46 protein-coding genes, 1 tRNA gene and 3 pseudogenes are annotated in these 53,437 nt (G+C 40.6%); 26 read left to right on the forward strand and 24 right to left on the reverse strand.

Annotated elements, in window-relative coordinates:
• Window positions 1-129: 129 nt before the first annotated feature.
• A pseudogene (locus IQ246_RS09325) lies at window positions 130-684 on the forward strand (HNH endonuclease); the annotation flags it as partial.
• A 155-nt stretch (window positions 685-839) separates the two neighbouring features.
• Here the strand turns inward: IQ246_RS09325 and IQ246_RS09330 are convergent.
• On the reverse strand, window positions 840-2,720 hold the full coding sequence (locus IQ246_RS09330) for an ABC transporter ATP-binding protein (RefSeq protein WP_194002276.1): 1,881 nt from the start codon (window positions 2,718-2,720) through the stop codon (window positions 840-842).
• 250 nt (window positions 2,721-2,970) lie between these two features.
• On the opposite strand from IQ246_RS09330, the gene IQ246_RS09335 reads away from it, so the two are divergent.
• The 4 genes from IQ246_RS09335 (at window position 2,971) to IQ246_RS09350 (ending at window position 7,341) form a co-directional block, all read left to right on the forward strand.
• Window positions 2,971-3,492 (forward strand): GNAT family N-acetyltransferase, encoded by a 522-nt coding sequence (locus tag IQ246_RS09335; RefSeq protein ID WP_194002278.1) that lies wholly within the window; start codon window positions 2,971-2,973, stop codon window positions 3,490-3,492.
• Between the two features lie 560 nt (window positions 3,493-4,052).
• Window positions 4,053-5,075: a tetratricopeptide repeat protein gene (locus IQ246_RS09340; protein WP_194002280.1), complete on the forward strand. Its 1,023-nt coding sequence runs from the start codon at window positions 4,053-4,055 to the stop codon at window positions 5,073-5,075.
• Window positions 5,076-5,415: 340 nt separating this feature from the next.
• Window positions 5,416-6,429 carry an NAD(P)-dependent alcohol dehydrogenase gene (locus tag IQ246_RS09345; protein WP_194002282.1) on the forward strand — a complete coding sequence of 338 codons (1,014 nt, stop codon included), beginning with the start codon at window positions 5,416-5,418 and terminating at the stop codon, window positions 6,427-6,429.
• Between the two features lie 471 nt (window positions 6,430-6,900).
• A complete protein-coding gene (locus IQ246_RS09350) occupies window positions 6,901-7,341 on the forward strand; it encodes a hypothetical protein (protein WP_194002342.1) in 441 nt (146 codons plus the stop codon).
• Window positions 7,342-7,437: 96 nt separating this feature from the next.
• On the opposite strand, the gene hpf is transcribed toward IQ246_RS09350, so the two are convergent.
• Entirely contained in the window at window positions 7,438-8,088 is a 651-nt protein-coding gene (gene hpf / locus IQ246_RS09355; protein ID WP_194002284.1) for a ribosome hibernation-promoting factor, HPF/YfiA family, read from the reverse strand.
• Between the two features lie 644 nt (window positions 8,089-8,732).
• Between hpf and lipB the strand changes: the two genes are divergently transcribed.
• On the forward strand, window positions 8,733-9,386 hold the full coding sequence (lipB, locus tag IQ246_RS09360; protein ID WP_208492089.1) for a lipoyl(octanoyl) transferase LipB: 654 nt from the start codon (window positions 8,733-8,735) through the stop codon (window positions 9,384-9,386).
• A gap of 24 nt (window positions 9,387-9,410) precedes the next feature.
• Here lipB and IQ246_RS09365 read toward each other — a convergent pair whose 3' ends face one another.
• Complete coding sequence (locus IQ246_RS09365; RefSeq protein WP_194002286.1) at window positions 9,411-10,172, reverse strand: amino acid ABC transporter ATP-binding protein; 762 nt, start codon at window positions 10,170-10,172, stop codon at window positions 9,411-9,413.
• 198 nt (window positions 10,173-10,370) lie between these two features.
• Between IQ246_RS09365 and IQ246_RS09370 the strand changes: the two genes are divergently transcribed.
• Entirely contained in the window at window positions 10,371-11,876 is a 1,506-nt protein-coding gene (locus IQ246_RS09370; RefSeq protein WP_194002288.1) for an ABC transporter permease subunit, read from the forward strand.
• A 105-nt stretch (window positions 11,877-11,981) separates the two neighbouring features.
• Here IQ246_RS09370 and IQ246_RS09375 read toward each other — a convergent pair.
• The 3 genes and pseudogenes from IQ246_RS09375 to IQ246_RS09385 all read right to left on the reverse strand — a co-directional run.
• Window positions 11,982-12,431 (reverse strand): annotated as a pseudogene (locus IQ246_RS09375) (transposase); the annotation flags it as partial.
• Between the two features lies 1 nt (window position 12,432).
• Window positions 12,433-13,476: a WG repeat-containing protein gene (locus IQ246_RS09380; protein ID WP_244141969.1), complete on the reverse strand. Its 1,044-nt coding sequence runs from the start codon at window positions 13,474-13,476 to the stop codon at window positions 12,433-12,435.
• 64 nt (window positions 13,477-13,540) lie between these two features.
• Entirely contained in the window at window positions 13,541-13,825 is a 285-nt protein-coding gene (locus IQ246_RS09385) for a DUF427 domain-containing protein (protein ID WP_194002290.1), read from the reverse strand.
• A 338-nt stretch (window positions 13,826-14,163) separates the two neighbouring features.
• Here IQ246_RS09385 and IQ246_RS09390 point away from each other — a divergent pair, with 338 nt between their 5' ends.
• The 4 genes from IQ246_RS09390 (at window position 14,164) to IQ246_RS09405 (ending at window position 19,015) form a co-directional block, all read left to right on the forward strand.
• Window positions 14,164-14,382, forward strand: coding sequence for a hypothetical protein (locus tag IQ246_RS09390; RefSeq protein WP_244141970.1), 219 nt, complete (start codon window positions 14,164-14,166; stop codon window positions 14,380-14,382).
• 634 nt (window positions 14,383-15,016) lie between these two features.
• On the forward strand, window positions 15,017-16,681 hold the full coding sequence (locus IQ246_RS09395) for a glycosyltransferase family 39 protein (RefSeq protein WP_194002292.1): 1,665 nt from the start codon (window positions 15,017-15,019) through the stop codon (window positions 16,679-16,681).
• Window positions 16,682-16,742: 61 nt separating this feature from the next.
• Window positions 16,743-18,368, forward strand: a complete 1,626-nt coding sequence (locus IQ246_RS09400) for a glycosyltransferase family 39 protein (protein WP_194002294.1) — start codon at window positions 16,743-16,745, stop codon at window positions 18,366-18,368.
• A 56-nt stretch (window positions 18,369-18,424) separates the two neighbouring features.
• Window positions 18,425-19,015, forward strand: a complete 591-nt coding sequence (locus tag IQ246_RS09405) for a Uma2 family endonuclease (protein WP_194002296.1) — start codon at window positions 18,425-18,427, stop codon at window positions 19,013-19,015.
• Between the two features lie 7 nt (window positions 19,016-19,022).
• On the opposite strand, the gene IQ246_RS09410 is transcribed toward IQ246_RS09405, so the two are convergent.
• Window positions 19,023-21,311 (reverse strand): glycosyltransferase, encoded by a 2,289-nt coding sequence (locus IQ246_RS09410; protein ID WP_339379225.1) that lies wholly within the window; start codon window positions 21,309-21,311, stop codon window positions 19,023-19,025.
• Between the two features lie 395 nt (window positions 21,312-21,706).
• Here IQ246_RS09410 and IQ246_RS09415 point away from each other — a divergent pair, with 395 nt between their 5' ends.
• Complete coding sequence (locus IQ246_RS09415; RefSeq protein WP_194002298.1) at window positions 21,707-22,426, forward strand: DUF4079 domain-containing protein; 720 nt, start codon at window positions 21,707-21,709, stop codon at window positions 22,424-22,426.
• A 50-nt stretch (window positions 22,427-22,476) separates the two neighbouring features.
• On the opposite strand, the gene IQ246_RS09420 is transcribed toward IQ246_RS09415, so the two are convergent.
• Together IQ246_RS09420 and IQ246_RS09425 are read right to left on the reverse strand one after the other, a co-directional pair.
• Window positions 22,477-24,729 carry a pentapeptide repeat-containing protein gene (locus tag IQ246_RS09420; protein ID WP_194002300.1) on the reverse strand — a complete coding sequence of 751 codons (2,253 nt, stop codon included), beginning with the start codon at window positions 24,727-24,729 and terminating at the stop codon, window positions 22,477-22,479.
• A gap of 12 nt (window positions 24,730-24,741) precedes the next feature.
• The gene (locus IQ246_RS09425) at window positions 24,742-25,746 is read right to left on the reverse strand and encodes a zinc-dependent alcohol dehydrogenase family protein (RefSeq protein WP_194002302.1); all 1,005 of its coding nucleotides are present in this window, start codon (window positions 25,744-25,746) and stop codon (window positions 24,742-24,744) included.
• A 157-nt stretch (window positions 25,747-25,903) separates the two neighbouring features.
• On the opposite strand from IQ246_RS09425, the gene IQ246_RS09430 reads away from it, so the two are divergent.
• A complete protein-coding gene (locus tag IQ246_RS09430; RefSeq protein WP_194002304.1) occupies window positions 25,904-26,167 on the forward strand; it encodes a type II toxin-antitoxin system Phd/YefM family antitoxin in 264 nt (87 codons plus the stop codon).
• The gene (locus tag IQ246_RS09435; RefSeq protein ID WP_208492090.1) at window positions 26,157-26,492 is read left to right on the forward strand and encodes a type II toxin-antitoxin system RelE/ParE family toxin; all 336 of its coding nucleotides are present in this window, start codon (window positions 26,157-26,159) and stop codon (window positions 26,490-26,492) included. Before IQ246_RS09430 ends, IQ246_RS09435 begins: the two co-directional genes overlap by 11 nt.
• A gap of 285 nt (window positions 26,493-26,777) precedes the next feature.
• On the opposite strand, the gene arsS is transcribed toward IQ246_RS09435, so the two are convergent.
• The 6 genes from arsS to IQ246_RS09465 form a co-directional block, all read right to left on the reverse strand.
• Window positions 26,778-27,785: an arsenosugar biosynthesis radical SAM (seleno)protein ArsS gene (gene arsS, locus IQ246_RS09440; RefSeq protein WP_194002306.1), complete on the reverse strand. Its 1,008-nt coding sequence runs from the start codon at window positions 27,783-27,785 to the stop codon at window positions 26,778-26,780.
• 212 nt (window positions 27,786-27,997) lie between these two features.
• Window positions 27,998-28,963: an inorganic phosphate transporter gene (locus tag IQ246_RS09445; RefSeq protein ID WP_194002308.1), complete on the reverse strand. Its 966-nt coding sequence runs from the start codon at window positions 28,961-28,963 to the stop codon at window positions 27,998-28,000.
• A 15-nt stretch (window positions 28,964-28,978) separates the two neighbouring features.
• Window positions 28,979-29,947 carry an arsenosugar biosynthesis arsenite methyltransferase ArsM gene (gene arsM / locus IQ246_RS09450; protein ID WP_194002310.1) on the reverse strand — a complete coding sequence of 323 codons (969 nt, stop codon included), beginning with the start codon at window positions 29,945-29,947 and terminating at the stop codon, window positions 28,979-28,981.
• 464 nt (window positions 29,948-30,411) lie between these two features.
• Window positions 30,412-31,089 (reverse strand): response regulator transcription factor, encoded by a 678-nt coding sequence (locus IQ246_RS09455; protein ID WP_194002312.1) that lies wholly within the window; start codon window positions 31,087-31,089, stop codon window positions 30,412-30,414.
• A gap of 194 nt (window positions 31,090-31,283) precedes the next feature.
• A complete protein-coding gene (locus IQ246_RS09460; RefSeq protein WP_194002314.1) occupies window positions 31,284-31,571 on the reverse strand; it encodes a Mo-dependent nitrogenase C-terminal domain-containing protein in 288 nt (95 codons plus the stop codon).
• 331 nt (window positions 31,572-31,902) lie between these two features.
• Entirely contained in the window at window positions 31,903-32,370 is a 468-nt protein-coding gene (locus IQ246_RS09465) for a GNAT family N-acetyltransferase (protein WP_194002352.1), read from the reverse strand.
• Between the two features lie 341 nt (window positions 32,371-32,711).
• On the opposite strand from IQ246_RS09465, the gene IQ246_RS09470 reads away from it, so the two are divergent.
• Window positions 32,712-32,906, forward strand: coding sequence for a hypothetical protein (locus tag IQ246_RS09470; RefSeq protein ID WP_194002316.1), 195 nt, complete (start codon window positions 32,712-32,714; stop codon window positions 32,904-32,906).
• Window positions 32,907-33,037: 131 nt separating this feature from the next.
• Here IQ246_RS09470 and IQ246_RS09475 read toward each other — a convergent pair.
• From IQ246_RS09475 to IQ246_RS09495, 6 genes are all read right to left on the reverse strand, one after another.
• A tRNA-Ala gene (locus IQ246_RS09475) sits at window positions 33,038-33,110 on the reverse strand.
• Window positions 33,111-33,258: 148 nt separating this feature from the next.
• On the reverse strand, window positions 33,259-33,453 hold the full coding sequence (locus tag IQ246_RS09480; protein ID WP_194002362.1) for a hypothetical protein: 195 nt from the start codon (window positions 33,451-33,453) through the stop codon (window positions 33,259-33,261).
• A complete protein-coding gene (locus tag IQ246_RS09485) occupies window positions 33,431-34,783 on the reverse strand; it encodes an N-acetylmuramoyl-L-alanine amidase (RefSeq protein ID WP_194002318.1) in 1,353 nt (450 codons plus the stop codon). Before IQ246_RS09485 ends, IQ246_RS09480 begins: the two co-directional genes overlap by 23 nt.
• Window positions 34,784-35,001: 218 nt before the next feature.
• Complete coding sequence (locus IQ246_RS31240) at window positions 35,002-35,163, reverse strand: hypothetical protein (protein ID WP_339379226.1); 162 nt, start codon at window positions 35,161-35,163, stop codon at window positions 35,002-35,004.
• Window positions 35,164-35,230: 67 nt separating this feature from the next.
• The gene (locus IQ246_RS09490) at window positions 35,231-35,500 is read right to left on the reverse strand and encodes a DUF5615 family PIN-like protein (protein WP_194002320.1); all 270 of its coding nucleotides are present in this window, start codon (window positions 35,498-35,500) and stop codon (window positions 35,231-35,233) included.
• Between the two features lie 3 nt (window positions 35,501-35,503).
• Entirely contained in the window at window positions 35,504-35,905 is a 402-nt protein-coding gene (locus IQ246_RS09495; protein WP_208492091.1) for a DUF433 domain-containing protein, read from the reverse strand.
• Window positions 35,906-36,046: 141 nt separating this feature from the next.
• Between IQ246_RS09495 and dnaG the strand changes: the two genes are divergently transcribed.
• The 3 genes from dnaG (at window position 36,047) to IQ246_RS09510 (ending at window position 41,598) form a co-directional block, all read left to right on the forward strand.
• A complete protein-coding gene (dnaG, locus tag IQ246_RS09500; protein ID WP_194002322.1) occupies window positions 36,047-37,966 on the forward strand; it encodes a DNA primase in 1,920 nt (639 codons plus the stop codon).
• Between the two features lie 550 nt (window positions 37,967-38,516).
• Complete coding sequence (locus IQ246_RS09505) at window positions 38,517-39,884, forward strand: NAD-dependent succinate-semialdehyde dehydrogenase (protein WP_194002324.1); 1,368 nt, start codon at window positions 38,517-38,519, stop codon at window positions 39,882-39,884.
• A gap of 70 nt (window positions 39,885-39,954) precedes the next feature.
• Window positions 39,955-41,598, forward strand: coding sequence for an acetolactate synthase large subunit (locus IQ246_RS09510; protein WP_194002326.1), 1,644 nt, complete (start codon window positions 39,955-39,957; stop codon window positions 41,596-41,598).
• A 352-nt stretch (window positions 41,599-41,950) separates the two neighbouring features.
• Here IQ246_RS09510 and IQ246_RS09515 read toward each other — a convergent pair whose 3' ends face one another.
• Entirely contained in the window at window positions 41,951-42,340 is a 390-nt protein-coding gene (locus IQ246_RS09515; RefSeq protein WP_194002328.1) for a hypothetical protein, read from the reverse strand.
• Between the two features lie 134 nt (window positions 42,341-42,474).
• Between IQ246_RS09515 and IQ246_RS09520 the strand changes: the two genes are divergently transcribed.
• The 8 genes and pseudogenes from IQ246_RS09520 to IQ246_RS09555 all read left to right on the forward strand — a co-directional run bounded on the left by IQ246_RS09520 (window position 42,475) and on the right by IQ246_RS09555 (window position 50,812).
• A complete protein-coding gene (locus IQ246_RS09520; RefSeq protein WP_194002330.1) occupies window positions 42,475-43,128 on the forward strand; it encodes a PAP/fibrillin family protein in 654 nt (217 codons plus the stop codon).
• A 746-nt stretch (window positions 43,129-43,874) separates the two neighbouring features.
• A complete protein-coding gene (locus tag IQ246_RS09525; RefSeq protein ID WP_194002332.1) occupies window positions 43,875-46,064 on the forward strand; it encodes a patatin-like phospholipase family protein in 2,190 nt (729 codons plus the stop codon).
• Window positions 46,065-46,239: 175 nt separating this feature from the next.
• Entirely contained in the window at window positions 46,240-46,635 is a 396-nt protein-coding gene (locus IQ246_RS09530) for a hypothetical protein (RefSeq protein ID WP_194002334.1), read from the forward strand.
• 422 nt (window positions 46,636-47,057) lie between these two features.
• Window positions 47,058-47,372: a phosphopantetheine-binding protein gene (locus IQ246_RS09535; protein WP_208492092.1), complete on the forward strand. Its 315-nt coding sequence runs from the start codon at window positions 47,058-47,060 to the stop codon at window positions 47,370-47,372.
• 53 nt (window positions 47,373-47,425) lie between these two features.
• A complete protein-coding gene (locus IQ246_RS09540) occupies window positions 47,426-48,022 on the forward strand; it encodes a Uma2 family endonuclease (protein ID WP_194002336.1) in 597 nt (198 codons plus the stop codon).
• A gap of 48 nt (window positions 48,023-48,070) precedes the next feature.
• Window positions 48,071-48,430, forward strand: a pseudogene (locus tag IQ246_RS09545) (AMP-binding protein); the annotation flags it as partial.
• 39 nt (window positions 48,431-48,469) lie between these two features.
• Window positions 48,470-50,251, forward strand: a complete 1,782-nt coding sequence (locus IQ246_RS09550; RefSeq protein WP_339379227.1) for a GUN4 domain-containing protein — start codon at window positions 48,470-48,472, stop codon at window positions 50,249-50,251.
• A gap of 69 nt (window positions 50,252-50,320) precedes the next feature.
• Complete coding sequence (locus IQ246_RS09555) at window positions 50,321-50,812, forward strand: hypothetical protein (RefSeq protein WP_194002338.1); 492 nt, start codon at window positions 50,321-50,323, stop codon at window positions 50,810-50,812.
• Between the two features lie 341 nt (window positions 50,813-51,153).
• Here IQ246_RS09555 and moeB read toward each other — a convergent pair whose 3' ends face one another.
• A complete protein-coding gene (gene moeB, locus IQ246_RS09560; protein WP_194002340.1) occupies window positions 51,154-52,329 on the reverse strand; it encodes a molybdopterin-synthase adenylyltransferase MoeB in 1,176 nt (391 codons plus the stop codon).
• Window positions 52,330-52,714: 385 nt separating this feature from the next.
• Window positions 52,715-53,206 (reverse strand): Mov34/MPN/PAD-1 family protein, encoded by a 492-nt coding sequence (locus IQ246_RS09565; protein ID WP_194002360.1) that lies wholly within the window; start codon window positions 53,204-53,206, stop codon window positions 52,715-52,717.
• Window positions 53,207-53,437 lie beyond the last annotated feature (231 nt).

Genomic DNA, 53,437 nt, shown 5'->3' on the forward strand with positions numbered 1-53,437 from the left:
TTTAGCGATCGCTTGAATGTGTTCTTGAAGAGCTTGTTTTTGTTCTGGGGTCATCGCTAAGTAAATACACTCGTCTTACTTATCCTGACTGATTTTCGCTTTCTTTGCAAAAAACTGGGATGCTCCCTCAAAGAGTTTCTTAAAAAAGACCCATCAAGATTGGAAAGAATCTTGATGCAAGCTAAAAGACCATTGGCTGATGCAGCCGCAGTCAACACAACCAGATTTGCATTGCTGGAAGTTTTAAAAGCAACTGGACTACCAGTAGAAACAGGTTCAGGAGGTCTAACAAAGTTTAATCGTAGTCAGCAAAAGCTAGAGAAAACACACTGGATTGATGCGGCTTGTGTTGGAGAATTAACCCTAGTTTTAATTATTAAAGGAGTCAAACCATTGTTAATTACTGCTAATGGTCACGGCACTAGACAATTATGCCGCACTGATAAGTTTGGGTTCCCAAATCGTCATTGCTCAAGAATTAAGTTTCACTTTGGTTTTCAGACAGGCGATATTGTAAAAGCGATTGTAAAAACTGGTAAAAAAGCTGGTGTACATATTGGAAGAATTGCAACTCGTGCAACTGGAAGTTTTAATATCTCTACTAAAAATGGATTAATTCAAGGAATTAGCCACAAATATTGTTCAGCAATTCACAAAAAAGATGGTTATTCGTATGCACAATAAAAGATTTAAAAATTACTCAACTGTCTCCCTCACGGTTTCTGCTATGCAGAAAAATGTTCAGGAAACGTTTCGTAATTTCTTTCCCATTCCTCTCACCGCTAATCTGAGTACAGATATAGCGGGAGTCTCCTGGGAGGTTTAGATGATACTTTTGGCTAAGTTCCCAACATCTGCAAGTTGTGCAAAGTCGCGTAAAGTCCACCTTGTTGCAACAGTTCTTCGTGACTTCCCTGTTCGATTAATTCACCTCGCTTTAAAACAAAGATTCGATCTACATTGCGAATCGTAGACAGGCGGTGAGCGATAATAATGGCGGTACGTCTTTGCAAAAGCTGATTTAATGCCTCTTGAATCAAAGCTTCTGTCCCAACATCTAGACTAGCAGTCGCCTCATCTAACACCAGAATTTCTGGATTGCGAATAGCAGCACGTGCAAAGGCTAAAAGCTGCTTTTGTCCACTAGAAAGATTTGTACCCCTTTCTCTGAGTTGAGTGTTGTAGCCTTGAGGCAATTGTTCAATAAACTCAGCAATGTTGGTGCTTTCTGCTGCTTGTTTAATTTCCTCAATGGTGTATTTGTCTCCTAAGCTTATATTGCCTTTGACATCACCAGCAAACAAAAAGCCTTCTTGTAAAATTACTGCCATATAGCGGCGCAGTTCTGCCTGTGGTACTTCCCGAATATCTACGCCATCCACTAAAATGCGTCCTTGAGTGGGTTCGTAGAGGCGGCACAAAAGACGGATGATAGAACTTTTACCTGCACCTGTGGGGCCGACTAATGCAACTTGTTCACCAGGATGAATGGTGAAATCTAAGTCTTTAATTACGTAATCATCGTTTTTGTAAGCAAACCAGACGTGATCAAAGCGGATTTCTCCCAGTTGCGGTGGAGTATTGAGGTTTGGAGATTCTAGAGAGACAGCTAACTCGTCTATGTAACCGAATTTAGCATCAAATATTGAGAAGCGCGGATTGGTGCGATCGCGTATTTCTATCGGTTCATCTAAAATATCGCCCACCCGTTCAATAGCAGTAAATCCAGATTGAATTACAGTGAATTTTTCGGCAAAATCTCTTAAAGGGTCAAATAAACGCTGAGCATACAACACAAATGCAGATAAAACCCCGAAAGTCAAGTTTTCTTTTAAAAGTAACCAACCACCCATCCACAGTACACCTGCAATAGCAATCAGTCCAATCCATTCTAAGGTTGCTGAAACAGCTGAATCATAAAAGATGGTTTGATCTACTTCCGCTGTGTAATTCTTGTTCTTGATCCGAAATAGTTCAGCATTAAATTTTTCTCGTCGGAATAACTGTACTACATTGATGCCAACCACATTTTCTTGTAGCTGTGAGTTCAAGATAGAAAGTTCTTCCCGAACTTTATAATTTGCTTGGCGGTACTTTTGCTGAAAGTAAACAATTACCCAGGTAACTGGTAATAGCATCAACAGCAACAAGCAAGCAAGTTGCCACTGTATAGAAAACATTAAACCTGTAATCACCACCATCAAAAATAAATCGGATACAATACCGATCGCCCCGGTGGAAAAAACATCTCCTAACACTTCCACATCGCTGGTGAGTCTGGTAATTAATTTACCTACAGGAGTGCGGTCAAAAAAACGCACTGCTAGAGATGTGACATGGTGAAATAAGTCTTTGCGAATTTCTGCGGTGATTTTTTGCCCTAGTGTCTGTACCAGATAACCCTGAATACCTGTCAATGCGAGTCGTACAATAATTGCAAGTAGCAATAATCCTTCCAGGATATGTAATCCTTGCAAGAAGGGGCGATTCCTGAGAAACTCGTAGGTACTAGGTTCATTGCGAATTAGGGAGATTACCTGTCCAATCAACAATGGTTGTACGGCGTTAGCTAGTGCGATGGGCACAAGTAGGATCATTGATAGCACCAGCAGCCGTCTACTACGACGGGCATAAGGTACTAAACGCAGAAATAACCGCCAGTCATTTTCGCGCCTACGGTCTTGGGTGTAAGATTTTTTGAGAGGTTGGGAGATGCTCATAATAGGAGCATTATATTAATTTTTACAATCAGAAAAATACGCTTTTTTAAAGTAGCGATACCTTCTCTAGGAGACATTACGCTAACGTACATCTTATCTGATACCATGCCTGAGATAGAAACTGCAAGACTACAACTTAGACCGTATACCCTAAAACTTAGATGTAGTGTACTATGCTATCTTGCGATCGCAATGGCAACCAGACGATTCTCTATACATTTTGCGAACTTGAATTGACATTAAAGTTACTATGGCTGACATAGAAACCCCACGACTACAACTAAGGCAATTCATTTTAGACGACTTTGATAACCTGTTTCGCCTCTACAGCGATGCCGAAGTTATGAAGTATCTATCGCTTAGAACAAGAGAACAAACACAGGCAAGCTTACACAAACATATCCAACACTGGCAACAACACAACTTTGGAATGTGGGCAGTAATACACAAAGATAGTAGCAAACTGATTGGTCGTTGTGGACTTGGTTTCCTGGAAAATACGCCAGAAGTTGAGCTTGGTTATGTATTTGACAAGTCCTATTGGAACATGGGACTGGGGACAGAAGCTTCTCAAGCTACTTTGCAGTATGGTTTTAAAGAATTAAAGCTAGAGCGAATAGTGGCGATCGCTAAACCGGATAACATCGCTTCAGTACGTGTCATCCAGAAAATTGGAATGAAGTATCAAAAGAATGCTCACTATTACGGTCATGATGTAGTGTACTACGCTATTTCGCGCTCAGAATGGCAGCCGGATGATTCGCTAATTTAATATCTATTAAAGTCAAATAGGCTACAAAATCTACACTATCGCCTTCATCTAAAATTAAAACTTTAGTACATAAATTTACATTTATATTTAAAATATAACGTGTATATACGCAACAAGGGTATTAACGCAGAGTCTTGTAAGCGGTAGAGGAGTATGAGCGTCAAATCCTAAAGAATAAGGTGATAATTTTTACCTTACCTCCTTACCGCTTTCCCTAAAGCTATAACATTTTGCCTTTCAGTTGTGACGCTCTCCCGCTAACCGCAAGCAGTGTAGACGGGAGCATCTGCAAACTTCTTCCTTCGTTGATAAACTTAGCGTTCCTATCCCCCGTCACCGCCACAGTCGCAGACTTGGCGGGAGTACCCCGGAGGTTTAGATGGAATTTGTAGTTATTGCTTCTTGAATACAGTTATAAATATGCAATAATACTACACTTCTCTATTTACGTCTTATATCTAAAGGTAGAGAATAGTGGTTAAATCCAATTGGGAAACCTTATATAAGCTCATTCCCAAGAGGTATCCTGCCCATTTATCTCCAATGCACCCGAGGTTCAGATGACGCAACCTTTAAATCCAGTCAAAGAATGGGAACAACGTCGTAATCAAGCAAACCGCTATTACAAGCGGGGTAATTTTCAAGAATATCTGGATCTAACAACCGAGAATTTACATTTAGCTAGAACAATTCCAGATCGAGCTAGAGAAGGTTATGCATTGAACGACATCGGTTTAGCTCACCTTGGTTGCTGGCAACCTCAAAGAGCATTAGAGTATTTTCATCAAGCACTTTCAGTTGCTCAAGAACTGAGCAACGCACGAGCACAAGCGATCGCACTCAGCAATCTAGGTTCTACTTACAGTCGTCTTGGACGCTTTTCGCAAGCGCTGGAGTATTTTGACAAAGCAGTTCAAATCTTCAGGAAATTGCAAGACACTCAAGGTGAAGTTTCGACTCTCAATGATGTGGCGCTGATCTATACCAGGTTGGGAGAACCGAAACGAGCTTTGTTGCTACAAAACCAAATTTTGGCGATGCGTCAATTGCTAGGAGACATTTCTGGTAAAGCAACCACGCTAAATGGCATTGGGTTTGCATACAGCGCCTTGGGTAAGTTTGAGCAAGCTCTAGAATTTTTCCAACAAGCAATCCCAATTCAACGAGCCGCCAAGAATTTGCTTGGTGAAGCAACCACCTTGAACAATATTGCCTCTATCTATACTGATTTAGGCAAACCTAAACAAGCACTATTGCTTTACTATCAAGTTCTTTTGACACGTCGCTCCCTAAACGATCGCTCTGGTGAAGCAACAACTATTCACAACATTGGTTTTACCTACGCTGTTCTCGCGGAAAATCGGCAAGCATTGAAGTTCTACAAACAAGCCATTACAATTTATCAACAATTGGACGACTGTCTTGGAGAAATTTCAACTTTGCTAAATATGGGAAGCCTTTACGCCACAACTAGACGCAAAAAATTAGCGCGATCGTGCTATCAAAATGCTCAAGAATTAGCCGAACAAATCGAATATCAGCCACTCCTGGAAAAGGTACAGCATTTCATGGATTCTCTTTAAGCTCGACTTTATCCATTTTTACGAAACCCAAAACCTGACGCTAAAACCATTGTGGAAAGATAGTTTTAGTTTTTGGACTTGAGCGCAAATCAGTGATGTGGAAAAAGTATTTGCCAAAAAGCCAGGGGTTTTGCCGAATCAAGAAAGCCGAGTTCTTAATTTTGGATAAAGTCGAGCTAAAGTAGAAACGCGATTAGACTCTAACAATCAGCCCTCACCGCTCTTGGAGCGTCTACGCATCTCTACAAGATTAAAGGGTCAAAAGTCAAAAAAAAGTTTGACTTTTGACTGTTGACCGCGATGATAAAGGGTATATTTACTAGTTGCGTAAATCCTACCCATGAAAGCTTACGAAATTCACAGCAACGCAGGGATTGATGCTCTCGCATTAGTTGATCACCCTGAACCAAAACCCAATGCAGGCCAAGTTCTGATTAAAGTAAAAGCAACATCTCTGAATTACCGCGATTTGCTTGTCATTGAAGGAGCCTACGGTTCTGGGCTGAAATATCCACTGATTCCCATGTCTGATGGTGCGGGGGAGGTTGTGGCGGTAGGAAAAGGTGTCACACGAGTGAAAGTAGGCGATCGCGTAGCTGGTATCTTCTTTCAAGACTGGATTTCTGACTCTTTGACTAAAGAGAAAATGAAATCGGATCTGGGAGGCGGTATCGATGGCATGTTAGCTGAGTATGTTGTATTACACCAAGATGGATTAGTAATCTTACCTAACTATCTATCTTATGCAGAAGGTGCAACCTTACCCTGTGCAGCCGTCACAGCTTGGCATGGATTAGTGACAAAGGGCAATATTAGCGCTAGTGATAGTGTTTTATTGCTCGGTACTGGGGGAGTCTCGATTTTTGCACTCCAGTTTGCAAAGATACACGGTGCAAGAGCGATCGTCACGTCTAGCAGTGATGAAAAGTTAGCACAAACGAAACAGCTTGGTGCTGACGAGACGATTAACTATAAAACAACGCCAGAGTGGGAAAAGCAAGTTTACCAATTGACTAATCGCATCGGTGTAGATCATGTGGTAGAAGTAGGCGGTGCAGGTACTTTGCCAAAATCGTTACAAGCAGTTCGTATTGGTGGACGTATTAGCTTGATTGGTGTTCTGTCTGGCACAGGGAGCGAGATTGACCCCATGCCAATACTCTTTAAGAGTTTAACAGTTCAAGGTATTTATGTCGGCAGTCGGGAAATGTTTGAGGCAATGAATCAAGCAATGCAAGAGCATCAAATCAAACCGATTATTGATAAGGTTTTTCCCTTCACTGAAGCAAGAGAAGCTTATCACTATCTCAAAAGTGCTGCTCACTTTGGTAAAGTAGTAATTCAGATTGAATAATCATCTCATATTACTTATACCCCATATAATAAAAGTTTTTGAGTCGCTTTTGCTATGCCAAGTTACCAACAGATGATAATTAATTTACCTTATTGAGCGATAAGTCTAATGCTTACTGATTTCAAAAAGAGCGATAATTATTATTGAAATACTTTTCTGATAAACCGAGATCAGCCTAGATACACCTAGTTGCTCTTTTTGCAAAGACGGATATAGCCTTCTTTACAAAAGTGTGGTGGGAGTCTGGGTAACATGTGAAAGTAACTAACACAGATGTATAGGATTCCTATTTGATTTTTGAAAGAACTGCGTACACTTCTAACTCCCTTTTTTCCCATTCCCTATCCCCTATCCCCCATTCGGTGTCTCTACAAGTCAGTTCACGAATCAAATCGGATTACTATATTAATTTTTAGTGTGTATGTGATTCAGGCAATTTTTTTGAGAGTAGTTACACAAAAGGAGGTTGAGATGAGTCGTCTTCTTCATGAAAAGTCAGTCTCATATAAAGGATATCTCATCATTCCATTTCTTTTTGGCAAAGCGGACAATTACGAAATTTATTCGTATAGATTACTATCAGACATTGGGCATAAAAGCCAATTTCACAAGGCCGAGAATCCAGCAGGCATCTATGGCAATAGCATTAATAATATCGTTGATATTGCCAAAGAGCATATTGACAAACATTCAGAATTTAGCCATCAAGAGGATAATTTTAAGTCACGATATATTTACCGCAATAATTTGATTATCGTCTTTCAAGAAGCGGGTAAATATTTTTACGACCATTATCCACCAGAATTATTAAATAATATTGCCGCACCAAAATTATTCAAATCAGAATATGAATGTTTAAGTTGGATTAAGCAAGGACTTGATGGACGATACACACGGCAAATACCAAGATAAAAAACTCCATCAATAAGGGGATGGGGCATGGGGCATGGGGCATTGATTTTTATTCACCTTGTCAGTCACCAGTTACCAGTCCCCAGTCCCCAATCCCTATTTATTCGAGTGCGATTTTTCTGGCATGACAATATTAGCGTGGGTTGCCTTGTCATTCTTGCCGTTGGTTTGACCGTTACCGTTGCGGGGTTGAATTACACCATAACCGCCGTGGTTGCGTTCGTAAATTACATTAATCTCCCCAGTTTCAGAATTGCGGAACATATAAAAGTCGTGCCCTACTAGTTGGAGTTGTTCTAAGGCTTCTGCAACAGTCATTGGAGGCATGGAAAAATATTTGGTGCGGACAACCTCGCTGGGCAGTTCGGGGGTGCGATCGCCAATTAAATCTGTTACCACCGACTCCCCAGCCACTACTTCGTTGGTAGGCTGGGCATGAGTTTTCTGATCTTGACGCCGTTCTTTGTATTTACGCAGTTGACGGGCAATTTTATCTGCAACCAAGTCAATACTGGCGTATAAGTTTTCGCTGCTTTCCTCGGCACGGATGACGCTACCATTAGCATAAATCGTTACTTCAGCCGCTTGTCTAGGATTAATTCGCGGATTGCGGGCTACGCTAAGATGCACATCCACTTCATTTGTGATGTTCTGAAAGTGACTAACTGCTTTTTCAATTTTTTGATGCACATACTCCCGAATCGCATCGGTAATTTCTATATTTTTGCCGTGGATGACAAGCTTCATGTAAACTCTCCCGCTGAATATGTGATGTATGAATTTGCTTTGTATGAAAAGAAGTTGCGGTAAGGTCTATCAATGCCGCCAAAACAAATTGTGAACTATTTTTATGTACTGCTGGTACGCTGTCTCTAAAGATTGGTGCATCTTAGTTTTTGTTAAGTATATCTTCGATTGACCTTCTGATCTCTGCGCTGTTTGCCAACCGCTTGCAAATCAATTGGATGCCGACGCAGAAATTTAGGATGAGGTAGTCTGAGCGATAGCTCCCATGACTACTTTCTTCACTAAGTAACGCTTAAACAACTGTTGGTGGTTGATTTTTCTGTGTTCCAAGAAGTTCGCTCGCTGTTGATAAAGAACACAAGTCTTTTTGGAATGTTTGATCCTGTTTGAGATGCAAACAATACTCTTAGAGTCATCAGCCAGTGCATTCATTCCTATTGTCTTGGCGTGATGATAATTGTAGAGAATTCCTCCCAACACCTATTGAGGTTATATATTCAAGCTAGCACTTTGTGTTTTCTAATGCTGGTTCCCTTGACTTTCCTTTAAAATCCTTTGCATAGCTTGACATTTGTTGACTTAAGCCTTGTGACTTGAAATATATTTCCTCCCAATACTAGTTGATTTTTAGCATTATCCATAGTATGAAGACGCACCAAAACCGTTGTTTGTTATATAACCAGGGACTAATGCCTTACGTAGATGCTCATGCATGGCAGCGATCGCTTCTCACTGAGCGCATCAATGACCCCAGTCTAGATGACGTGTTAATTTTGCTAGAACATCCACCCGTCTACACTTTAGGACAGGGAGCAAGCGCAGAATTTCTCAAGTTTGAGATTGACAAGAGTAAGTATGATGTGCATCGAGTTGAAAGAGGTGGCGAAGTCACTTACCATTGTCCTGGTCAACTGGTAGGGTATCCGATTTTAAATCTGCAACGTTATCGTAAAGACCTCCACTGGTATTTACGGCAACTCGAAGAAGTATTAATTCGTGTACTAGCAATTTATGGGTTGCAGGGAGAAAGAATTCCGGCTTTTACTGGCGTTTGGTTACAAGGACGTAAAATTGCCGCTATTGGTATTAAAGTCAGTCGTTGGATTACCATGCACGGCTTTGCATTAAATGTGTGTCCAGACATGACCGGCTTTGAGCGTATTGTACCCTGCGGCATTTCTGATAAACCTGTAGGCAGTTTAGTCGAATGGATTCCAGGTATCACTTGTCAAGAAGTGCGTTCTGATGTAGCTAGTTCCTTTGCAGAAGTGTTTGGTGTGGAATTAGTCGAATTGTAGGTGTTGGTATGTCACAGGAAGTCTTTAATTACGAATTATTTGAAGGCGACTTAGGAAAAGACGCAAGCGATCGCTTTGTGGATTGCTTAGAACTTCATTAGCTGGGCCTTGTTCTGCCACAATACCTTGATCTAAAAATATCACCCGATTTGCTACTTCTTTTGCAAATTGCATTTCATGGGTGACAATGACCATTGTCATACCTTCTGTTGCTAATTGTTGCATTACTTGCAAAACTTCGCCGACGAGCTCCGGATCTAAGGCGCTGGTAGGTTCGTCAAATAGCATGATTTGCGGGTTCATACACAAGCTCCGGGCTATGGCTACCCGTTGCTTTTGTCCTCCAGAAAGTTGTTCGGGATAACTAGATGCTTTGTCAAATAAACCAACTTTTTCTAGATATAACCCTGCAAGTTGGGCGCTTTCTTTCGGTGTTTTACCTAAGACTTTACGGGGGGCGAGTGTCATATTTTCTAGGACACTGAGGTGGGGAAATAGGTTAAATTGCTGGAAAACCATGCCTACTTGTGTCCGCAGTTGCCGCAGTTGGCTATAGTCTACAGTGGGTCGGGATATATTGATACCATTGACTACTAAACGCCCGTTGTTAATGTTTTCTAGCCGGTTGAAGCAGCGTAGCAGGGTACTTTTACCACACCCGGAGGAACCGATAACTGCAACGACTTCTCCCCGGTTGATTTCGCCTGTGATTCCTTTGAGGACTTTTAGGGAGCCAAAGTTTTTTTCGATAGTTTCAAAAATGATCGCGGGGGTGGTATTGTTCATGGGCTGTGTCAACTACTTTATAGCATTTACGCAAAACTCTTTAAAACTCTAATTCCTTTGTGTACTTTACGTCCTTCTCTAACGAGACGCTGCGCGATTGCGGTTCGTTTTTTGATAATTTGGCATCAGTCCTGCTCTAAAGTTAATTGTAATATTTGAAACGAATTGCAAAGAACGCGAAGGAAGAAATGAAAGAGTATGGCTGGATTTAGTTTTGGGCGTTGGCTGCGCTTATGTGTAGTTATAAGTTTTAGTTGTTTGTTACTGGTTGGCTGTGGTGTGAATCCTAGTGCGGAGAAAACTCTACGGGTTGCTACCGAACCGGCTTTTCCACCTTTTGAGTTTCAAGGGAAAGGTGGTGAGTTGCAGGGTTTTTCTTTTGATTTGATGAATGCAATCGGAACTGCTGCTAACTTCAAAGTGGATTTTCAAAGTCTGCCTTTTGATGGTATTATCCCAGCTTTGCAAGGCAAAACGGTAGATGCGGCGATTAGTTCGATCACGATTACAGACGAACGAGCAAAATCTGTTTCTTTTTCTCGTCCTTATTTTAAGGCTGGGTTGGCGATCGCCATCCGCGCAGATAATCAAAATATTACTGGCTTTAACAATCTCAAGAATAAAAAAATTGCAGTACAAATTGGCACAACTGGTGCTGCAAAAGCTAAGAGTATTTCCGGCGTGCAAATCCGCAGCTTTGATTCAGCACCTTTAGCTCTGCAAGAATTGCTTAATGGTAATGTAGATGCGGTAATTAATGATGCACCAGTTACTTTATATGCCATTAATACGGGCAATCTCAAGGGCATTAAAGTAGTAGAGCAACTACTGACTGAGGAATTTTATGGGATTGCTACAGCTCAAGACTCGCCTTATTTACCACTGATAAACAATGCTTTGGATCGGGTGCTGAAAAATGGCACTTATTCCCAAATTTACCAAAAATGGTTTAAAGCCGATCCCCCATCATTGCCAGCCAAATCACCATTTGAAAATCAAGCTGGCGCTGAATTACCGACAATATTTACCTCAATTGGCGTGATTGTGCAGTCTTTTCCGGCTCTATTACAAGGTGCTTTGGTGACGCTGCAATTGACAATACTTTCTGTGGTGCTGGGTTTGGTTGGAGGTTCCTTGATTGGAATTGTCCACCTTTCTCATGTTGCACCTGTGCGTTTACTGGCGCGGGCGTATGTGGATTTTTTCCGGGGAACGCCTTTGCTGGTACAAATTTTTATGATTTACTTTGGATTACCTGCAATTTTGCAAGAACTTGGTTTAACTTTTACCTTTGATCGCTTAGCTGCTGGGGTAATTGCCTTAAGTTTTAATAGTGCTGCATATATTGCAGAAGTTGTCCGTGCAGGGATTCAATCAATTGAAGTAGGACAAGCAGAAGCTTCACAGTCGCTAGGTTTGAATTCTGTGCAAACTATGCGCTACGTGATTTTTCCTCAAGCTTTCCGGCGGATGATTCCACCGTTGGGTAATGAGTTTATCAGTTTGTTGAAAGATACGAGCTTAGTTTCTGTAATTGGATTTGAAGAATTGGTACGCAAAGGACAGTTAATTGTCGCTGACAACTATCGCGCTTTTGAAATTTACGCGGCTGTAGCGGTGATTTATTTATGTTTGACGGTGCTTTCTTCACAGGCATTTAGTCGCTTAGAAGTCTGGATGAATCCGATAAAACGTAATTTTTAACCCGCATTCCATTCGACCTCACCAAATCGCGTTGCTCCCGCCCGTCGGAGCGGCGGTTTGCGCCGCTCTGTTAGCGACGCAAGAGCATCACTTTTCAAGACAAACATCCATCACCCACTGCATAAATGGCTCACCGTCAAAACCGCCATCCACCCAAAGGGTTGTCAAACGAGATACTTGCTGCTGAGACTGTTTGACCCGTTTGAGAACTTGTTTGCCCCTTCCCTTCGGGACGTTAACGCGAACACGCTCACCCACACTGGCGGCCGTAACCAAGACTCGCAAGACTAGCCCCAAGGTATCAACCGTCAGAAATCGCTTGCGTCCTTTAATTTTCTTGCCCGCATCAAAGCCCACAGATTGACTCACCATTGCGGCACTCTTTACGCTTTGACTATCGATGATCGCCTCCGATGGACTGCGATCGCGCTGTTGCTCAATCCGAGTCCAATTTCGCAGACTATCGTGAATGTTCAACCACGTACCGTTTTTGCGCCAGTTGCGAAAATATGTGTAAACTGTCTGCCATGCGGGGAAGTTGCCCGGTAGCGATCGCTCAATTTGTAGGATACCAAACAAACTGTCCCACCTTATTGATATAGCCAGCTTTACCGCCAACATATACTAATGCCAATCCTGAAGTAAAATTAAGAGCTAAATCAAATTGAGATGGAATGACTATTTTGCCATTAGTATTAATGTAGCCATACTTATTGTCAATTTTGACAGCAGCTAACCTTTGAGAAAAACTTGTTATTCTATCAAAGCGTGGCTTAATTGCTATCTGCCGGTTGGGTGCAATATAACCCCATTTATCGCCAATTTTAACTACTGCTAATCCTTCGGTAAATTCCCAAGCCTGTTCAAATTGTGGTTCAATTACCATTACACCCGCTTGGTCGATATAGCCCCATTTATCACCAACTTGAACTGCCGCTAAACCTTCCGAAAATCTCAAAGTTTCATCAAATTGTGGCTTAATAACTAACTTACCATTGGAGTTAATATAGCCCCATTTATCGCCAAGTTCAACTGCTGATAGTTCTTCATAAAAATGCCTTGCATCATCAAATACTGGCTTAATAACTATCTTTCCTGATGGGTTGATATAACAGTATTTTTCATCAATTTTAACAGCCGCTAATCCCTGATTAAAAGCTAAAGCCTGATTAAATTGCGGTTTGATAACTATTTTGCCGTTAGTATCAATGTAGCCGTGTTTATAATCAATTAATACTAATGCTAATCCACTTGAGAAAGCGTAAGCCAAACGAAATTGCGGTTTGATAACTATTTTACCCATCTCGTCGATATAGCCGTATTTATCATCAAGCTTAATCTGCGATCGCCCATCGATAAAGTTCCAAGCCAAATCAAACTGTGGTTCGATAACTATCTTTCCAGTTTGGTCAATAAAACCATATTTGCCATTCTTAATAACCCGAAATAATGGACTTGACACCCGCTTAGATTCTAATGTATTTGATGTTTGTTTATATTGACCAGGGAGATTTAATGCTTGCATTTGCTGCTGATGAATACCAGTTATTCCACTTAAACTAAAGTAAGGTGGGCATTGCAATGCCCACCCTACAAGCAACGTATTATTTGCTGTAGTCTACTCAAGTAATTCCCAGGATATAGAAGACTTGTGGTAACTGCTATTAAGCCTCAACCTTTACACCTTTCCAGAAGGCAACATAGCCTTCAATATTTTTAGCCTTTTCCTTGGCACTGGGATAGTACCATGCGGCGTCTTTGTTGACTTGACCATCAACATCGATACTGTAGTAGCTGGCGACACCTTTCCAAGAACAAGTGGTGTGGGTGTTAGTTTCTTGGAAGTACTGCTTGTTAATGGCATCAGCAGGAAAATAATGGTTGCCTTCCACAACTACGGTGTTATCGCTCTCAGCTAAAACAGTTCCATTCCAAATTGCTTTCGGCATAAGTGACCTTGTGAATAAAGTTTACATATAACATTTTGACACTTCTACGGCTTCAAGCCTTGGGATTATATATGTAGTAATCCGATTTGATTCGTGAACTGACTTGTAGAGACACCGAATGGGGGATAGGGGATAGGGGATAGGGAATGGGAAATGGGAAAAAAAGGGAGTTAGAGGTGTACGCAGTTCTTTCAAAAATCAAATAGGAATCCTATATAGAGATAAAAAACACAGATGTCCTTCTGTTGTAGTATGACTTTGACGATCGCTAAGCTTTGGCGTAATAGAATTGGTGACAATTGAAGTAATTTCCACATAACCTAATCTGTAGTGAAGTTATGGAACTTGTGACGCTGACGGCTGTTGTAACTGCGATCCCTACCACACTTTGGACTAAAGCACTGGAGAAAACAGGCGAAAATATTGGTGATGGTACATGGACGCTAGGCAGCAATTTAATAGAAAAGCTCCGCCAGAAGAACAAATCGCCATTACTCACCAGTGCTGTTGAGGGAAATGAACCGCAGCGATTAGATTATGGCCAAGCAGTCCGTTGAGTGAACTGGCGTTCAATAGTCAATAGTCAATAGTCAATAGTCAATAGTCATTCTGGACTCTGAAATGCGTGACTTTTGACAGCCTAAACGCTCATAGTATGCAAGTTTATTTGCGTAATAGCTTTTCAAAACATGAGTCCCTTTCTCCTTTCCCCTTTAACCGAACTGTATTGAGCGCTGTCTCACTGCAAAAGCGTCTACAGTATGACAGACAGATTTTTTTATAAGTGATTAACTGGACAAATATCACACCTGTCCCAACAACAGTCTGGGAATCCATGATCCTGTGGCATAATTAACCGCAGGGTTTAACCCCCCACCCCAAAAACCTTGATTTTGCGCTGTTCACTTGCCTGAAATAAATTTCGGGCTAATAGCCCAAGTACGTTTTAACGCACTGGAATCAAGGCAGATTGTGACTAATAGGTTTAACTGCTCAATCGATTCGCCCACAATATCCTTCAAGTTATGGGCGGGTGATGGTGCTAATTGAGAATGCTGCAAGATATGAGGTTAGCGATGTTTAATGAATAGGCTCCGCTTGATGTTTTGGCGATGTTTACGAGCGTAGATGCAGCACTTCATCCAGTCGGCTTAAGTAGATTATTTGGACAATTTTTTGGGAAACTTAGTTATGCGCCATCTCAAACTTGGCCCGAGTTGGTTGCGTTTTTTAATTGTATTTTTGTTGGTGATGAGTATATTGTTTCGCTTTGTTAATCTTGATAGCAAAGTTTACTCGCATGATGAAACTTATAGCTCATTACGAATTTCTGGCTTTACAACAACTCAAGTAAAACAGCAAATTTTTAATGGTCTGATTATTGCTAGAGAAAGTTTTGCTAAGTTTCAAGGTGTCAATCGAGAAAAAAACTTAAATGACACGATTATGACTTTGGCAACGGCAGATTCTCAACATCCACCACTTTATTACCTAATAGCTCGATTGTGGATGGAAATCTTTGGCAATTCGGTGACAGCTATTAGAAGTTTGTCTGTCTTGATCAGCTTTTTGGTTTTTCCTTGTGTTTATTGGCTATGCCAAGAGTTATTTAATGTGCCGTTATCAGTATCTGGTATAGCGATCGCACTTATGGCAATCTCTCCAATTCACTTAGTATATGCCCAGGAAGCACAAGAATATATTCTCTGGTTAGTCACCATATTACTATCTAGTGCTTCATTGCTACGAGCACTACAGTTGGAATCAAAAGATAAAGACCAATTAACAAAAGAACAGCACCGATCAGATCGCTTCGCCACCTGGAGCATTTATGCCGTAACCTTAGCGCTGAGTTTTTACACATTTTTGTGGAGTGGATTTGTGGCAATTGCTCATGGAACTTATGTAATAATCACAAACCGATTCAAGTTAACTGAAACTGTCAGAGCTTATTTACTAGCATCACTAGTGGGTTTTTTGGCATTTATGCCTTGGATGGCAGTTGTAATAGCTGATTTTTTCCAATTTTTGATCTCAGCAGATGTGACCAAAAATCAGTTATCTTTAGAGCCTGTATTTCCCTTTTTGCTGATGCAGTTAAGCAGGATTTTTTTGGATTTAAACTTTGGCTGGGAAAATCCACTTAGTTCTTTAATTGCAACAGTTTTTGTCATTTTGGTGGGGTATTCAATTTATTTTATTTGTTATACAACTAACTACAAAATTTGGCTTTTTATTCTGACGTTGATTGTAGTGCCAGCACTACCTATAATGCTGCCTGATTTAATTTCTGTGAGTATCAGATCAGCTTCTGAACCGTATTTAATGCCAGCTTATTTGGGTATTCAATTGGCTGTTGCTTACTTGCTAGCTACGCAACTATATAATAGCAGCGGGTCACGCCATAAAAACTGGCAAATAATCATAGGACTGCTGATTATTTGTGGTGTGGTTTCTTCTAGGGTAAGTTCTCAAACAGACACTTGGTGGAATAAGGGTATGAGTTATGGAAATCCCCAAGTTGCCCAAATCATCAATCAGACTCCTAGCCCACTGTTAATTAGTGATGCTTCTGGCATTAACTATGGGAATGTCTTTTCTCTAAGTTATCTTTTGGAACCCAAAGTCCGATTTTTGTTGATGCAAGACCAACGAATTCCCAAGATTCCTGATGGGTTTACTGATGTGTTTTTGCTCAATCCTTCATTTGACTGGCGTCAAGTAATAGAAAAAAGGTATGACTTGAAGACGGAGATTGTTTACAGTGACAATTATTATTCAGTCTGGAAATTAACTAAACCTCGCAGCTTGCGCCGACGCGATATCCCCAGCAAAAATAAATTCTCTACTGCTTGACAGCGTGGTACACAATGTGAGAAAAACTTAAACTCTGGAGACTTATTTGTGAAACCTGGTTATGCGGCATCTCAAACGTTCTCCGAGTTGGTTGCGGTTTTTCATCGTCGTATTATTGGTACTCGGTGTATTTTTCCGATTTTTTAATCTTGATCATAAAATTTACTGGCATGATGAGGTCTACACTTCTTTCCGAGCAGCCGGGTTTACAGGTCAAGAAATTGGTGAAGAAATTTTTCAAAACCAGATTGTTTCAGCACAGAAGTTACAAAAGTATCAGCATCTGAAACCAGGAAGTACTTCCGCAGATACAATTAGATCTCTCGCAGTCGAAGACCCGCAACATCCGCCGTTATACTTTTTGATGGCTCGCTTCTGGATGCAGGTATTTGGCAGTTCTCGCACAGCATCGCGGACTTTGCCAGCTTTATTGAGTTTACTGGCGTTATTGTCGATGTATGCTCTAGGGCGAGAGCTTTTTACCTCTCGAATAGTAGCTTTGCTAACAACAGCGCTTTTAGCTATATCTCCGTTTGATATTTTATTTGCCCAGATTGCAAGGCAATACAGTTTTCTGACAGTATGCGTCATTGCTAGTAGTTTGTTCTTGCTTAGGGCGTTGCGCTTGCCAACTTGGTATAACTGGGGACTTTATGCACTGGCGGTTACACTGGGCTTGTATACCCAACCTTTTTTTGGGCTGACTTTGAGTGGTCACATAGTTTATGTGCTGTTAGCGCATCTTTTGGCTAAAAATCCCAAGATGAGGGTAGAGAATTCCCAGAATTTGCCTGGAAATGAAAATAAATTTTCAATTTCCAATTTAATATTTTTTGGGCTAGCGATCGCCACCTCACTAATTCTCTACAGTCCGTGGTTGTTTGTGTTGAAAAGCAACTATCAGCGGATTTTGGACACTACAAGCTGGGTCAAAGGGAGTGATATCGTTTACCGGGTAAAGCTGTGGATTCTCAGTTTTAGTGCCCTATTTTTAGATTTAGATTTTGGTTTTAATAATATCTGGACTTTTATACCCAGGTTGCTGATTTTGCTGCTGATTGCTGCGGCTATCTTTCAAGTTTGCCACCATACTAGTCGGGAAACCTGGTTATTTATCCTGACTGCGATTTTTGTACCTTTTTTGATGTTGGCTGTGTCAGATTTTCTTTTAGAAACCCAGCGGTCTGCGGTCAGTCGCTATTTGATTTCTTGTTTTCCTGGAGTGCAGCTGGCGGTAGGTTATTTACTCGCAACTAAAATACTGAGTAGACAACGCTTCTGGCGTGGTGTGATGGTGCTGCTAATTTCATGTAGTGTCGCATCTTGTACAGTTAGCGCTTTTTCTGATACTTGGTGGAGCAATATCCCCAGCCATTTTAATGCGGAAATGGCACGGCGGATTAATGCTGTTTCTTCCCCGGTTTTACTCAGCGATGGAGGTTATGACGGGACTAATTTAGGAGACTTACTGTCTTTGAGTTATTTACTACATGACAATGTGCGATTAGTGCTGTTTAGTCAGCCTCCCAAGCTTGAAATATCAAATGTAAAGTCTCTACTCTCAGGGAATTCTGATACATTCTTGTTCCGTCCTTCGCCCCAACTCGTTCAGGCTGTTGAGTCGAGATATGGTCAACTAGTGCAGGTGGTTCCAGCTGGAGGGCTTTGGCAATTAAAGAGGCTATGAGTTGTAATAGTTTATTTTGCTAAACTAAGTGCAAATCAAATCAGGATGACGGAGCCATGAGTGCCACGACAACTCGACCTCTAACCCTAGAAGAGTTTCTGAAGCTCCCAGAAACTAAACCAGCTAGTGAATATATTAATGGAGAAATTATTCCCAAACCAATGCCGAAAGGGAGACATAGCCGTTTGCAAGGAAAATTGTGCGCCGTAGTAAATCAAGTTGCAGAATTGCCAAAGATTGCATACGCATTTCCCGAACTACGGTGTAGCTTTGGAGGGCGCTCAATTGTACCAGATGTGGCTATATTCAACTGGGGACGCATACCATTTACTGTCGATGAGCAAGTACCGGATAACTTTGAACTTCCACCAGATTGGACAATTGAGATTCTCTCACCAGAACAAAAGCCGAACAAAGTGATTGGTAATATTCTCCAGTGTTTGAAGTATGGTAGCCGCCTGGGGTGGTTTCTTGACCCTGATGATCTGAGTATTTTGGTATTGTTGCCAGATCAGCAACCAGAGTTACTTCAAGGAGAAGATTATTTACCAGTTTTAGAAGAAGTTGAACTGACACTAACTGTTAATCAAGTTTATGGATGGTTAAAAATGCTGGCAAATAGCAGCGATCGCTTACTTTCTAATTAATTTGTGGCTAGACTTTGGAAACTGCGATCGCACTTATATCGGCTTTTCGATCAAACAAAATTCGTGGTTTCAGTAAGATTCGCAACATTAATAAAAATGAACCAAATTCTCTTGGTGCATTCTGGCTTTTCCACTGTCCTGGACGACAAAATAACATTTCTATCAAGTGGCGATGTTGACTCAAATTTACTGATTCAAACCGGACGCGCACTGTGGGAAATTCATTATTAAACCCTGTACGCACAATTTCACCAGCCAAATGGAGATTCTCTTCGATAATTTCAATGTGTACTAGCTGACTTGTAAATAACTTTTCGCTGGGTAGCTGAGTCAGAGCAACTTCAGCACCTACTTCCGAAATCATTGTAGTCACACCCCATAAATTTTGCTTACCAATTTTTAATCGCGCCACTCGTCGCAAATCAAACCATTCATAAACATCTCTTCTCGGAGCATCTAGCAAAATCAACAAAGCAATGCCAATCATGAACAAATTATAAGCACTCCATAACCAACCTAAGCCTATACCTTTAATTCCTTGAGCAACTTCCGGCGGTACTGAAGTAGCCCACATTCCTTGAACCATACTCAGACCGAGATTACGCCACAAGCTAATAGCAGTAGCGACAAATAGAATAATTAAAGGTAAGGCTAAATTCCAGTTGAAAATATAGCGATCGCTTGCGATCCCTTTAGGTGTGACTTTAAACCCTTTGGAGAAAGGATTCAGCATAACTTTTATTACAGTCAGTGCTAAAGGACAACATAGCAATAGAGAGTATACATCTGATAATAAAGCTGAACGCGAACGATGATTTAACCAACTAAATACTGTAAAGCTTACCAAATAAGAAGGGAGGATGAAATACACTATCTCTGCTAACGTTGCTCGAATAGGAATCACACCTAAAAACGAATAAGCTAACGGCATAATCAGAAAATAAACGCGGGATATCGGACTAAACCAACTTAATAATCCCTCGAAATGAGCTAACCTTTGAAAGATATTTAATCCGGGAATAGTTAAAGGGTTAGATTTAATAAAAAACGCTTGCAGTGTACCCTGTCCCCACCTTAATCGTTGAACAGCATAAGCAGCAATATTTTCTGCTGCTAAACCAGCGCTTAATTTTTCATTTAAATAAATCAATTGGTAGCCTTGAGCAGTTATCCGAATTCCTGTAAAATAATCTTCGCTTAACGACTCAGTTACAAAACCCCCAGTTTCTTCCAAAGCACTGCGGCGGACGACGAAGGAAGTACCGGCACAAATCACGCTACCTGTGACATCGCGTAGTGGTTGAATTAGTCGATAAAATACTTCTTCGTCTGAGGTAATAACATTTTCTAATCCGAGATTATGGGCTACAGGATCAGCGTTGTAGAAGCTTTGAGGCGTCTGTACGAGGGCGACTTTCTCATTTTGAAAGAAGCCCACAGTGCGGGTGAGAAAGTTTTTTGTGGGGACAAAATCGGCATCAAAAACCACAATTAACTGACCTTGACTTGTGGCGATCGCATGATTCAAATTTCCAGCTTTAGCATAATTGCTATCGGGTCGTGTTACATAGTTACATCCTAATTCTGCTGCTAGACTTTGAACTTCTGGACGCCTGGTATCATCCAAAAGGTAAATTTTTTTATTTGCATACTCCAGGGCTTGACAACCAATAATCGTACGTCGCAGAATAAATACTGGCTCGTTGTAAGTTGGTATTAAAACATCCACCGATGGGAGAAAGTTACCATGAATCACAGCTAATGATTTTTCGTCTGCCTCACGGTGTCGGTCTTTGACATTCAACATGAAAAATAGTTGAATAACATTACCCACGAGCAATGTCATTTCCATGAAGAACAACCCTAGACTAAACACCCCATTTAATGGATCTACAACATTCAGAGTAGAGAGCGATCGCCAAAGAACATAACGTAAAATGATAGTAATTAAAATTCCTACCACTAGCCGTCGCGACCAAACACGAGGCTGAGGCGAAATTTTCATGACTAAAAATACGGTTAATAGTAGCAAAACAGTAGGTGAAAGTAGATATTCAGACTTGACTCTTGGCACTTCTAACCACATTGGTGGTTGTTGTTGTAGAGTATTAACTTGAGAAAAGATTCTTGCAATTGTGCCTTCACCAGCAAACCATGCTGTAACGAAGATAGCGGATAATAAAACGATACCCAATAAAATCAGCGTTGCTGTTCTAAATTGAAAAACTCTCTTGGAAACAAGAGATTGAAAAGATTTATATCTAAGCTTTGATACTCTTATTTCGCGCTTATGCACCTAAAACTCTCCTGAAAACCAAGAATTTTGTCTGATTATTGTGATGTACTTTTAAAAAATGTTACCAAATAATCATAATAATATTATATTGTAAAAGAATAAAAATTTGTACTATTTAATACATGGCTTTACTGTTTGCGTAAATCATGATATTTTATATAGTCTCAGGCTATTTATTTTTAATTAGCTAAAAATAGCAAGAATAAGAGTAATACACAAAAAAATTGAACCAATGGCCATAACTTACTAAAAATTTAAACAAATAGAAGTGGCTGGCCACATTTAAGAAATGTCATATCTAAACCATTACATTGAGGATGTTTGAAGACTCCTCTTATCGGTAGCAAAAAGTTCTAGATCCCCTACAAATAATTTTATTTTTTAAAGGGTGTTGTATGCAAATAACCGATTTTTTAGGACTTTTACATCCGGCGATCGCAATTGTTTTTGTATTTCCACTCATTGGTATAGTGGTTAATTTTGCTTGGCAAACACGCCAACGCCGTTTGCAAATATTAGCTAGAAATCAAAGCAAAATTCCGCCAATAGTTGGTTCTGAACACAGACAATTAGGTCAATGGCTAACAAGTGCAGTTGTAGGATTAACTTTACTAGGCTTATCTTACGCCATTGGCAAAAATATTCTCAAAAATCAATTATGGAATAAAGTACCTTTCCAAGTTGTGTTTATCTTGTTGATGTTTGCTGCAACTATTGCCTGTTTAGTAATGCTTTATCAGGCAAAGCAGAAACTATGGCGAGCAGTTTTTGCAACTTTAACAGGTGCAGGTTTAGTAATTTTAGGCTGTCAGGATGGGGTATTTCGCCGCACAAATGAGTGGTATTGGTCACATTATTATATTGGCATTACCGCAGCACTGCTGATGATTTTTTCATTAGCGATTGTTCAAGAGATTTACTCTGATAAATCTCATCGTTGGCGCACCGTCCACACAATTTTAAATTGCATTGCTTTGTTACTATTTATCGGACAAGGTATGACAGGGACACGAGATTTACTAGAAATTCCTCTGAGTTGGCAAGAACCTTATATTTATCAATGTGATTATGTTAATAAAACTTGTCCGACACCAAATTCTCAACCGGCAAAGTAAACCGAATCAAATAACAAATACTCCATTTTTATGGTGCATTTGAGAATTCTTTACTTGAGATAAATCAGCAGATTTAATCCAGGAATTGTGCGGGAAAGAGTCCACAAAACTAGGGTAATGTAAATTACACCCAAACTCCATTGATACCAAGCCAGTGCAGAGATAATACCAGGTAGGTGTTCGTCTCGTAGACGAATATCGTTAAAGCCTAATTTAACTAGATTATTGAGGCTAAAGTCATAGTAACTGAGCCAGTTCCAGCGGCGATTCCATAATAGAGGCATATATCGCTCGCGGAAAGTCTCATTTCTAGGAATAACTGGTAAGCGCCCAATTAATAATCGTAATTGTCGAAATGTGCCATCTTCTGTAAAGTAGGAAACGTTCATTAAGTCGTGATAACGACCTTGTTGATAAAGTTGGAATAATAAAGCTACTGGTATAGGAACAATGATCATTAAAAGACACCCTAGTGTGAGCCAAGGTTGTTCGGCATTACGAAAGATAGCTAATAAGCTAAAGAATGTTAAAAAGCTAAAACTAATTAATATCGAAGTGGTTTCATAGTATGTAGGGATAATTGGTACAGGATGCAGACGGCGATAGCGATCCACCAGCCAAAATAGCAAACCAAAGTAAGCGATCGCTAATCCTCCCACACCAAACACTAACCAAAAATCTGTACCATAGCCACTCAACAGCAGTAGTATACTTAACGCCAACCAACTCCAAGCTTGCAGTAACCACGCACCAGGGGAAAGAGGTTCGGTGACAACTAAGCGATCGCTCAGCTGCATGTATTTTTCTAAATCAATGTCTGCTAAAGTCAGTAACTCGCTGCTGTTGCGAAACGATTGGACTCGACGGCGATGGGCGATCGCTTCTGCTTGAGTTTTAGAAAAACCCAGATTAATCAAACTTGCAATAGTTGCACTATTAATATTTGTAGCCATTAAACTGCGGTTTAACTCTGTCAGGCGCAGCTGTTGTTTAGTGTACTCCAGTTGATTTGCATCAGTAACTTGCTGCTGCTGACGAAAATTTTGTCCCAAATTACGCAAGACGTTTTGATTACCTTGCAACGTCGGTATGCAAAACATCTTACCAATTTGACCGGGATTGCCTAAAATTTTCGCTTGATTAGAGTTAAAAGTTAAACCAGGTACACTTAAATAAGCTTCCGTGGTAAACCTCGCATCGCTAAAGTCTGCTTGGTTGAGAATGCTTGCACCACGCAGATTTACAGGTTGGTTAAATTCCGCTTCCCGAAAGCTCACAGCTTGTTCAAAAGTTACTTCTATGAGGAGCAACTGATTGAAACTAGCTTTAGTAAACTGGGCTTGATTAGAAAAGCGCACATCAGAAAAATCTGCATGATCTTGCCATTGCACTCTACTAAATTTAGCCAATTGCTTAAAACTTGCTTGGTTAAAGTTCGCAAGATTTATAAATATACTGCCTTGGAAATCAGTGGTTTCTTGAAATTGGGTTTGTTTAAAATTAGCCTTGTCAAAAAAAACACTGCTTTGAAAATTGCTTGGTTGCCGGAAATTAGTATTGGTAAAGTTGACGGGACGACTGAATCTGGTTTCAGTCCAGTTAGTGGGTTGGAGAAAGGTAGCGTTTTGGGCATCCACAGACTGAAGAAAGAATGTATTGAGAAACTTTACTTCTCCATTGAAGCGAGTTTGCACCAGTGTCAACGCACCACGGAAGACCGTAATTTCACTGACTGGAGTTGACTGAGTTCCCAAAAGCGATCGACAGTCTTTTGAGTTGGGTAAAGCGATTGTAAGTGACTGCAAACATACAAAGCGCAAGCGTTCCAGTTGTTCTTGTTCAGTTGCAGTGAAAATAGGGGCGTAAACGCCCCGCAGCTTGTCGCCAGAAATCCCTTGGGCATAGAGGGGTGTTCTTAAACCCAAATCGCTACCCACAAAATCCCCCTGAATCAAAGAATAGCTGAGGTCTAAACCCAGAGATTTTGCATTTAATTCCTTTCGCAACAATTGGTAAAAAGCATCACGGAAACTGAGATTTTCTGGACGCAAATCAATCACCATTTGCCGCAAATCCACCGTCAAATTGCCTTCACGGAGCATCGGTGTACGTAAACGCTCTTGCAACAATTCCAGAGTTAAGGGTGTGCGTTCTGGTTGTGCCTGTACTGCCCAAGCTGGTGGCGTCAGGCAGAGTAAAATTAATAAAACGCAGAGGCAACACAAAGGTACACAGAGGGTTTTCTCAGCGTTCCTCTGCGCCTTCCTCAGCGTTTCTCTGCGTTTAAAAAATAATTTTTCCAAATCTACTGTAAATCATTCATCGCTAATCAGCAGAACAATTTTACCCGTGATAGACCCACTTTCAAGTAATTGATGCGCTTTAGCCGCTTCTTTTAGCGGAAACTTATGACTAACGTGGATTTTTAACTTACCCTGATCAACCAAAGTAGCAGATTGTTCGAGAATTTCTGCATGGTGCTGAAGACTCTCCTCCAATCCTAGCAATGCTGGTGTCAGCATTAATTCTAAATTAATGCGGAGGTTACGCATTCTGGCATTTTTCCAAACAGTATTGGCATCTGGTTCGAGAATCGTCACAATATCGCCATATACCCGCACCGCTGGGAAAGTTTTATCAAAGGTTTCTCCACCTACAGTGTCAAAAGCCAAGTCTACGCCTTCCCCATTAGTCCAATCTAAAGCTGCTTGTACAAAGTCTGTTTGTTTGTAAAAAATTACCTGGTCAGCACCGAGTTGTTTGACGAAATTAGCCTTTTCCTCAGAACTCACAGTAGTAGATACACTAGCACCTTTAAGTTTCGCCAATTGAATTGCTACATGACCGACACCACCAGCACCCGCATGAATCAAAACCTGTTCTCCAGGTTCCAATCGTCCTCGTTCATACAAAGCTTCCCAAGCGGTGATTAATACCAAAGGCGCTGCTGCTGCTTCCGCGAAGGAAATGGAAGCGGGTTTGGGCGCCACAAACCGCTCATCGACAACGGTATATTCTGCGTAATTGCCTTGGTGTCCGCCCAAACCGCCATAGCAAAAATATACCTCATCTCCTGGCCGAAAACGCTGAACACCAGCCCCTACTGCTTCAACAATACCCGCACCATCACATCCTAAAATTGCAGGTATGCGATCGGGGTAGAAAGTCCCTCGACTACGAAGTTTAGTATCAATGGGGTTAATTCCAGCCGCTATCAAGCGTACTAAAACAGTATTCCCCACAGGAATAGCAGGGTTTGGTACTTCCTGCATTTGCAGAACTTCAGGACTTCCAGCTGCTGTCATTACGACTGCTTTCACGACTCTTTCCTCCTGGCTCCTAGATCTACGCTCATTTGCAACTTTAGCGTAATGAGGACATGGAGCTATGTTTAAGGGCAAACTGTGTAGGCGTAGCCCGTCGTAGACATCGCGCTAAGGTTATAATCAATGTGCATTTGAATGTACACTTGTTTATATGCCAAAGTACTTGACTATTACAGAAGCTCGACGACAACTATTAGATTTGCCGGATGATTTGAAAGATCAGCCAGTTATTATCACTAAGCATGGTAAGCCAGTAATGGCAGCACTTAGCTTTGAGCAATTTGAATCTTTGTTAGAAACCTTGGCGATCTTATCTGATCGTGAGTTCGCTCATCAGCTAGAGCAAAGTATAGCTCAAGCGGAACAGGGAAAAACTATTAGCTGGAAGGAAGTAAAAGCCAAGCTTGGACTCTGATACAACGCAAGCCGTCAATATAGAGTATGAAATTCAGCTAACACCACTAGCCTTAGAAATGCTGACTAGCGTGAAGGATCAGCGTCACCAAAAATCTCTGAGCGATCGCATCGATAAACTTAAGATCGATCCAGACAAACAGGGAAAACCGCTAGTTGACAAGCTGAAGGGATATCTCAGCGTTCGGGCTGTAGGGCAACGCTACCGGATTATTTATAAAGTAGAAGTTGAGAGAGTAGTGGTTTTAGTAGTTGGGGTAGGACTGCGGAAAGAGGGTGACAAAGGAGATATTTATACACTATTGCAGAAATTGTTAGAGGAATAAGCTATGCCTAATATCGCGCCTTTATCGCTTTCAAAGGTTTTAAATAAGCGCAGATGTTAATTGCTGATTTTATCTCTAATAAAAAAATAAAAGCCGTGGAAATTTAGAATATTCCACGGCTTTTTAGTGTGGTGTGAGGAGACTTAACTACATATCATCATAAATCTATCTAGCTATAAGTGATGTATACATAACAGAATTCGTAACAAAATTTTCCTTTGATGACATAAAGACATTGTTGAACAATCAATCAAAATTTAAAATCAATTGACCTTTTAGCTGGCTTTAGAGCAAAGCACCACCACAACTGGAACCACATCCCGCAGTACAACCATAGCAATAAGGGGCTGTTTGTATCTCATTAATCAAGTTTAAACTGCCAGCTTCCAGTAGTTTAGCAACTGTTAGAGGTTCACCATTGTGAGTTTTCGCAGGAAGATTCATCATCTGGTTAAAGTCACAATCATATACATTGCCCAGATAGTCAATTGAAAGTTCATTGCGACACATTAAATGTTCAACTGTACTGGGATTAAAATGTGACTCTAAAAACTGCAAATAGCTGGTGTAAAGTTTTTTCCGCTCTAAATGCATTTTAGTTCTGCCAACTGGTAGGTTGGTAATGGTGAAGAGGTTGTTAAACACAATCTTAAAATGTTCTTGTAAGAACATTTTGTAATCTCGTTCTAGGGTTGTCTGTTCCGGAGCCAAGGAAAATTTTTCACTTGTGGGCAACTGGGGATTGTAAACCAAGTCTAAAATTAAATTTGGCTCTTTGCCATAACCAAGTTGATTAAGCCATTGCAAAGCTTTGACTGAACTATCAAAAACACCTATACCGCGCATCTTGTCAACATTATCTGCTAGGTAGCAAGGCAGAGATGCAACTATTTTTACTTGATGTTTAGCACAGTATTCTGGTAAATCACCAAATTCATCCTCAAAATAAATAGTCAAATTAGACCGGACAATTACCTGTTTTCCTGTTAACTTTGCTGCTTCTACTAATGGCTTAAATCCATAATTCATTTCTGGTGCGCCACCCGTTAAATCAACAATTTGGATTTCAGGGAATCTGTGGATTACCTCAATCAGCTGTTGGCAAATTTCTGGGGAAAGTTCTTCTGTGCGTTTTGGACTAGCTTCGACATGACAGTGGGTACAAGCAAGGTTGCAGCGTTTACCCAGATTAATCTGTAAAACAGTAATTTCCTTTTTTGTCAAAGATGAATTAAGTTTGTGTTTGAATGGCGTAATAGATTTATCTAGTTGAGTTATTGATTTAGTCTGCATTGGTCATTATTCCTTAAATATTAGTAAGTAGCTAGGCGTAAATAAATAAAAGTAAGAACTTTAGTCCTGATAATCCCTGTTTTGAGCGATAAATCGCTCTCTCCGAGACGCTACGCGTAGCTTGCTTCCCCAAAGGGGTACACTACGAACTAGAATTTTATTTATTTATATGTTTAATTATACCTACCTACTTAAAAGTCTACCTAATTGGTCTAACCTTGCAATAATCTGTAGGTTATTCCACTAATAATTGCGGCCGTTGGTAAAGTGAAAATCCACGATAGCAGTATCTGGTAAAAAACCCGCTTGTTGGCTTTTTTAGTAATCAGTCCTACTCCAAAGATGGAACTAACAGAAACGTAAGTGGTAGAAATAGGAAGTCCCAATTGAGTAGCCGCAATAACTAAAACTCCAGTTACCATATTGGCTGATAAGCCCTGAGTTTTATTCATTGAAATAATTTTTGTACTCATGGTTTCGGCAATATTTTGGGAGTTAAGTAAACCTCCCAGCGCTATTGCTATTACTATAGTGATCATTGCTCCCTGAATCGAGAAAGATTCAATAATCAAAATGAGTGAAACAATCTTGGGAGTGTGATTCAAGCCTCTGGCAAAACTGATTATACCAGCGCTCATAAAATGACAAGTATCAATCATTTTTGGATTAACTGATAAGCTCCATTTGCAATTGATATAGTTAGATAAGCTGTAAATTCCTGCTCCCAGAAGAATAGCGATAATAGGACTTAGTAATAAAGGCAAAATGAAGGAATTTCCCAAAGCTGCAAAATTAACTTTGAGTCCAATCACTACTAATCCAGGGCCAATAAGCGCACCTGTTAAACTGTGAGTTGTGGAAATAGGAAATCCTGTAAGAGTAGCAATGAGGACTGTCAACCCAGCAGCGATCGCTACTGCAATATGAAACTCTGATGTATTAGCGATCGCATCTGGTACTATTCCTCTGCCAGAGAAGTTTTGAAGTAGTTTATTTGCCAAAAAAATCGAAGCGATCGCACCAGCCGAAGTTGTAAAAGTAGCCCACAAAATCGCTGTTTGGTAGCTAGTCGTTCCACTACCAAACAGCGTTGCTACACCTTTAAAGTTGTCATTGGCACCATTTGAGTAAGCTAAAAAAAGCGTAGCTAGAAATAGACTGATACTGATTAACAACATTTTAAATATTCGGAGTTAACAGCAGCCACCGCCACTATAGTACCAGGTTGAATCGGTAATCATTATTTCTGCTGGCTTTAGAGACCCAAGCTTAGCTGCGGTTTTGTCACACACGGCTGCGGGGATACCACGCTGAAGCAGATGGCCTGCTGAGTCGTCAAATAAGGGTTCTGTACCAGCATAAATTGCTGTTTTACCAGTGAAAATACAAGCACCGTCTTCGGGAATAGCAACTTTAAAAGAAACAGAATCGAGACTTTCTAGAAGTAAATTTTCTTCTAAGTTATAAGTCTGGGAATCTAGCAGACGATAAGGGCGACGAGCACGAATTTCAACTTGACCAAAACCAGCATTTATAATAAGTTGAGTATACTCTTCGTAGGTAAGAGCGCCTGATAAACACATGGCTCTTAGCCGCTCATCTTGTTGTAAATGTGCTGGAATTGGACGAGTAGCAATTGGATCGCTCATCTGTAAGCGTCCACCTGGTTTTAATATCCGATATGCTTCTTTTAGAGCACGCGTTAAATCTTCTGGTTCAAAGATGTTGAAAAGGCAATTTTGTGCCACGATATCGACGCTAGCATCAGCAACAGGTAGATGAAAGGCATCACCATCGCAAATTTCTACAAAGCTGGTGTCAAACCAGGGATTTTCCTGAGCAGCAATTTCCAAGTTACGTGTAGCAGCTTCCCGCATGGCTGCAACAGGTTCAACAGCGATTACAGCACCTGCATAGCGAGAAAAGTAAGCGAATTGCAATGCTTCTAAGCCACCGCCAACACCGACATACAGCACAGTAGGTTGGTTTCCTAGCTCGGTAGGGTGAACGGTAGTACCACAACCATAGTTCATTTCCTGCATTGGCACAGGAATTTTCAGTCCTGGTAGTTGCAGGGGTGTACTTTGGACGCAACAAAGTCCAACTTGTGGTGTTTGGGCGACTTCGCCATAGAATTGCGCTGCTGTTTCTAAATAAGTCATTGCAGTTCTAACGTTGTGTGTTGTCGTAGAGAGTTAGCTTTGTGCATCCTAGTATAGTTAACTCTGAGTTAGATAAGTTTTTCCTAAAATTACCAAAATCCCCAAACTCTGCTAAAAATTGGAGTTTGGGGACAGTATTTTTTGGATAAGTACTAAATACAGGACTTACGCAAGTGTCATATTTTTAACGCCAGAGGTTGTCCAGAGTCAAAGGTCAAAAGTCCAAAAAACCTTGATTTTTGACCCTTGACCCTTGACTCTCATACCAGAAGTCTTGTGTGCCAGTTGCGTAAGTCCTATAATAATCTCCCTTGTAGTCTGGAAGAAGGTGAGCCAGCGCCAAGGGGATTTCTCCTATTAGCGACGTAGGAGCGTCACCCCGAAGGGATTAGGGTGGGAAGGTTTGATTCACCTTTTACCCCTCCAAAAAATATGAGGTTTGGGGTTCTGCGCGATTCCTAAAGTTAATCACACAGCACGTAGCCTACACCACGCACAGTTTGAATGAGGCGCTTTTCGTTATTAGTTTCGAGTTTTAGGCGCAGGTAGCGAATGTAAACCTCGATGATGTCGGAATCACCCATAAAGTCGTCGTAATTCCAAACTTTCTCTAAAATGCGATCGCACGTAATTATCTGTCGTGGATGAGCAAGTAAATATTCCAGTAAGTCAAATTCTTTGGCGGTTAACTCAATGAACCGATTACACCGATACACTTCCCGCGTGCGACGATTTAAGCTCAGATCTTCAAATTCTAAGATATCTGCGGCGTCTGCTTCCTGGGATCTTCGCAGATGAGTGCGGACTCTAGCTAGTAATTCTTCAACGCTGAAGGGTTTAACTACGTAATCATTAGCACCAGCATCTAAGCTGGCAACGCGATCGCTCACTTCATCTTTGGCGGTTAATAGAATTATCGGCACTTTATCACCACTACTTCGCAGACGGCGGCAAATTTCCAACCCCGACAAACCGGGCAACATCCAGTCTAAAATTACTAAATCTAGATGTAACTCCCGCGCTGCGGTGAGTGCAGTTAATCCATCGTAGGCGACACTGACTTGATAGCCCTCATAAGTCAGTTCCAATTCGACAAATCTAGCCAGTTTGACTTCATCTTCAACCAGTAAGATGTGCGTCATGATAATGTTAATGATTTCAGCAGGGTGTGGTAAGCAAAAATACGGTCTAGAAACACTTTAGATACGTGCTAGCTGCTAAATAGCCAGATATCTAAATTAGGTGTACGTTAGCTTAGTATAAACCTGAGTTAGTAACAACCGTAAATCTACAATTACCAATAGCTGGTTGACTCACAAGAGACTTTAACTGGCTATTAACAGTAAACTGTGACATCTTCACCGCATTCATCGGCAAGATAACACAAAGCTTTAAAACGCAGACTCACCACTTGCTCATAAAGCGGATTCAATTTACACATTGGTGGAATGTGGAATAGCTTCCGACTAAATACTGTAATATCTCGTTCAAACGGACATTGAGCAGGAATGGCCTTGCATAAGAAATGAGCTAGTTTGGAATTATGAATTTCTATTGCTTCTAACCATTCGCGGACTGGATGCAGTAGGTCGTTGTGTAAGTAGATTTGAGTAAAGCTTGTCATAATTACTCACCTTATCATTCAGAATTACAAAGTTGTTAGGTTTGTTGAGTTTGATCTCTATAAATGTATACAGTTGGTTTATTTGGTTTTATGCAATGATTGTTTGTTCCTTGGTTTTAGCTGCATACTCTTGTTTTTAGGAACCAACTTAACTACACATTCAAGTACCAGAATTCCAGATATAGGATTCCTATTTTATTTTGGAAAAAACTGCATACACCTCTAACTCCCTTTTTTCCCATTCCCCATTCTCTATCCCCTATCCCCCATTCGGTGTCTCTACGAGTCAGTTCACGAATCAAATCGGATTACTATAATTTGCTCTGTTATTTTAGGTATGACCGGGATAATACATAAAAACTACGGGAATTTTAATCAGCTTTTTACCTAATTCAGATAATCTAAACTTACCCTGGAGCGATCGCGGTAAGTCCTCAAAAGAAATTGGCACAAACCTAAAGCGACTATAAAACTGCGCTAGTTGTTCACCTAGACATTCAAGATACAGTGGTTGAGTCGCCGTGTTGATCAAATGCTGCGCGAGAAAAGTACCCAAACCGCGACTTCTCCAACCAGGTGCAACCACTAAACTACCAAGTTCTTGTGCTTTTAAGAAATTACGTAGCTGTCCGCAAGCTACTATCTCTCCATGGCATTCAATTACCCAGAATTGCTGCCAACGTAATTGAGTTGGGTCAAGTTTAGCTGAAAACACCGACAATATAATTGACCACTTATCCGCAGATGTTGCCTTGCGGAGAACACACCCAGTTGGTAATGATAAATCGTGCTGTTTCATTAATGACATGATTAACCTTGGTATTAAAAACTACAGGTTATTCTTTTTACGGTAGTACTGTGAATATTTGACAGTCAATATCGGCTGATAATTAAGCAATTACCAAGGAATCTTGGCATATAATCACTTCAAACTGTTTCAAGTTCTCCCTTAACTGCTGGAACTGTTCATACTTCAACAACCTCTGGTTTATGCATTCTTAAAAGCAGATATGAGTAGTACTAAACAATACTTCCGATAGAGAGATCAATCAGCCATAACTAGATTCTAGATAGATGAACTCGCCCTTCCTATTTTCTTAGAATAATGCCAAAGACTAAATGATTTTTAGGAGAATAATAATGGCTGAAGAAAAACAATCTGATAATCAAGGTACTACACCCAGCGCTTCTGGTGGTTATCAAACCCCCATCGAAGAGAGTATCCGCAAAACAGGCGATGCTGAAAAGAATGATGCTAAACCCACTGCTACACCAGAAGCACCAGGAGAAGACTCTGTAGCAGGTAGCCCCAATCAAGGAACTGAGTCACGTTAATTGGTTTAGAATGTCCCAATTGCAAATGATCTAAATTGGGTGTTTTTTCGTGACTATATTCAGTAACTTTAGAGTGGATTATTGTAGTTGATATTACAATTATTCACTCATTTTTGTTGGTGTTAATTGAATGGAGCTAAGCGGATTCGAACCGCTGACTTCCTCAATGCCATTGAGGCGCTCTACCAACTGAGCTATAACCCCTCAAGTCCTAATAGGTAAGCTGTTAAGCTTTTTAATTAGTTCTATGAAACTGTTTTTACCTTTACTAGTATGCAAGTTTATGCAAGTTAAGTCAAGACAACTATATTGAAAAACGTGGCGTTGCTGAATGAAAAAGCAGGGGGAAAAATCACGCCACTTGCGGGTGAGGTTTCAACCAACTCTTAAAAGGAGCAAGGGAGCTTTCACGCCACTTGCGGGTGAGCCTTGTACCTTTAGTTCCCCCTGCCCCCTCCCCCTGCCTCTTATCAAAATATGAATCAGGCGATCGCAGCAACGCCGAAAAACTCAACACTCGGCACTCATAAAAGTCCTGCTGACTCATACAGTCGTTTAAGCATTGCTGTAATCTTTGCACCATAATTTACATCTGCTGCCCAGCGCCCTGATAGCTGTTCGATTAATGGTGCAACACCGCGAGTGACAAAGCGAAACCGTGGATCTACTACTTCTTGCACTAAAGGTTCTAAACTAGCATAAGCTTTTAAATGTTGGATGTGCGCCCTCACACCAATTCTGGCACTTTCAAAAGACGCAGCCTCCACACCACCACCAATTGCGCCTAAGCCTGCAAAGTTATTTTGCTCAGGTCTAATACTGCCGCCAAAGCGTAAAAAACCAGTTTCTACAGACATTTGGCAAAAAGCAATGTCATAGTTCACCCCCTCGATACCTGCTTCTTCCCGATAGAGTTTTGGGATGTCAGGAAATTTTACCAAGGCATTTTCATGATTGTTTCTCAGGAATAGTTGCAACTGCACTTCCGAGGTATTACCGTTTGACATCACTCGATCCAATTGACCAGGACAAACTACCAAATTGGATCGCAAGCTGACAGTAAGAGTTGCAGCATCCCAACTAACTGCAACATTAAAATCTCTCAGTTCGATCGCTTTAACATATACTATTTTGCGATAGGTAATCCGGCGAACATTAGACGCTTTCGATAGGTCAATCCGCAAGCGATCTACTAAATCAATAGGTATATAAGCATTACCATTAATCAGCACCCCTTGCTCTAAGTAATTTTGCCCGTTGATATTGATATTAATTGCCATATAAGTCGGTTCTTCAGGAGTTCCGGGACTGGGGTCAATCACCCGACTCCAAGATGCCAATCCATCAGAAATTCCCAAAGCAAAATCGCGGCGACGAGTTTGCAGCAAAGCGCGATCCTCTGGACTGCTAAGAAAACCGACTTGCATCGACAAAGAAGGAAGTGTTGTCCGGCGACAGAATGCCAAACTACCTAAGCCACTATCTGTATCTGGTTTAACTCCCCGATTTGGTAATTGGGGTACGCGGCGTAATAATCCCATTAGCAACAGTTCAGCATTGCTCTTGCGCTCATTATTGTTGGTAATGTAGAAGACGCTAGCCCCACGCACAGAAGGACTGTTAGCGGCATCAGATTCAATTTCTAACGCTATATCACCCCGACGACTACGGGAATTTATCCAAGCAATAGTTTGGGCGGCGCTCAGATCATCAGGGACTGACAAAACTTCAAAAATCCTTGCCCTCAGTTCTGTGACAATTAAATCCCGTAGTAGAATCATTTCTCTAGCTTCAGTTGTATCACCTGCGATCGCACCTGGATCAATTCCTCCACCTTCCTTGCCTCCGTGAGCTGCCGAAATAAAAATACGTCCCATTTTCAGTATTTCCTCTGATAAAATTAAGTGTAAGCAGTTATATAGATCATTCTTGGTCTAGCAACAAGAATATAATAGCCATCAAAAGTCCTTTGTCGTTTGTCCTTTGTTATTTCTCTAAACTTGAGGATTGAGAATTGGGGAACACGTGGCGCTCTTTGGGGATTAGGGGCGAAGGGGCAATATCGCATCTTAATATCTCAAGTTTGCGCGTTCCATCAAAACCTTTTTAAGTGACTGGACGTATCACACGAATTAGTTTTTCCTTGCAACGGTTCTTCTGCTGTCACAGCATCATCTATCCGTGCTGCAAACTGTTCCCAATTACGATTGTTCGTGCAAACAATAATGCCGAAGTGGTTAGAATTACGACGATGCAAACGGATAAAATCCAGGACTTACGCAAGTGTCATATTTTTAACGCCAGAGGTTGTCCAGAGTCAAAGGTCAAAAGTCCAAAAAACCTTGATTCTTGACCCTTGACCCTTGACTCTTATACCAGAAGCCTTGTGTGCCAGTTGCGTAAGTCCTGAAATCATGTCTGTTGATAGTTAATATCGAGCGTTTTTGACTTGTAGCAAATTCCAGCACTTCGTCATCAGCTATACCTTGGTCTGCTTTTCCTGCTTCTTGGACTGTCAAAACATCATGCCCCAAAGTACGTAATAATTGCACAATTGGAAACGGAAATTGCTCATCTGCGTAAAACCGTGCCATCGACTAGGCTACCTCATTACGCTCAATTGCCAATTCGATTTCATTGGGGTTAGCTTCTGCATATATCCAAGCATTAGCTAAATCTGTAGCTGTAATGGTTGGATAGCTCGTCAAAAGGTCAGCATCACTATATCCAAGATGGCGAGCTTCCACAAGTACCCAGACGGGAATACGAGTTTTAGCAATGCGAGCCTCTCCACCACAGACTTTAGGAGTTTTCTCAATTCCTTGCCAATTGTTGCCGAGACTTTGAGCAAGTAACTGTATAGCCTGCAATTTTTCACCAGGACTGAGGGCAAGAAGTTGTTGTTCTAACTCTTTGAGTGTCACGGATGTAAATCCTCTGATGTTTTGGAAGGCTAGATTTACAATTTTATCAATTGCTAAGTTTATTCGAGTTACCATCTGAATAGCTTGAGGAAAAATAACACTCGTTTATCAGCCAGTTTGCAATAAGCATAAATGCCGCAATTTTGGCAAAGTAATCCTTGACAGGTGAATTGAAGATTGCGGCAAAATATAATCAATTATGAATAATAACTAAATATGCAAATCCCGCGCTTGCACCCAGATACCATTGAAGAAGTTAAACTACGAGCTGACATTGTAGATGTCGTCTCAGAATACGTAGTTTTACGCAAACGAGGGAAAGATTTCGTCGGTTTATGCCCCTTCCACGATGAGAAAACTCCTAGTTTCACCGTCAGCCAGACTAAGCAAATGTACTATTGCTTCGGCTGTCAAGCTGGAGGAAATGCCATTAAGTTTGTAATGGATTTGGGAAAGCGCCAATTTGCGGAAGTAGTACTGGATTTAGCGCGGCGTTATCAAGTACCTGTACAAACCCTGGAACCAGAACAAAGGCAAGAATTACAGCGTCAGCTATCTTTGCGTGAGCAGTTATATGAAGTTCTGGCTTCGACGGCACATTTTTATCAACACGCCCTTAAACAATCTCAAGGGCAAAAGGCAATGCAATATTTGCAATCCAACCGCTATCTTAAGGAAGAAACTATTAAGCAGTTTGGCTTAGGTTATGCCCCCGCAGGTTGGGAAACTCTCCATCGCTATTTGGTGGAAGATAGACGCTACCCAGCGCAACTGCTGGAAAAAGCGGGATTGATTAAACCCCGAAAAGAAGGGGGCGGTTATTATGATGTGTTTCGCGATCGCCTGATGATTCCCATCCGCGATGTCCAAGGGCGGGTGATTGCTTTTGGTGGTAGAACTCTCACTGATGAGCAACCTAAGTATTTAAATTCACCCGAAACCGAACTTTTTAGTAAAGGTAAAACATTATTTGCCCTTGATCAAGCCAAAGGTGGGATTTCCCAACTCGATCAAGCGGTGGTGGTAGAGGGATATTTTGATGCGATCGCTCTCCACGCTGCTGGTATTACCAACGCTGTCGCCTCTCTCGGTACTGCTTTAAGCTTGGAACAAGTGCGACAGATATTACGCTACACTGAATCGAAGCAATTGGTACTCAATTTTGACGCTGATCAAGCCGGAACTAATGCCGCAGAACGAGCGATCGGCGAAATTGCCGAACTGGCATATAAAGGCGAAGTTCAGTTAAAGATTCTCAACCTACCCAATGGCAAAGATGCGGATGAATACTTGTATAGCCACACCCCAGAAGACTATCACCAACTGTTAGTAAATGCGCCACTTTGGCTAGACTGGCAGATTCAGCAAATTATTAAAGACCGCGACTTAAAACAAGCTACTGATTTTCAGCAAGTAACTCAACAGATAGTAAAGTTACTCAAAAATATAGCTAACAGCGATACTCGTAATTATTATATTTCTTACTGTGCAGAAATACTCAGTTTAGGAGATACCAGACTTATACCTCTACGAGTCGAAAATCTATTAACTCAGATTGCTCCAACTGCGGTGGCTACATACTCTAAACCAGTGTCAGCAAAGAAAGCATGGGGAGGTAGTGTTTCCCCATCTCCAATCCCTAGCGATCGCAGTCTTTTAGAACACGCAGAAGCTTTATTACTGCGAATTTACATGCATTGTCCCGAACAGCGTCAAGCTATTGTTGAGGAACTAGAGGAGCGAGATTTACAATTTAGCCTTTCCCACCACCGATTTTTGTGGCAACAGATTTTAGAGTCAAGTGTAGCTCAAGGAGATTTAATATCAACTCTGCAAGATAGATACTTAGAATTGTCTGAAGAATTGGGATTAGTGTCCCATTTGTTTCATTTAAATGAAAAAAGCAAGAAAGATGATATGCTTCGCACCACTCTAGGGGTTCAAACTGCGATCGCCTGTATGGATTTAGTAATGCGGGAAAAACGCTATCGTCACTTTTTAGAATTATGGCAACAAACCGATCCAGAAGCTGAACCAGAGCGCTATCAGTCCTATTATCAAGCTTTCTACGCCGAAAAACTCAAGCTTCAAAAAATAGACCGACAACGCCTATTTTCCATCACAGAATTGCTATAGGCTTCTCCAAAGCACCAATAAGTTTATCAGTTTTTACTAATTCACACGATTAGTATTTTGTCAAGATAATTTATACGAATTTAAAAAATAATGTGACAGATAAACCATGTAGAGACGTTGCAATGTAACGTCTCTACTATAAAATATATGTCTTGCCTGTCAGGACTTACGCAAGATTAGTAATTCTTACACCATGAATAAATTCACTTAATCTGGAGCAATCAGGCTGCGCTTTTTTCTATTTTATCTAACTAAAGTTAGTTGCGATAAAACCATAATTAATTAATTACAAATTACCACTTGCAAATTACGAATTATTTAGTCATGGATTGCTTGTATCGTCTATCCTGAAGGTTTTTCTAAATCAACTTTATTTAACTATAAATACATAGTTAATCCGTATATTTAGTTTATAAGTTAATTGCGAAAATGTAATATTAAGCAACCAATTCTTGGCTAAAAGATTAAAATTTAGGTGGTGGCTTCCACACACATATATATGTAACACTAAGAAGCCTACTTTAAGCTATTTTTAACGGGAGGTCAGGCAATGGCTATCGCCACCATCAATCCCGCCACTGGGGAAACGCTCAAAACCTTTGAGCCATATAACGATACAGTAATTGCTGCCAAACTCGATTTGGCACATCAAGCTTTTGAGGAGTATCGCCAAACTAGTTTTTCTAAGCGATCGCACTGGTTGCAAAAAGCTGCGGATATTTTAGAGCAAGACAAAGCAGAATTTGCTAAAGTGATGACTCTGGAAATGGGCAAACCATTCAAAGCAGCGATCGCAGAAGTAGAAAAATGCGCCGCCGTTTGCCGCTACTATGCCGAACACGCACCTAGTTTTCTAGCTGATGTTGCTGTAAAAACTGATGCCAGCCATAGTTTTGTTCGCTACCAACCATTGGGGGCCATTCTCGCGGTTATGCCGTGGAATTTCCCCTTTTGGCAAGTTTTTCGTTTTGCTGCACCTGCACTAATGGCGGGGAATGTCGGCTTACTCAAACATGCTTCTAATGTGCCGCAGTGCGCCTTGGCAATTGAAGATATTATTCAACGAGCAGGTTTTCCTAAAGGTGTATTTCAAACTCTGTTGATAGGTGCTGCCAAAGTCGCCGATTTAATGGCTGATGAGCGGGTTAAAGCTGCTACCTTGACAGGAAGCGAACCAGCAGGCGCATCCCTCGCTGCTGCTGCGGGAAAACAAATCAAAAAAACCGTCCTGGAATTGGGAGGAAGTGATCCATTTATAGTGTTAGCAAGTGCTGATTTAGAGACAGCAGTTGTCACAGCTACTACAGCGCGGATGTTAAATAATGGGCAATCATGTATTGCAGCCAAACGTTTTATTGTAGCAGAGGCGATCGCTGACCAATTTGAAAAATTGCTTTTAGAAAAATTCGAGGCGCTGAAAATAGGCGATCCCATGCAACTAGACACTGATTTGGGCCCATTAGCAACCCCCGGTATCCTCCAGGATTTAGACCAACAGGTGCAAGCTGCCATAGAAAGCGGTGGTAAAGTCCTCACAGGTGGACATCCTTTATCAGATCGTTCGGGGAACTTTTATCCACCAACGATTATCAAAGATATCCCCCATGACAGTTCAATTGCCAAAGAAGAATTCTTTGGCCCGGTAGCGTTGTTATTCCGTGTTCCGAATATCGATGCTGCTATTAAACTCGCCAATGCTACACCCTTTGGTTTAGGTGCAAGTGCTTGGACAACCAATGATCAAGAAAGCGATCGCTTAGTTGAGGAAATTGAAGCAGGTGCGGTATTTATCAACGGGATGGTTAAATCTGATCCTCGATTGCCCTTCGGTGGTATTAAACATTCTGGGTATGGCAGAGAACTGAGTATCCAGGGTATACATGAGTTTGTCAACGTTAAAACTGTGTGGGTGAAGTGATTGGGAATGGGGAATGGGGCATGGGGCATGGGGCATGCCCAATTTTGTTCATCGCTAGTGAGGAAATCAAATGAATACGGCTGAACTGTTAGTACAGTGCTTGGAAAATGAAGGGGTGCAATATGTCTTTGGACTCCCTGGCGAGGAAAACTTACATGTATTGGAAGCATTGAAACATTCTTCCATTCAATTTATTACTACTCGTCACGAACAGGGTGCAGCTTTTATGGCGGATGTCTACGGACGCCTGACAGGAAAAGCTGGAGTCTGCCTTTCTACACTTGGGCCTGGAGCAACCAATTTGATGACTGGGGTGGCAGATGCTAACCTCGATGGTGCGCCTTTAGTGGCAATTACCGGTCAAGTGGGAACAGATAGAATGCACATCGAATCCCATCAATATTTAGATTTAGTGGCAATGTTTGCCCCTGTTACCAAGTGGAATAAGCAGATAGTGCGACCGAGTATTACACCAGAAGTTGTGCGGAAAGCCTTTAAGCGATCGCAAAGCGAAAAACCTGGTGCAGTTCACATTGATTTACCAGAAAATATTGCTGCTATGCCTGTAGAAGGCAAACCTTTGCATAAGGATAATAGCGAAAAAACCTATGCTTCTTTTGCAAGTATTCGGGCAGCAGCAGCGGCAATTTCCCAGGCAGTTAACCCCTTAATCTTAGTAGGAAATGGAGCAATTCGCTCTCACGCTAGTGATGCTGTAACGCAATTCGCCACCAGCATGAATATTCCTGTTGCCAATACTTTCATGGGCAAAGGCGTAATTCCCTACACTCATCACTTAGCTTTATGGTCAGTGGGTTTACAGCAAAGAGATTTCATTACCTGTGGCTTTGACAACACAGATTTAGTAATTGCTATTGGCTATGATTTGATAGAATTTTCCCCCAAAAGATGGAATCCCGATGGTGAAATTCCGATTGTGCATATTGGGGTAAGTCCGGCGGAAATTGATAGTAGTTATATTCCTCATGCAGAAGTAGTAGGAGATATTTCTGATTCCCTCTATGAAATCTTAAAATTGGCAGATCGCCACGGAAAAGCTAATCCTTTTGCTATCAGCTTAAGGGGAAATATTCGTGCTGACTATGAAGAACATGCCAATGATGAGGGGTTTCCCATCAAACCACAAAAGTTAATTTATGACTTGCGGCAGGTAATGGGTTCAGATGATATCGTCATCTCTGATGTTGGCGCACATAAAATGTGGATTGCCCGTCATTATCATTGTCATAGTCCTAATACTTGTATTATTTCCAATGGCTTTGCAGCAATGGGTATTGCCATTCCTGGTGCTTTAGCAGCAAAACTCGTTCATCCCAACCGCAAAGTTGTAGCAGCAACTGGCGATGGCGGTTTTATGATGAATTGCCAGGAATTAGAAACAGCTTTGCGTGTCGGTACACCTTTTGTCACCTTAATTTTCAATGATGGTGGCTACGGGTTAATTGAATGGAAGCAAGAAAATCAATTTGGCAAAGGGAACTCATCTTTCGTGCATTTTGGCAATCCCGATTTTGTCAAATTAGCCGAAAGCATGGGTTTAAAAGGCTACCGGGTTGAGTCTGCTGTTGATTTGATTCCCATATTAAAAGAAGCCCTGGCTCAAGATGTGCCTGCGGTGATCGATTGTCCCGTGGATTATCGGGAAAACCGCCGCTTTACCCAAAAAGCTGGCGAGTTGAATTGTGCAGTTTAAAGAGTTAAAAGTTAGCAGTTATATAGCAGTTACTTCTTCTAGTTACCAGGCTTCAGGCTCGTAAAGCTTTATAAGCTAAGGGACTTCCAAGTTGCACATTCACTGGCTAAAACCGTCATTAATCATTTGTCATGCGTCCTTTGTAAATACTTTCGACTAATGACAAATGACGCATGACAGCCCTCATGAATGATTGTGCAATTTAAATGTGTTTTAGCTGAAGAGACTTTGCCTCTGATTGCCTAAAACAAAGGTAGAGCCTCTAAGGAGCGCATTCTGGGCGGGGTTAGCAGGGCGATCGCATATAATCACTGAAGCTTGCTATTCGTTTATAAGGTCGAGAACATCTCTATTATGCCTGGCCCTCTTTCAGCACTTGGTCTAGTAAGTTTCTAGCAGGTTGCGCTTTGCTCAGCGCCGCTTGATGATCACTATAAGCACGAACCAGGCGAGAAAGACCGCTTACGCCTGTCTTGAGTTGCTCTAGTTCTTCACCCGCAAGCAGCTCCCCATCGAGCATCCGCCCAATCAAAGGTTTGATGTCGCCTACTTCCTGCCGAACTTTTTGAAGTTTTTCTACGGTACTCAATAAAGTTTTTAGTGAGTTCAAGATGCTGTCAATATCCTGGACATCCTCTACTGGTTCAGCCGAATCTTCAATTATTACTGGCTGTTCAATGTCTGAAACCGTAGGCAATTCCTGTGTAGATGTTTCAGTTTTTACCCGGTTTGACTGTGCCATCAATACTTCCTCAAGAAATTTCCCTCAGTCTATCGTGCTTATACTAAGTTGCCAAAAATAGTCTTATTATAATTTCTTAGATAAGTACTAGTACAAATAAAATTGTAAGCAAAAATAAGGAAAATATTCAATCCTTGAACAATCGACTCTTATTGAAAGAAAAATTACAAGCAAGGCTTGAGCAGATTCAAACCAGGAACGATGGCTCTCCTGTTACCGATTTGAAGCTAGACAAAACCTTAGCAGCAGAAATTGAACAATTGACGACGGAATTGGAAAGCGCTAATCCTAATCTCTATCCTCTGCTTTACGCTACTTCTTTGCTGGAAGGAGCTTGGCAACTGCAATACTCCACTGCTAAAGAAATCCGCTCTTTAGCTTCCCTGCCATTGGGGTTAAAGGTGGGTAAAGTATATCAGGTGATTGATGTTGTAGATAAATTGTTTTTCAATCTAGCGCAAGTTAAGCATTCTCTTGGACTACTATCAGGATATGTCAAAGTAACAGCTAGCTTTGAGCCAGCGAAAGAAAGTTTTGAGCCTCTACCGAATAAACGCCTCAACGTCTATTTTGACAAACGCTACCTATCAATTCAGAAGATTGCCAGTATTAATACTCCCCAACTTAACCCATTTAAGGTATCAAATGCTAATAATCCTACGGGCAGAATTGCCACTCTCGACATTACTTACTTAGATGAAACCTTGAGAATTGGACGTGGAGGAGATGGAAGTTTATTCATTTTAAGTAAATCCGATGATTTACCTGATTTAACTTTCTCAATTTGAACGCGATCGCCCCGCCCTACTTGAATAACCCAAATAAGCAGAGGAACTGCCTAAAATCACTCACTGGCTCAATTAGTATACTGCCATCTAGCATCACCAAAATTTTTAAGCTTTAACTGAGTCAATCAAATCTTCTATTACGTCAGTCATAGTTCTTTTTGATATATTTCAAATAGCCTTTTACCCGTAGCCATTTGAGTTTTTTTCTGTTTTGACTTTCTCAAAGTAACAAAAGAGGGATTAAAACAAAATTTAGGAGTTTATAAAGACTAATCTACTTTATTGTTAACTGTCTTAACTGTCTTAACTGTCTTAACTGTCTCATAATTAGTTTTTAACTGTCTCCCTAACTGTCTTACCTGCTATTGCATTTTTTTGATAAAGCTGAGATTATTTGGATGGATAAGCTTTATTCAGTTTTACATCTCCATCATTATTTTCAGGTCACTAATCAAATCGGATTACTATATCAAATTTTCAGTCAGACCCCCAACAAAGGTATTAATCAATCCGCAAACTCTATTTTAAAAGCTTAATTCCCCGTTTCTGTCCAGGCTGTTCCGTGTCCAAGACAAAAATACGACGAAGCAGTAAAACCCCCGGCACACACAGCGTTTCTCTTCAGGTGATTTACCATGCCTGATGATATTGTTTGAACGGCAATCTAGACACAGAAGGGTAACTAAACAATCATAGAATAATTTTTAAATAGCTCCTTTATTTCTAGCGCTGGAGATTAAAATGTCGTGACAAATGTACATACCCAATCAGTTCTGACATTTGATGGTCAGGATGATTATATAGATTTTGGTAAGAATGATATTGGTGGTGTTTTTGCTGAGGGAAGTTCAGCCTTTACAATTTCCGGATGGGTTAATCCTCAAGAGCTAAAAAATAAAACCAGTACTTATGGGACGCGTAATGTCTTTTTTGCCCGTTCTTCAGATAGATACAGCGATAATTTTGAGTTTGGCATAAGTGAAGAAGGGAACTTAGATGTATATATTGATGAGAAGATTGACAAGGTTATCAAAACCTTTGGCAATGGAGAATTAAGTATCAGACAATGGCACTTCTTTGCTATTGTTTTTAATCGGGGTCAACTGACCATATATCTAGATGATCATGAGTATTTTGGTTATCTTACAGGTGACTCTTTAAACAAAGCATCTAGTCCTGTAACTCTGGGCGCGACTTTACACAACAAAATATATTTCACAGGTCAGTTAGCTCACATCAGCGTTTGGAATTACCCGTGTCCCCCAGTGGAAATCCAAACGCATCGCTCTGGATCTCTAGTCGGTAATGAACAAGGATTAGTCGCCTACTGGACATTAAATGAAGGACAAGGCACAACTGTCCGAAACCAGATTGGAAATACCTTTCATGGAACTTTGCATGGTAATCCCAACTGGGATTTAGCACAAGTTCCATTTGCGGTACACGAAACGTCAAGCCTCCAGATGAGCGCACAATCATCGAATGAGAGCCAGAGACAAGATGAGACAGCGAGCAGTCCAAAGGAGGGGGGCCAGTCCCTTGAAGAGGTTCCCTCTGTTGAAGGGACTACCGTTGGCGAAGCCGACTTGCAGCAAGTATCCGTTGAGGTTCCCCCCGTTGTAGAAACTGGCGTCCTTCTCGAGGCGACACCTACTTTAGCGCCAGTGGTACCGAAAGACGAGCCTCAGTCGAAAGGAAAAAAAGGGACAAGGAGAGATAGGGAAAAATCCAACAACATCCAAACCACTCCAACCCCTCAGCCAAAGCAGGAGAAAGCCGAAACAGCCCAAACTAGGGAAAACGAAGTTCTAGTCAATATCCAACAGCAAGAACAACCAGAAACATTAACTCAGGAGCGATCGCAAAAAACTATGAATACAACAGCCAATCCCAAATATAAAATACTTTCCATTGATGGCGGCGGTATTCGGGGGATTATCCCAGCAATGATCCTTGCAGAAATAGAAAAACGGACACAAAAGCCGATTTTTAGTATGTTCGATTTAATTGCTGGTACTTCCACCGGAGGAATTCTTGCACTCGGACTAACTAAACCCCAATTAATCTTAGACGCACCTGATAACTCGCCGGTTGCCCAATACAGTGCTGAGGATCTCCTCAACCTATATGTTGAGTATGGGGCTGAGATCTTTTACGAGCCATTCTTTGAACAGATACTCGGCCCACTAGAAGATATGTTTACCCAGCCAAAATATGCTTCTGATGGAAGAGAAGAAATTATCAGGCAATATTTTGGCAACACCCCTCTGGAAAATAATCTCAAAGAAGTTTTCGTAACTAGTTACGATATCGAGCAACGAATTCCCATATTCTTTACCAACAAAGTAGAAAAACAACAGACAGAATCTAAAAAGTTTCGCAAGTTATGCATCGGCTTTACCCTCACAGATGCCGCAATGGCAACTAGTGCGACTCCGACTTATTTTCCTCCTTATCACGTTTCTACTTCCCATAATCCCAACGGCTTCTATAATTTAGTCGATGGAGGATTGATTGCTAATAATCCAGCTAATTTGGCGATTATGGAAGCGAAAATTAGTAGACAAGAAAAAAGACCAGTTCTGCATACGGATGATATATTGATAGTCTCATTAGGTACGGGTTCTCTTACAAGTGTCTACACTTATAAGGAAGTCAAAAATTGGGGACTTTTGCAATGGGGAAGACCTCTCTTAAATATTGTGATGGACGGTGGTAGTGAAGTAGTAGCCGGAGAATTAGAACGCTTATTTGAGCCTGGTGACAAAGAAATTAAAGGTTCTTATTATCGGTTTCAAACATTCCTAGCGGGTGACTTGGAAGCCATCGATAATGTCAAGTCAGAAAATCTTCGTCAGCTACAAGCAGTAGCCCATCGACTTATTCAAGAAAGAAGTCAACAAATCGATGAGTTGTGTAGTATTTTATCCAACTAAATCAGATCAGGGTGAATAGAGATAAAAATTATCAAGTATTAACCCAATCTGAGCGCAAATGATTGTTATCTGGTTTAGTCTAGGTTTTGAGATGAGTTTCTTTATTTACAAAGAATTCATTTTCGTACCCTTAGTAATGTTTTAACCAAGAGTGTAAGGATTTTAGGTAATTACAATGGATGAAGTTGTTAAAAAAATTTCCGCTCTGGGTCTTCCTGGCATACTTCTGGTGATTGCAATCTCAGCATCAGGGATGATGGGTAGTGCCGCCGTTGTGGCTGCTCTCACAGCATTGGGAGGACCGTTTGGCATCATAGGAGGTCTGGGCGTGCTTGGTCTAGCAACCCTTGTAGGGGAGACTATAGCGGGATTTGGAATTGAAGCCGTTCTCACGAATATTTATGCAGAACGTAGCAAAACCGAATCCGTAAGATTTCTCCTCAAAGAAATTAAAGATTTACCTATTACAGAGGAGCTAAAACTAAAACTGAAAAACCAACTTAGCCCAGAAATCGTTACTGATTCTCAAGTACCTCAGCCCCCAAAGACAATTGAAATCGTTGAAGAGTAATTTCACTTAGGACTTACGCAACTGGCACACAAGGCTTCTGGTATAAGAGTCAAGGGTCAAGGGTCAAGAATCAAGGTTTTTTGGACTTTTGACCTTTGACTCTGGACAACCTCTGGCGTTAAAAATATAACACTTGCGTAAGTCCTGTCACTATTACATTCGCTGAGATTTCAGGTCGAATGACAATATAGTAGGATTTAGGAGTCAGGAGTAGAGACGCAATTAATTGCGTCTCTACAGGAGTAAAAAATAAAAGAGTCTTTATATCTGGTTTTTTCGTGCAAGAGGTTTATTACCTGGTACAAGCCGAAAACTCAAACTAAAGGTTTATCAAAAGAAGTAGAAAAAACTTCTTAGGTCATAATCAAACTTTAGATTTAGTAACTTGATAAAATGTAATCGGTTTCTCAACAGACATTGAATTGCCTGTAACCTCGACAGAAAAATTGCTTGCTGAATTGTGGTCGAAGCTGCTTCAATATGAAGCGATCGCTGGGGCGGGTGTAGACGTAGCCCACCATGATAACTTCTTCAATATGGGGGGTCATTTTTTATTAGTAACCCAACTGATTACCCACATCCGTGATAAATTCAAAGTGGAACTGCCTCTGCGGAAGGTATTTGAATTTGTCACACTCAGTGAATTAGCGAATTATCTTTATACCTGTATTTGGGTTAATTCCACAAATGAAAGTATGCAGTCTCTCAACTCTCATGAAGAGGAAATTGAATTTTAAATCACTACGGCTGAAAACACATTATCAAGTAAAATTTATCTTTAACTTAAGCCATGATTGCCCTATCTAATCCCAGTTTTCTCACTCCCGAAGCATACCTACAACTAGAAGACAAAAGCGACATTAAACACGAATATATTGATGGTAAAGTTTACGCAATGGCGGGAACAACTGACACCCATAACACCATTGTCGGAAACCTATTTATTTTGATTCGTAACCACTTTCGAGGGTCAAACTGTCGAGTTTACTTTGCCGATATTAAAGCCCGAATTGAAAAACGTAACCGCTTTTATTACCCTGATATTCTTGTAACCTGCGACTCTAAAGACCGAGAAACACCCACATATAAATGCTTTGCTAAACTGATTATCGAAGTTCTATCCGAGTCCACCGAAGCCTTTGACCGAGGTGACAAATTCAACGACTATCAAACCCTTGAAAGCCTAGAGGAATACGTTTTAGTTAACACAAAACACCAACGAATTGAAACCTTACGCCGTAATGAACAAGGCTTATGGGTGCTACAAACCTATACACCCGATGACCAAACCTTTGAACTCCAAAGTATTAACCTAACTGCATCATTTACTGACGTTTACGAAAATGTAGAATTGGAAGAGATTGCCCAGAAACCAGAACTGAGTTAAAAATTATAATAACTCTCCAAATCTAGTAAAAACGCCTTAACTTCTGAACTGATGACAGCGGCTGAACTTTTGCAACTACAAAGCTGGAATCGGACTCAAACTGACTATCCCCACGATCAAACCCAAGTCGCCAAAACTCCTGATAATCTCGCTTTGGTGTTTGAATCCCACGGACTTACTTACCAGCAACTGAATCAAAAAGCTAATCAACTGGCTCATTACCTGATTCAAAATCACCAAATTCAGCCAGACACTTTAATTGGTATCTGCGTTGAACTGTATTTGGAGATGATTATAAGTCTACTCGCTATCCTCAAAGCGGGTGGAGCATACCTACCGATTGACCCAAATTATCTAGGCGATCGCATTGGATTCATGCTACAAGATTCTGGGACATCAGTGTTGCTCGACTAAGGTTTCCTACAGCTATTAATCAATTTTGGAATTTTGGGAGAAAGTAAAAGCGATCGCCAAAACTTACTAGTATCAAATAGAAGCAGTAGGGAGAGTATTTGTATCATGCTTACTAAACAGCAAAGACAACTAATTACTTACAAAAAGATTACGATTTATGAACGAACCTATAAATTACCCGTTCTAAAAAACACCCGATTAAAAACTATTCAAAAACAAGTTAGAGAGCGTCGAAGGTTAATTAAAGAAGGTGTTCGATATCATCACCATTTTGGAGGAATAATAAAGCGAAAAGAGGAAATTAGTCAAGGAGAAATTTTTCAGGAAATACAATTATTAATTAGAGAATACACTCATCTTATTGATTTTTTAGAAACTTATAAAGATAGTTATCAACATTTCTTGTTGAAGCTTACAGATGACTTGAGAAAGCTATTTATACAAAAATATCTTGAAATCAAGACTTTGGATGAAGAAAGGAAAACATTAGAGATTAGAAATCAGAGTAATCAGAAGATTATTGATGAATTAAAATGGGAAAAGCAAGAAAACTTTCAAGCAGTTTTACTCTTGAGCAATGCCTCTTTTTTGATGTTAGAAAAAATAAAATTACTTAGTGAAGGACTTAAAACGCTGGCAGAAGATACTAAAATTCAAAAGCAAATTGTTCAGCAAGTAGTTAGAGATTTAGAAGTATATCAAGAAATTTACGAATATCAAAAAAAAGCCCAAAAACTTCGTCAAGAAATAGCAGAAATAGCCAAGACTGCAATCAATTTTGAAAATTATTTACAAGACTACTTTAGTCCTTTTCAATCTTTAATAGACGAAGTAGGAAAAATAGATGAAGATTTTTACTCAACTGTCGGAGATATTAAAAGTTTAGCGGATAATATTTTAAAGTCTCAATCGACTTTATTAATTCCCAAACAAACTGAAGCAATTTCTGAAACTTTTCTCGATTTTATGGTGGCAAGTTATGAGAAAAAAGAACGATTAAAAGATGCTTTTATTCAGTCTAGATTATTAGATTGGCAAGTCCATAATTTGGAATCGGCTGATGATGGAGTCTTTTTAGACAAATCAATTGATTCAATATCTAACTATATATATAAGGAACTTACCCATCAAAGAAAAGTATTAGGGATAGCAGAAGCAAATTTGGTCTCCATAGTGCCTCTCCCTTCTGTTGAAAAAACAGAAGAGACAGGACTGACTAATGATGATGCTACTTTCACAAAAGAATGTAAAAATAACCAAAACATTGATTATACCAAACTGCGAAATTTCCTGGCGCAGCACAAGTGGAAAGAAGCTGATATTGAAACCACTAAATTAATGCTACTAATCATGGGTAAGAGTTATTGGAATGAAGTTTATAAAGAAGATATTCATAGCTTTTCTTGTGAAGATCTCCATACCATTGATCAACTTTGGGGAGAATACAGTCATGGTTATTTTGGCTTCAGCGTTCAGCAAAGTATCTGGAGTGAAGAGGGTGGTAAAGTAGACTACGAAACAGAAAAAAGACTTGGCGATCGCCTTGGTTGGCGCAAAGAGGGGAACTGGTTAGACTATAATGAAATAACTTTTGAATTATCCCCTACAACACCAATAGGACACTTACCAGTCCACTGGTTGCACTATGACCAAGATACCTTTGGCTTATCCCCATCATCTGCGGAACACCTTTCAATGGGAGCATGGCGGGTAGGGTGTTGGTTAGTTTTGCAGATGCATTTATTCTTTTCTCGTACCAAAATTTGTAACGGGCTTAAAGGAAAAGTTTCAAGATTATGCCCTGATGATGGATAGTAGAACTGATTTTTGCCTTATAATTTATGCTTGTTTGATATCAGACTTTAATTAATTTAAAAGATAGACATGAATAATAGCAATCTTTCGGATATAGAAATAGAAAAGTTACTTTTTGGAAAATGGCGTTTTGATAAATCTTGGGAAAAAATATCTGTTGAATTTAAAGATGATATGACATACGAGCAAACCAGAATTCAAACATTTATTTTACATAAACCTGTGGAATTTATAACAGGTAATAAATTTACTGGCGTATGGTACGTAAGTGAAAGAAAATTGTGTTTAAATGTAAAAACTGTTCCAAAATCTATTTTCAATTTACAGATACCCCTATTATCTAGGGTTTCTATTGCAGACATGGTTGCTAATTTCGGATCTTTGTTTATAACAGAAAGATACGAAGTCATTAAAATTAATAATTCTGAATTTTTAATAATGGATGCAAATGAATCAATGATTGGCATAAAGATAAATTATCAAGTGGACAGTAACCTAGAAAATATGACGGCAAAGCCGCCAGGAGCTAGGATAAATAAAGATTTCAGGTCTAGAAAATAGCTAGCTCATCAGTCGCTAAATAGGCACAGCCACCTGTTAAGAGTAAGTGGATTCATTCGCGCCGGAAAGCTCAAAGTGACTTGGACAGGACTTACGCAAAAGTTGCCGAAAAGCTTAATTTATCGAACCGCCTTCTCTACGATAGGCTTTCGCCAACGCGCAGCGTCTCGTACAGAAGAACGCCGAAAATTCGTAGAGTGTGCGTAAGTCCTATTGGACTGAATGGGGATGAAGTGACGTACCTACACCTCCTGAGTACAGGTAAGTGTAGGCTTCTCAAAGACTCCTCATTGAGGACATAGTTTGAGCTTTGTGCCCCCAAAAAAGCATTCCTAGCCTTTTTAATATTCTGGAACTGACGAATCGACTTCCCGACTCCAAGCGGTAATTCCGCCTTTGACATTCGTACCCACAACCCCAGCTTCCTTGAGAATGCCGAGGGCTTTCGCCGATCGCCCGCCCATCTTACAATGAGCAATTAAGCGATGACCATTGAGTATTTCTTTGACTTTGGCAACACCATTACCGTTTTCAATATCTGGTAAGGGCACTAACACTGAACCAGGAATCTTCGCAATGTCATACTCATTGGGGTTGCGGACATCCAGAAGTACAAAATCTTTTGCACCACTATCGAGCAATTCCTTTAATTCCTTGACGGTCATTTCTTGAATTTCCATCTGCTGTTTCGCCTCCTCTGCCTTAGCTTGTGGGATACCGCAGAATTGTTCGTAGTCTATCAGCTTTTCAATCACTGGGCGGATGGGATTGGGCCGCAGTTTCAACTCCCGGAATTTCATCTCTAGAGCATTATACAGCAGTAGTCGCCCGCTTAGGGTGTTACCCTGTCCCAAAACAATTTTGACAGTTTCTGTTGCTTGGATTACACCAATAATCCCTGGCAAAATTCCCAGTACTCCACCTTCTGCACAAGAGGGAACCATTCCTGGTGGTGGTGGTTCTGGGTATAAATCACGATAATTCGGCCCACCTTCGTAGTTAAATACAGTAGCCTGCCCTTCAAAGCGGAAAATTGAACCGTACACGTTGGGCTTATTCAGCAATACGCAGGCGTCATTAACTAGATACCTGGTGGGAAAGTTATCGGTGCCATCCACCACAATATCGTAAGGAGCGAGGATATCTAGAGCGTTTTCGGAAGTGAGACGAGTTTCGTATAAATCAACCTGACAATAGGGGTTAATCTCGTGAATGCGGTTTTTTGCCGATTCAATTTTGGGTTTACCCACCCAAGATGTACCGTGAATTACTTGGCGTTGCAGGTTGGAAGTATCGACAACATCGAAATCGACAATACCAATGCGTCCGATACCCGCCGCTGTAAGATATAAAAGCAGTGGCGCACCTAGTCCACCTGTACCGATACACAATACACTGGCAGCTTTTAGGCGTTTTTGTCCTTCTAGTCCAACTTCCGGCAAAATCAAGTGCCGCGAGTAGCGTTCGTAATCGTCTTTTGTTAACTGAATTTCATCCAGATTGGGATTGAGCGACATACCGTGTACCAACAGTTCTAAGGTTTAGTCTAGTAATTTTAGTATTAAAGTAGTAGCTTTAGGTTAGCGATTTTAGCCGCTTCTTTAGATTTTTATTTGGATAGTAATATTTTAGTCTACGGAGAAGCACTTTTTTAATTCGAGACTATAGAATCTGCTTTGGATGTCTAGTGATCGAATCAATTGTTAAACAACCGAGCAACGTATATCGATAAATATTTTTTGGCAAACTTCCTCATTATAAATAATGTCTCAACTTCGGTAACGAACCGAGTGCAATTGTAGAAGTTAATTAATAAATTCCATTTTCATTTTATGTTGATTTTTGTAGAAAGTTGAAGTAAAAACTATGAAAACAAGGTGAATATGTAAGCTGTATTCTTAGTCAAAGTAGTTTATGATCAAAATCATTTGATTCAGGTCTGGTTATTGACTCTGGTTGGAACTGATGACTATTATCAAGACTCCAGCTTTTGAGTTCCCCAGCCTTACCATTCTGAACGGAAACTATTATATATGAGTATCCTTGCCAAGCATATAGGCGATCGCATTCTGAAGGTATGGCAGGATGATCGGGATGGGAGTGATAAATTCCAATAATGTTCAATGAGCGATCGCGTGCCTCTTTTTGTGCTTGTAACATAACTTGGGGTGCGATCGCATATTGTCGCCTTTTACTTTCTGCTGTGTGTGTACCTGGAAAATCAGCCGCCTCTGTACTCCAGGCATTTTCTGTTGGCATTACTTCAACTACAGTTTTACTCTCACTAGTCTCACTAGCCAGATAGCCGAAAATTATACCACAGCACTCATCAGGATATATGTTTTCAGCATGGGCGCGGATAGTTTGCAAATGTTCTTGACTTAGTTTAATCATGTCTGCATTCCTAATTTTAGTCATATCTGTGCTTGTTTTAATTGAGTAGACTACAGCAAATAGTTCGCCCTAGTATTGCAAGCCAGTCTATTGTGGCCTATTCGTAGTTTTTGTCCTCAGACATCGCTCTTAATTGATATAGAGCTAGTATTTGATTTCTGAAAAAAATTCAGTACATCTTTATTACTTCTTCTCCATGCCCCATGCCCCATGCCCTGTCTCTTATACACA

This window comes from aff. Roholtiella sp. LEGE 12411, assembly GCF_015206995.1.
Taxonomy (GTDB): Bacteria; Cyanobacteriota; Cyanobacteriia; order Cyanobacteriales; family Nostocaceae; genus Komarekiella.

What these genes read in the sequence shown, in the direction of transcription:
- IQ246_RS09465 (WP_194002352.1), bottom strand. Translation starts at nt 32,370, where the DNA reads ATGAAACAGCACGATTTATCATTACCAACTGGGTGTGTTCTCCGCAAG.
- IQ246_RS09400 (WP_194002294.1), top strand. Translation starts at nt 16,743, where the DNA reads ATGCGGCATCTCAAACGTTCTCCGAGTTGGTTGCGGTTTTTCATCGTC.
- IQ246_RS09485 (WP_194002318.1), bottom strand. Translation starts at nt 34,783, where the DNA reads ATGGGACGTATTTTTATTTCGGCAGCTCACGGAGGCAAGGAAGGTGGA.
- IQ246_RS09470 (WP_194002316.1), top strand. Translation starts at nt 32,712, where the DNA reads ATGGCTGAAGAAAAACAATCTGATAATCAAGGTACTACACCCAGCGCT.
- IQ246_RS09510 (WP_194002326.1), top strand. Translation starts at nt 39,955, where the DNA reads ATGAATACGGCTGAACTGTTAGTACAGTGCTTGGAAAATGAAGGGGTG.
- IQ246_RS09395 (WP_194002292.1), top strand. Translation starts at nt 15,017, where the DNA reads ATGCGCCATCTCAAACTTGGCCCGAGTTGGTTGCGTTTTTTAATTGTA.
- IQ246_RS09490 (WP_194002320.1), bottom strand. Translation starts at nt 35,500, where the DNA reads ATGGCACGGTTTTACGCAGATGAGCAATTTCCGTTTCCAATTGTGCAA.
- IQ246_RS09515 (WP_194002328.1), bottom strand. Translation starts at nt 42,340, where the DNA reads ATGGCACAGTCAAACCGGGTAAAAACTGAAACATCTACACAGGAATTG.
- IQ246_RS09530 (WP_194002334.1), top strand. Translation starts at nt 46,240, where the DNA reads ATGGATGAAGTTGTTAAAAAAATTTCCGCTCTGGGTCTTCCTGGCATA.
- IQ246_RS09495 (WP_208492091.1), bottom strand. Translation starts at nt 35,905, where the DNA reads ATGGTAACTCGAATAAACTTAGCAATTGATAAAATTGTAAATCTAGCC.
- moeB (WP_194002340.1), bottom strand. Translation starts at nt 52,329, where the DNA reads ATGTCGCTCAATCCCAATCTGGATGAAATTCAGTTAACAAAAGACGAT.
- arsM (WP_194002310.1), bottom strand. Translation starts at nt 29,947, where the DNA reads ATGACTTATTTAGAAACAGCAGCGCAATTCTATGGCGAAGTCGCCCAA.
- IQ246_RS09540 (WP_194002336.1), top strand. Translation starts at nt 47,426, where the DNA reads ATGATTGCCCTATCTAATCCCAGTTTTCTCACTCCCGAAGCATACCTA.
- IQ246_RS09555 (WP_194002338.1), top strand. Translation starts at nt 50,321, where the DNA reads ATGAATAATAGCAATCTTTCGGATATAGAAATAGAAAAGTTACTTTTT.
- IQ246_RS09345 (WP_194002282.1), top strand. Translation starts at nt 5,416, where the DNA reads ATGAAAGCTTACGAAATTCACAGCAACGCAGGGATTGATGCTCTCGCA.
- lipB (WP_208492089.1), top strand. Translation starts at nt 8,733, where the DNA reads ATGAAGACGCACCAAAACCGTTGTTTGTTATATAACCAGGGACTAATG.
- IQ246_RS09480 (WP_194002362.1), bottom strand. Translation starts at nt 33,453, where the DNA reads ATGAGTCAGCAGGACTTTTATGAGTGCCGAGTGTTGAGTTTTTCGGCG.
- IQ246_RS09350 (WP_194002342.1), top strand. Translation starts at nt 6,901, where the DNA reads ATGAGTCGTCTTCTTCATGAAAAGTCAGTCTCATATAAAGGATATCTC.
- IQ246_RS09365 (WP_194002286.1), bottom strand. Translation starts at nt 10,172, where the DNA reads ATGAACAATACCACCCCCGCGATCATTTTTGAAACTATCGAAAAAAAC.
- hpf (WP_194002284.1), bottom strand. Translation starts at nt 8,088, where the DNA reads ATGAAGCTTGTCATCCACGGCAAAAATATAGAAATTACCGATGCGATT.
- IQ246_RS09385 (WP_194002290.1), bottom strand. Translation starts at nt 13,825, where the DNA reads ATGCCGAAAGCAATTTGGAATGGAACTGTTTTAGCTGAGAGCGATAAC.
- IQ246_RS09330 (WP_194002276.1), bottom strand. Translation starts at nt 2,720, where the DNA reads ATGAGCATCTCCCAACCTCTCAAAAAATCTTACACCCAAGACCGTAGG.
- IQ246_RS09335 (WP_194002278.1), top strand. Translation starts at nt 2,971, where the DNA reads ATGGCTGACATAGAAACCCCACGACTACAACTAAGGCAATTCATTTTA.
- IQ246_RS09405 (WP_194002296.1), top strand. Translation starts at nt 18,425, where the DNA reads ATGAGTGCCACGACAACTCGACCTCTAACCCTAGAAGAGTTTCTGAAG.
- IQ246_RS09370 (WP_194002288.1), top strand. Translation starts at nt 10,371, where the DNA reads ATGGCTGGATTTAGTTTTGGGCGTTGGCTGCGCTTATGTGTAGTTATA.
- IQ246_RS09565 (WP_194002360.1), bottom strand. Translation starts at nt 53,206, where the DNA reads ATGATTAAACTAAGTCAAGAACATTTGCAAACTATCCGCGCCCATGCT.
- IQ246_RS09340 (WP_194002280.1), top strand. Translation starts at nt 4,053, where the DNA reads ATGACGCAACCTTTAAATCCAGTCAAAGAATGGGAACAACGTCGTAAT.
- IQ246_RS09415 (WP_194002298.1), top strand. Translation starts at nt 21,707, where the DNA reads ATGCAAATAACCGATTTTTTAGGACTTTTACATCCGGCGATCGCAATT.
- arsS (WP_194002306.1), bottom strand. Translation starts at nt 27,785, where the DNA reads ATGCAGACTAAATCAATAACTCAACTAGATAAATCTATTACGCCATTC.
- IQ246_RS09445 (WP_194002308.1), bottom strand. Translation starts at nt 28,963, where the DNA reads ATGTTGTTAATCAGTATCAGTCTATTTCTAGCTACGCTTTTTTTAGCT.
- IQ246_RS09430 (WP_194002304.1), top strand. Translation starts at nt 25,904, where the DNA reads ATGCCAAAGTACTTGACTATTACAGAAGCTCGACGACAACTATTAGAT.
- IQ246_RS09455 (WP_194002312.1), bottom strand. Translation starts at nt 31,089, where the DNA reads ATGACGCACATCTTACTGGTTGAAGATGAAGTCAAACTGGCTAGATTT.
- IQ246_RS09460 (WP_194002314.1), bottom strand. Translation starts at nt 31,571, where the DNA reads ATGACAAGCTTTACTCAAATCTACTTACACAACGACCTACTGCATCCA.
- dnaG (WP_194002322.1), top strand. Translation starts at nt 36,047, where the DNA reads ATGCAAATCCCGCGCTTGCACCCAGATACCATTGAAGAAGTTAAACTA.
- IQ246_RS09505 (WP_194002324.1), top strand. Translation starts at nt 38,517, where the DNA reads ATGGCTATCGCCACCATCAATCCCGCCACTGGGGAAACGCTCAAAACC.
- IQ246_RS09390 (WP_244141970.1), top strand. Translation starts at nt 14,164, where the DNA reads ATGGAACTTGTGACGCTGACGGCTGTTGTAACTGCGATCCCTACCACA.